Source organism: Helicobacter pylori (assembly GCF_006440215.1).
In the GTDB taxonomy this organism is placed as follows: domain Bacteria; phylum Campylobacterota; class Campylobacteria; order Campylobacterales; family Helicobacteraceae; genus Helicobacter; species Helicobacter pylori_CS.
Window position 1 is genome coordinate 1 of the sequence record NZ_VEZH01000012.1, and the last position, 53,366, is coordinate 53,366.

General features: G+C 39.2%; 55 protein-coding genes, 1 tRNA gene and 3 pseudogenes. 24 read left to right on the forward strand and 35 right to left on the reverse strand.

The window, feature by feature from the left end; all coding sequences use genetic code 11:
- The 16 genes and pseudogenes from FIM44_RS08840 to FIM44_RS06290 form a co-directional block, all read right to left on the reverse strand.
- A pseudogene (locus FIM44_RS08840) lies at positions 1 to 104 on the reverse strand (restriction endonuclease subunit S); the annotation flags it as partial.
- A gap of 47 nt (positions 105 to 151) precedes the next feature.
- Complete coding sequence (locus FIM44_RS06220) at positions 152 to 2,212, reverse strand: heavy metal translocating P-type ATPase (RefSeq protein WP_140579437.1); 2,061 nt, start codon at positions 2,210 to 2,212, stop codon at positions 152 to 154.
- A gap of 24 nt (positions 2,213 to 2,236) precedes the next feature.
- Positions 2,237 to 3,757 (reverse strand): YifB family Mg chelatase-like AAA ATPase, encoded by a 1,521-nt coding sequence (locus FIM44_RS06225; protein WP_140579438.1) that lies wholly within the window; start codon positions 3,755 to 3,757, stop codon positions 2,237 to 2,239.
- A gap of 2 nt (positions 3,758 to 3,759) precedes the next feature.
- Complete coding sequence (def, locus tag FIM44_RS06230; RefSeq protein WP_128066228.1) at positions 3,760 to 4,287, reverse strand: peptide deformylase; 528 nt, start codon at positions 4,285 to 4,287, stop codon at positions 3,760 to 3,762.
- A gap of 4 nt (positions 4,288 to 4,291) precedes the next feature.
- Positions 4,292 to 4,879 (reverse strand): ATP-dependent Clp endopeptidase proteolytic subunit ClpP, encoded by a 588-nt coding sequence (gene clpP, locus FIM44_RS06235; protein ID WP_000540571.1) that lies wholly within the window; start codon positions 4,877 to 4,879, stop codon positions 4,292 to 4,294.
- A 20-nt stretch (positions 4,880 to 4,899) separates the two neighbouring features.
- Positions 4,900 to 6,255, reverse strand: coding sequence for a trigger factor (tig, locus tag FIM44_RS06240; protein ID WP_140579439.1), 1,356 nt, complete (start codon positions 6,253 to 6,255; stop codon positions 4,900 to 4,902).
- A 112-nt stretch (positions 6,256 to 6,367) separates the two neighbouring features.
- Positions 6,368 to 7,204, reverse strand: coding sequence for an outer membrane protein (locus FIM44_RS06245; RefSeq protein WP_140579440.1), 837 nt, complete (start codon positions 7,202 to 7,204; stop codon positions 6,368 to 6,370).
- Between the two features lie 25 nt (positions 7,205 to 7,229).
- Entirely contained in the window at positions 7,230 to 8,012 is a 783-nt protein-coding gene (gene hpaA, locus FIM44_RS06250; RefSeq protein ID WP_140579441.1) for a flagellar sheath lipoprotein HpaA, read from the reverse strand.
- Between the two features lie 118 nt (positions 8,013 to 8,130).
- Positions 8,131 to 8,607, reverse strand: coding sequence for a cyclic pyranopterin monophosphate synthase MoaC (gene moaC, locus FIM44_RS06255; protein ID WP_140579442.1), 477 nt, complete (start codon positions 8,605 to 8,607; stop codon positions 8,131 to 8,133).
- Between the two features lie 8 nt (positions 8,608 to 8,615).
- On the reverse strand, positions 8,616 to 9,146 hold the full coding sequence (gene mog, locus FIM44_RS06260) for a molybdopterin adenylyltransferase (RefSeq protein ID WP_140579443.1): 531 nt from the start codon (positions 9,144 to 9,146) through the stop codon (positions 8,616 to 8,618).
- A gap of 12 nt (positions 9,147 to 9,158) precedes the next feature.
- Complete coding sequence (locus FIM44_RS06265) at positions 9,159 to 9,596, reverse strand: molybdopterin synthase catalytic subunit (RefSeq protein ID WP_140579444.1); 438 nt, start codon at positions 9,594 to 9,596, stop codon at positions 9,159 to 9,161.
- Positions 9,597 to 9,817 (reverse strand): annotated as a pseudogene (locus tag FIM44_RS06270) (MoaD/ThiS family protein).
- Between the two features lie 75 nt (positions 9,818 to 9,892).
- A complete protein-coding gene (gene ribA, locus FIM44_RS06275) occupies positions 9,893 to 10,471 on the reverse strand; it encodes a GTP cyclohydrolase II (protein ID WP_140579445.1) in 579 nt (192 codons plus the stop codon).
- A gap of 120 nt (positions 10,472 to 10,591) precedes the next feature.
- Positions 10,592 to 11,314, reverse strand: a complete 723-nt coding sequence (locus FIM44_RS06280; RefSeq protein ID WP_238699608.1) for a DUF3943 domain-containing protein — start codon at positions 11,312 to 11,314, stop codon at positions 10,592 to 10,594.
- Positions 11,315 to 11,516: 202 nt separating this feature from the next.
- Positions 11,517 to 12,551: a bifunctional 3,4-dihydroxy-2-butanone 4-phosphate synthase/GTP cyclohydrolase II gene (locus tag FIM44_RS06285; protein ID WP_140579447.1), complete on the reverse strand. Its 1,035-nt coding sequence runs from the start codon at positions 12,549 to 12,551 to the stop codon at positions 11,517 to 11,519.
- Positions 12,552 to 12,633: 82 nt separating this feature from the next.
- Positions 12,634 to 13,470 carry a glycosyltransferase family 25 protein gene (locus FIM44_RS06290; protein ID WP_140579448.1) on the reverse strand — a complete coding sequence of 279 codons (837 nt, stop codon included), beginning with the start codon at positions 13,468 to 13,470 and terminating at the stop codon, positions 12,634 to 12,636.
- An 81-nt stretch (positions 13,471 to 13,551) separates the two neighbouring features.
- On the opposite strand from FIM44_RS06290, the gene FIM44_RS06295 reads away from it, so the two are divergent.
- A complete protein-coding gene (locus FIM44_RS06295) occupies positions 13,552 to 14,172 on the forward strand; it encodes a M48 family metallopeptidase (RefSeq protein WP_140579449.1) in 621 nt (206 codons plus the stop codon).
- A 10-nt stretch (positions 14,173 to 14,182) separates the two neighbouring features.
- On the opposite strand, the gene FIM44_RS06300 is transcribed toward FIM44_RS06295, so the two are convergent.
- The 6 genes from FIM44_RS06300 to FIM44_RS06330 form a co-directional block, all read right to left on the reverse strand.
- Positions 14,183 to 16,561, reverse strand: coding sequence for a TonB-dependent receptor family protein (locus FIM44_RS06300; protein ID WP_140579450.1), 2,379 nt, complete (start codon positions 16,559 to 16,561; stop codon positions 14,183 to 14,185).
- Between the two features lie 196 nt (positions 16,562 to 16,757).
- Entirely contained in the window at positions 16,758 to 17,117 is a 360-nt protein-coding gene (gene acpS, locus FIM44_RS06305; RefSeq protein ID WP_140579451.1) for a holo-ACP synthase, read from the reverse strand.
- Positions 17,118 to 17,123: 6 nt separating this feature from the next.
- Complete coding sequence (gene fliL, locus FIM44_RS06310; RefSeq protein WP_000797032.1) at positions 17,124 to 17,675, reverse strand: flagellar basal body-associated protein FliL; 552 nt, start codon at positions 17,673 to 17,675, stop codon at positions 17,124 to 17,126.
- An 8-nt stretch (positions 17,676 to 17,683) separates the two neighbouring features.
- A complete protein-coding gene (gene rsmD / locus FIM44_RS06315; RefSeq protein ID WP_140579452.1) occupies positions 17,684 to 18,286 on the reverse strand; it encodes a 16S rRNA (guanine(966)-N(2))-methyltransferase RsmD in 603 nt (200 codons plus the stop codon).
- Positions 18,265 to 18,591: a dihydroneopterin aldolase gene (locus tag FIM44_RS06320; protein ID WP_140579453.1), complete on the reverse strand. Its 327-nt coding sequence runs from the start codon at positions 18,589 to 18,591 to the stop codon at positions 18,265 to 18,267. Before FIM44_RS06320 ends, rsmD begins: the two co-directional genes overlap by 22 nt.
- Positions 18,592 to 19,040: 449 nt before the next feature.
- On the reverse strand, positions 19,041 to 20,069 hold the full coding sequence (locus FIM44_RS06330) for an SAM-dependent methyltransferase (protein ID WP_194148712.1): 1,029 nt from the start codon (positions 20,067 to 20,069) through the stop codon (positions 19,041 to 19,043).
- A gap of 109 nt (positions 20,070 to 20,178) precedes the next feature.
- Between FIM44_RS06330 and FIM44_RS06335 the strand changes: the two genes are divergently transcribed.
- From FIM44_RS06335 to egtV, 7 genes and pseudogenes are all read left to right on the forward strand, one after another.
- Positions 20,179 to 20,796 (forward strand): MBL fold metallo-hydrolase, encoded by a 618-nt coding sequence (locus tag FIM44_RS06335; protein ID WP_021306430.1) that lies wholly within the window; start codon positions 20,179 to 20,181, stop codon positions 20,794 to 20,796.
- A pseudogene (locus FIM44_RS06340) lies at positions 20,797 to 21,569 on the forward strand (HesA/MoeB/ThiF family protein). It abuts the gene before it with no gap.
- A 10-nt stretch (positions 21,570 to 21,579) separates the two neighbouring features.
- Positions 21,580 to 22,353, forward strand: a complete 774-nt coding sequence (motA, locus tag FIM44_RS06345; RefSeq protein ID WP_000366184.1) for a flagellar motor stator protein MotA — start codon at positions 21,580 to 21,582, stop codon at positions 22,351 to 22,353.
- 2 nt (positions 22,354 to 22,355) lie between these two features.
- Complete coding sequence (gene motB, locus FIM44_RS06350) at positions 22,356 to 23,123, forward strand: flagellar motor protein MotB (protein WP_140579454.1); 768 nt, start codon at positions 22,356 to 22,358, stop codon at positions 23,121 to 23,123.
- Between the two features lie 3 nt (positions 23,124 to 23,126).
- Entirely contained in the window at positions 23,127 to 23,564 is a 438-nt protein-coding gene (locus FIM44_RS06355) for a hypothetical protein (protein WP_140579455.1), read from the forward strand.
- A 187-nt stretch (positions 23,565 to 23,751) separates the two neighbouring features.
- On the forward strand, positions 23,752 to 25,404 hold the full coding sequence (egtU, locus tag FIM44_RS06360; protein WP_524541229.1) for an ergothioneine transport permease/ergothioneine binding protein EgtU: 1,653 nt from the start codon (positions 23,752 to 23,754) through the stop codon (positions 25,402 to 25,404).
- 1 nt (position 25,405) lies between these two features.
- Positions 25,406 to 26,047, forward strand: a complete 642-nt coding sequence (gene egtV, locus FIM44_RS06365) for an ergothioneine transport ATP-binding protein EgtV (protein ID WP_140579457.1) — start codon at positions 25,406 to 25,408, stop codon at positions 26,045 to 26,047.
- 11 nt (positions 26,048 to 26,058) lie between these two features.
- Here egtV and FIM44_RS06370 read toward each other — a convergent pair whose 3' ends face one another.
- Positions 26,059 to 26,238, reverse strand: coding sequence for a hypothetical protein (locus FIM44_RS06370; protein WP_140579458.1), 180 nt, complete (start codon positions 26,236 to 26,238; stop codon positions 26,059 to 26,061).
- On the opposite strand from FIM44_RS06370, the gene FIM44_RS06375 reads away from it, so the two are divergent.
- The 7 genes from FIM44_RS06375 (at position 26,230) to FIM44_RS06405 (ending at position 32,436) form a co-directional block, all read left to right on the forward strand.
- Complete coding sequence (locus FIM44_RS06375; protein ID WP_140579459.1) at positions 26,230 to 26,691, forward strand: hypothetical protein; 462 nt, start codon at positions 26,230 to 26,232, stop codon at positions 26,689 to 26,691. The two genes, FIM44_RS06370 and FIM44_RS06375, sit on opposite strands and share 9 nt — an antisense overlap.
- On the forward strand, positions 26,692 to 28,476 hold the full coding sequence (uvrC, locus tag FIM44_RS06380; RefSeq protein ID WP_140579460.1) for an excinuclease ABC subunit UvrC: 1,785 nt from the start codon (positions 26,692 to 26,694) through the stop codon (positions 28,474 to 28,476). It begins immediately after the preceding gene.
- 10 nt (positions 28,477 to 28,486) lie between these two features.
- On the forward strand, positions 28,487 to 29,752 hold the full coding sequence (locus FIM44_RS06385) for a homoserine dehydrogenase (protein WP_000746802.1): 1,266 nt from the start codon (positions 28,487 to 28,489) through the stop codon (positions 29,750 to 29,752).
- Positions 29,753 to 30,097 (forward strand): YraN family protein, encoded by a 345-nt coding sequence (locus FIM44_RS06390; RefSeq protein WP_120847080.1) that lies wholly within the window; start codon positions 29,753 to 29,755, stop codon positions 30,095 to 30,097.
- A gap of 88 nt (positions 30,098 to 30,185) precedes the next feature.
- Positions 30,186 to 30,506 carry a thioredoxin gene (trxA, locus tag FIM44_RS06395; protein WP_000020200.1) on the forward strand — a complete coding sequence of 107 codons (321 nt, stop codon included), beginning with the start codon at positions 30,186 to 30,188 and terminating at the stop codon, positions 30,504 to 30,506.
- 5 nt (positions 30,507 to 30,511) lie between these two features.
- Complete coding sequence (gene trxB, locus FIM44_RS06400) at positions 30,512 to 31,447, forward strand: thioredoxin-disulfide reductase (protein WP_000564429.1); 936 nt, start codon at positions 30,512 to 30,514, stop codon at positions 31,445 to 31,447.
- Between the two features lie 167 nt (positions 31,448 to 31,614).
- On the forward strand, positions 31,615 to 32,436 hold the full coding sequence (locus tag FIM44_RS06405) for a glycosyltransferase family 25 protein (protein ID WP_140579461.1): 822 nt from the start codon (positions 31,615 to 31,617) through the stop codon (positions 32,434 to 32,436).
- 214 nt (positions 32,437 to 32,650) lie between these two features.
- On the opposite strand, the gene FIM44_RS06410 is transcribed toward FIM44_RS06405, so the two are convergent.
- From FIM44_RS06410 to FIM44_RS06440, 7 genes are all read right to left on the reverse strand, one after another.
- Positions 32,651 to 32,899 carry an RNA-binding protein gene (locus FIM44_RS06410; RefSeq protein ID WP_000790557.1) on the reverse strand — a complete coding sequence of 83 codons (249 nt, stop codon included), beginning with the start codon at positions 32,897 to 32,899 and terminating at the stop codon, positions 32,651 to 32,653.
- A gap of 318 nt (positions 32,900 to 33,217) precedes the next feature.
- On the reverse strand, positions 33,218 to 33,898 hold the full coding sequence (locus tag FIM44_RS06415) for a F0F1 ATP synthase subunit A (RefSeq protein ID WP_021300195.1): 681 nt from the start codon (positions 33,896 to 33,898) through the stop codon (positions 33,218 to 33,220).
- 121 nt (positions 33,899 to 34,019) lie between these two features.
- Positions 34,020 to 35,465 carry an IMP dehydrogenase gene (guaB, locus tag FIM44_RS06420; protein WP_140579462.1) on the reverse strand — a complete coding sequence of 482 codons (1,446 nt, stop codon included), beginning with the start codon at positions 35,463 to 35,465 and terminating at the stop codon, positions 34,020 to 34,022.
- 9 nt (positions 35,466 to 35,474) lie between these two features.
- Positions 35,475 to 36,836 carry an Asp-tRNA(Asn)/Glu-tRNA(Gln) amidotransferase subunit GatA gene (gene gatA / locus FIM44_RS06425; RefSeq protein WP_140579463.1) on the reverse strand — a complete coding sequence of 454 codons (1,362 nt, stop codon included), beginning with the start codon at positions 36,834 to 36,836 and terminating at the stop codon, positions 35,475 to 35,477.
- A 59-nt stretch (positions 36,837 to 36,895) separates the two neighbouring features.
- The gene (gene coaE / locus FIM44_RS06430) at positions 36,896 to 37,486 is read right to left on the reverse strand and encodes a dephospho-CoA kinase (protein ID WP_140579464.1); all 591 of its coding nucleotides are present in this window, start codon (positions 37,484 to 37,486) and stop codon (positions 36,896 to 36,898) included.
- Position 37,487: 1 nt separating this feature from the next.
- Entirely contained in the window at positions 37,488 to 38,276 is a 789-nt protein-coding gene (locus tag FIM44_RS06435; RefSeq protein WP_140579465.1) for a spermidine synthase, read from the reverse strand.
- A gap of 89 nt (positions 38,277 to 38,365) precedes the next feature.
- Positions 38,366 to 39,253 (reverse strand): hypothetical protein, encoded by an 888-nt coding sequence (locus FIM44_RS06440; protein ID WP_140579466.1) that lies wholly within the window; start codon positions 39,251 to 39,253, stop codon positions 38,366 to 38,368.
- A 76-nt stretch (positions 39,254 to 39,329) separates the two neighbouring features.
- On the opposite strand from FIM44_RS06440, the gene der reads away from it, so the two are divergent.
- The 9 genes from der to FIM44_RS06485 all read left to right on the forward strand — a co-directional run bounded on the left by der (position 39,330) and on the right by FIM44_RS06485 (position 47,768).
- Positions 39,330 to 40,715 carry a ribosome biogenesis GTPase Der gene (gene der, locus FIM44_RS06445; RefSeq protein ID WP_140579467.1) on the forward strand — a complete coding sequence of 462 codons (1,386 nt, stop codon included), beginning with the start codon at positions 39,330 to 39,332 and terminating at the stop codon, positions 40,713 to 40,715.
- Positions 40,716 to 40,855: 140 nt separating this feature from the next.
- On the forward strand, positions 40,856 to 41,140 hold the full coding sequence (locus FIM44_RS06450) for an HU family DNA-binding protein (protein WP_140579468.1): 285 nt from the start codon (positions 40,856 to 40,858) through the stop codon (positions 41,138 to 41,140).
- 62 nt (positions 41,141 to 41,202) lie between these two features.
- Positions 41,203 to 41,279: transfer RNA gene (locus FIM44_RS06455), tRNA-Arg, on the forward strand.
- Positions 41,280 to 41,749: 470 nt separating this feature from the next.
- Positions 41,750 to 42,355 (forward strand): LPP20 family lipoprotein, encoded by a 606-nt coding sequence (locus tag FIM44_RS06460; RefSeq protein WP_001236594.1) that lies wholly within the window; start codon positions 41,750 to 41,752, stop codon positions 42,353 to 42,355.
- Positions 42,356 to 42,374: 19 nt separating this feature from the next.
- The gene (locus FIM44_RS06465) at positions 42,375 to 42,992 is read left to right on the forward strand and encodes an HP0838 family lipoprotein (protein WP_140579469.1); all 618 of its coding nucleotides are present in this window, start codon (positions 42,375 to 42,377) and stop codon (positions 42,990 to 42,992) included.
- A complete protein-coding gene (locus tag FIM44_RS06470) occupies positions 42,989 to 44,752 on the forward strand; it encodes an OmpP1/FadL family transporter (RefSeq protein WP_140579470.1) in 1,764 nt (587 codons plus the stop codon). Before FIM44_RS06465 ends, FIM44_RS06470 begins: the two co-directional genes overlap by 4 nt.
- A gap of 21 nt (positions 44,753 to 44,773) precedes the next feature.
- Positions 44,774 to 45,757, forward strand: a complete 984-nt coding sequence (pseB, locus tag FIM44_RS06475) for a UDP-N-acetylglucosamine 4,6-dehydratase (inverting) (RefSeq protein ID WP_194148107.1) — start codon at positions 44,774 to 44,776, stop codon at positions 45,755 to 45,757.
- Entirely contained in the window at positions 45,754 to 47,031 is a 1,278-nt protein-coding gene (coaBC, locus tag FIM44_RS06480) for a bifunctional phosphopantothenoylcysteine decarboxylase/phosphopantothenate--cysteine ligase CoaBC (RefSeq protein WP_140579472.1), read from the forward strand. Before pseB ends, coaBC begins: the two co-directional genes overlap by 4 nt.
- Positions 47,031 to 47,768, forward strand: coding sequence for a hypothetical protein (locus tag FIM44_RS06485; protein ID WP_140579473.1), 738 nt, complete (start codon positions 47,031 to 47,033; stop codon positions 47,766 to 47,768). Before coaBC ends, FIM44_RS06485 begins: the two co-directional genes overlap by 1 nt.
- A 23-nt stretch (positions 47,769 to 47,791) precedes the next feature.
- Here the strand turns inward: FIM44_RS06485 and thiE are convergent, their stop codons facing one another.
- The 5 genes from thiE to FIM44_RS06510 form a co-directional block, all read right to left on the reverse strand.
- Positions 47,792 to 48,451, reverse strand: a complete 660-nt coding sequence (gene thiE / locus FIM44_RS06490; RefSeq protein WP_140579474.1) for a thiamine phosphate synthase — start codon at positions 48,449 to 48,451, stop codon at positions 47,792 to 47,794.
- Positions 48,444 to 49,253, reverse strand: coding sequence for a bifunctional hydroxymethylpyrimidine kinase/phosphomethylpyrimidine kinase (gene thiD, locus FIM44_RS06495; protein ID WP_162979268.1), 810 nt, complete (start codon positions 49,251 to 49,253; stop codon positions 48,444 to 48,446). Before thiD ends, thiE begins: the two co-directional genes overlap by 8 nt.
- The gene (gene thiM / locus FIM44_RS06500) at positions 49,250 to 50,029 is read right to left on the reverse strand and encodes a hydroxyethylthiazole kinase (protein WP_140579475.1); all 780 of its coding nucleotides are present in this window, start codon (positions 50,027 to 50,029) and stop codon (positions 49,250 to 49,252) included. The genes thiD and thiM overlap by 4 nt, the downstream gene beginning before the upstream one ends.
- 92 nt (positions 50,030 to 50,121) lie before the next feature.
- Positions 50,122 to 53,118 (reverse strand): HsdR family type I site-specific deoxyribonuclease, encoded by a 2,997-nt coding sequence (locus FIM44_RS06505; protein WP_140579476.1) that lies wholly within the window; start codon positions 53,116 to 53,118, stop codon positions 50,122 to 50,124.
- Positions 53,119 to 53,121: 3 nt separating this feature from the next.
- A partial coding sequence (locus FIM44_RS06510) for a restriction endonuclease subunit S (protein ID WP_140579477.1) occupies positions 53,122 to 53,366 on the reverse strand: 245 nt, incomplete at its 5' end.

Below are 53,366 nucleotides of genomic sequence, written 5' to 3' on the forward strand. Positions count from 1 at the left end.
CTTTTTCCAACAAGTCCGCTATAAAATTCCCCAATATCCCCCAACTTCCTAAACTCCACCCCCTTAGGTGCTAGAGTTTGGAGCAGGTTTTCTATTTTATGCATTCTGCTTCCTTAAGATTCCAAATGGCTGACAATGAGATCAAGGCACTCTAAGCCCTCATCGCGCGCATGGAATTGGCTAAGGCTAAAAGCGTAACCCCCACATCGCCAAAGACCGCTTCCCACAAGCTCGCTACCCCCATAAGCCCTAGCACGATAAAAACGGCTTTAATCCCCAAAGCAAACAAGATATTTTGCCAAATAATGCTTTTAGTTTTTTTAGCGATCGCTAAAACTTTCACTAACGAATTTAAGGAGTCATTGGTGATCACAATGTCCGCGCTTTGCTTGCTCAATTCTGAGCCTTTCCCCATGCCAATCCCCACATCAGCGCTCGCTAGAGTCGGAGCGTCATTGATGCCATCGCCTACAAAAATCGCCGGGGCTTTATAGCGTTCTTTAAAAGTTTTAAACACGCTCGTTTTTTCTTCAGGCAACAAACTCGCATAATATTCACAGCCCAGAGTTTGAGCGATGCTCTCAGTCGCACTTTTTCTGTCCCCGCTCAAAATGCAAAAATTTTCTATCCCTTGCGCTTTTAAATCCCTTAAGCACTCTATAGCGTCATCTTTAATCTCATCGCTAATGACGATATAGCCTATATAAGTTTGGTTGAAAGCCACATGCACGATCGTGCCGTTTTCTTTGGAAGGGCTGTGTGCGATATGGAATTGATCCAGCATTTTTTCATTCCCTGCGATGATTAAATCCGTATGGCATTGCGCTTTAACCCCCATCCCGCTCACTTCTTCGTAATTTTTAATGTCATGCTGATGCTTATCGTCCTTTAACATTTCTTCGCATGCTTTTTGAATGGATAAAGCGATAGGGTGCGTGGATAAAAGCTGCGAACAAGAAGCGTAATGCAAAACTTCTTCTTTAGAATGCCCGTTTTGTGGCACAATATCTGTTACTTTAAAAACGCCTTTAGTCAAAGTGCCGGTTTTATCAAAGGCGATGCTTTTAGCTTGGGTAAGCACCTCTAAAACATGCACGCCTTTCATTAAAATGCCCTTTCGGCTCGCCGCTCCCACGCCCCCAAAATACCCTAAAGGCACAGAAATCACTAACGCACAAGGACAGCTCACCATTAAAGCCACAAGCCCCCTATAAATCCATTCATCAAAGCTCCCCATAGAAAACAAGGGCGGTAATACAGCGATCATTAACGCAATGAATAAAACGCTTGGGGTGTAGTAGCGTGAAAATTTAGTGATAAATTTCTCCGTTTCGCTCTTTTCATTCGTGGCTTGTTGGACTAAATCCACCACTTTAGCGATAGAAGAATCTTTATACATTTTTTCTACTTTAATTTCAAGGACGGCTTTTAAATTCAAGCTCCCCCCTAAAACTTTAGAATGTTCGCTGACATTAATAGGCATAGACTCCCCACTCAACGCCCTTTCATCTAGCAAACTTTCGCCTTTGACTACCACGCCATCCACAGGCACTTTTTCGCCGACTTTCACCACCACGATGTCATTGATCTTTAAATCTTCAGGCGCGACACTCACTAGCGCATCGCCCTTTTTCAAATAAGCCAAATTAGGAGCGACATCCACTAAAGCCTTAAGGGATTTTTTAGAGCGAGAGACAGCGAGTTTTTGCAAAAATTCGCCCGCTGAATAAAACACCATAATAGACACGCTCTCTTCATAAGCCCCCACGCAAAAAGCCGCAATAGTCGCAATGAGCATCAAAGCGTTTTCATCAAAAAATTGCCCCTTCCTAAGCCCACGAAACGCCCCTAAAATCACATCTTTACCGCTCACTAGATACACTAAAGCCAACACGAAAAACATAGCTTTTTCAATAAAGGGGCTAGGCTCAAAGTGTAAGATTAAAATCGCGCCCAAAAAGACAATGATCGTAATAATGAACGGCGTAAAACTCAAGGGCTTTTCTGCGGCTTCTTTAAAAGACAGGCTCAAATGCGGTTCATTTTGCTTGATGAAAGCCTTAACCTTTTCAAAATCGCTCGTGTCCAAAAACAACCTACTGGCGCTGAAATTGATTTGAGCTTTTTTCACATAGTCCAGTTTGTTTAAATCCCTTTCTAATTTAGACGCGCAATCAGGGCAATCCAAATTATGAATGTAGTATTCTTGCATTTTCTCTCCCTTATAAAAATCCTTTTAAGAAATCTTTCTAAAACTCAGCGCTTTAAGCATGTGAGATTTTTCTATATTCTCGCAAGCGTTTAAATCCGCAATCGTTCTAGCGACTTTTTTGACCTTATTCACAGAGCGCATGGACAGATTAAACCTTTCAACCGCCTGCTCTAACAACTTTTGTGCTTCAGCGTTTAAAGGGCAAAATCGTTCTATCTGCTCTTCATTAAGCTTACCATTAAAAGCGCTCTGTTTCCTTAATTTTTGCTGTTTGAAAGCCAATAACACCAATTGATGCATCTCTTTTGAAGTCCAAGAATGCGACGGCGTGTCTTTATAATTCCCCTCTTCCATTTGCACAAACAAATCAATCCTGTCCAAAAAAGGCTCGCTCAAGCGGTTTTTATACTGCGTGATTTCTCTATCTTGGCAACGGCATGCTTTGGTTGCGCTGAGTAAATTCCCGCACAAGCAAGGGTTTTGAGCCCCCACAAATAAAAAAGAGGTTTCGTATTCAATCTTGCTATGCACTCGTGAGATCACCAATTTATTGTTTTCTAAAGGCTCTCTTAAAGCTTCCAAAATATCCTTTTTAAAATGAGGCAATTCATCAAAAAAAAGCATGCCGTTATGCGCTAGCGCGATTTCGCCAGGTTTTGGCTCTTTTAGAGAGCTTGAGCCTAAAATGCTGGATTTTGAAGCGCTTTGGTGAGGGTTTCTAAAACTCCTTAAAGGGTAATAGGCGCTGTCTTGCTCGCTTAAAATGCGTAATTTTGTCGCTTCTAGGATTTCATTCAGGCTTAATGGAGGCAAGATATAACGCATGCGATTAATGATCATGCTTTTCCCACACCCTGGACTTCCCTCTAAAATCAAGTTATGAAACCCAGCGCTAGCGATCAAAGCGGCTTCTTTAGCGACAGCTTGCCCCTTAACTTCTTTAAAATCTAAGGCATAGGTGTCTGAAAAATAATACTCTTTATCGTTCAATTCTATCGTTTTAAAGGGTAATTTTTTCATGTGGGTGTCTACTTTGATTTCAGGGTTTTGCAAGATTTCTAAAGCTTCTTTAAAATGCTCCACAAAAAAGCATTGCAAATTAGGGATGAGCGAAAAAAGCTCCTCATTAGCTTTAGGTGCAATGACTTTAGCATGGGGGTGCTTAATGGCAATGTCTAAAAGCATGGGGAAAATGTTAGAATTGGGTTTGATCTTGCCATCAAGCCCTAACTCCCCAAAAGCAAACCACTCTTTAAAAGCCAACTCTTGTTTTTGCAAAGCGATTAAAAGAGCGATAGGCAAATCAAAATGGCTCCCGGATTTAGGCAGATCTGAAGGGGAAAGGTTGATGGTGATTTTTAAAGGCGGGAAAGTGAAATCGTTATTTTGTAAAGCCGATTGGACGCGCTGTTTGGCTTCTTGGATAGAGCTATTAGCCAAGCCTGAAATCACAAACGCCGGCAAAGCCCTTGTGAAAGTCGCTTCCACAGCCACGATTTCTGCCACTCCCCTTTGCATAGTCGCGCAAAATATCGTGTTAATCATGATTAGGACTTGTTTTTGGGATTTTTACTTAATTCTTTTAATTCTTTTTCAAATTTCTTACGCTTCAAAATGGATAATTTATCCACGAATAACACGCCATTGAGATGATCGATCTCATGCTGAATGGCTACCGCTAACAGCTCGCTCGCTTCTAAAACTTTCACTTCAGCGAAGCGGTTTTGATACTCTATCTTAACCTTTTCAAAACGCTCCACCTCTTCATAAAATCCCGGCACAGACAAGCACCCCTCTCTATACATCATTGACCCCCCAGTTTCTATAAACTTAGGGTTAATGATTTCCAAGCAGTCTTCTTTGTGTTGCACGCCGTCTTCTTGCGGGAGATTGATAATGAGCATTCTTAAAGGCAAGCCCACTTGAATAGCGGCTAACCCTATCCCTTCACTAGCGATCATGGTTTCATGCATGTCGTCTAGCTGTTGGTGGAGTTTTGAATCAAAAGAAACGACCTCTTTAGAAATCGTTCTCAAAATTTTAGAAGGGTAATGGATAATCTCTAATAACGCCATGCAATCACTTCACATTTTTCTCTAACACTTTATCAATCAAGCCATATTCTTTAGCTTCTTTAGCGCTCATATAAAAATCCCTGTCCGTGTCTTTAGCGATTTGCTCCAAGCTCTGCCCTGAGTTTTGAGCCAAAATAGAATTCATCAAACCTTTAAGTCTGAGAATTTCATTAGAAATGATTTCAATATCGCTCGCTTGCCCTTGAGCCCCCCCTAAAGGCTGGTGGATCATAATCCTTGAATGGGGTAGTGAAAAGCGCTTACCCTTAGCCCCACAGCTCAGTAAAAACGCCCCCATAGAAGCCGCTTGACCAATGCAAATCGTGGAAACATCAGGGCGGATAAAATTCATGGTGTCATAAATGCTAAGACCGCTTGTTATCACCCCACCGGGAGAATTGATATACAAGCCAATGTCTTTTTCAGGGTCTTCAGCTTCCAAAAACAAGAGTTGGGCCACAATAGAAGACGCCACGCTATCATTGATCTCACCGCTCAATAAAACAATGCGATCCTTTAAAAGGCGCGAGTAAATATCATAGCTACGCTCCCCACGATCGGTATTCTCTATTACATAAGGAATGTATCCCATCATCTCTCCTTTTTAGCTGTTCAACCCACTTGAGTTTTTTGAGCGTTAGGCCTCATTTTCTCTAAAATTTCTTGCTGTTCTTTAGGCAGGTTTTTATCCAACAAATAAGCTAACACCCTATCTTCAATCATCGCCATTTTCACCGCCGCTAACATGTTGTTTTTGCGGTATTGCTCAATGAGATTTTCTGGGTTTTGCCCTGTCATCATCGCTTCATAATACAAAGTTTGAAAGACTTCATTGTCATGCACGCCAATTTTTTCTTCCTTCGCTAAAGCGTCAATGATAAAAGTGATTTTCACGCTTTTTGTCGCATCGTTCCTAAAGCTCTCACGCTTTTCTTTGGCTTTTTCTTGACTTTCTTGTAAGGATTTGACTTCCTCAGCTTGCATGGAATAAAGAGCGTTCCTGAATAACAAATCCATTTCTTGCTCTATGATCGTTTTAGGCAAATCAAAAACAATCTTTTCATCTAAATTTTCAATCAATTTTTCTTTCAACTCTTCATTATAGAGCCTGGCTTTATTTTCTAAAAACAACTGCCCTTCAACCCTTTCTTTTAAAAGCTTTAAAGTCGCATTCTCTTCATTAGCCAGCACGATTTTAGCGAGTTCGTCATTGATTTCTAACACTTCACGCGCTTGAATCTGGCGTAATTTTACTTTAAAAAGGGCTTCTTTGCCGGCTAAATGCTCTACGTGGTATTCGCTAGGGAAAGTCAAAGGGAATTCTTTTTCTTCGCCCGCTTGCATGCCTAAAAGAGCCTTTTCAAAATCTTCTAGCATTTGCTTACTGCCTAAAATCAAACTGAAATTCTCAGCCTTGCCCCCTTCAAAAGGCGCATTATCTATAAAGCCTTCAAAATCAATCGTTAATTTATCGTCGTTTTGAGCTTTTCTTTGAGCGTCAGTATCCACAAATTTCGCATAATCCTTAGCGAGCTGTTTCAAACGCTCTTCAATTTTTTCTTCATTTGGAATTTCCACTCCCACGCTAGGCACGCACTCTCTGATCTTGTCTAAAACAATCGTGGGTTTTAAGCCGATGTTGGCTTCTATTTCAAAATGCGTGTCTTTTTTTTCAAATTTAGTGAGATTGGGGCTACCGATTAGATCCTTATTTTCAATCCCTAATTCTTTAAGAGCGTTTTTTAAAACCTCTTGAATCATTTCTTCTTGAGCGTCTTGTTCAATTTGGGCTTGATAACGGGTTTTCACTAAACTAAGGGGGACTTTACCTCTTCTAAAGCCATCAATTTTAACTTTTTGGGCGATTTTTTGAGCGATTTTATCATAACGCTTTTCTAAATTTTCAACGGAAGGTTTAGCGCTCAAACGGGCGTTAGCGGTGTCAATCTTTTTCACTTCAAGATTCATTTTTTTCCTTAAATGGTTAAAAAATTAAATTTTTGTATCATTATAGCTTAATTTGTTTTAATTCCGGTTTATAAAAAGCGGTTTTAATTCTAGTTTTCAAAAATTTAAAAAACTAAAAATCATAGGTTGAAGTGAGATAGACAGAAATATTGCGCTTAAAGTGAAGGGTGTATAAAGGGGTTTTAAAATAATCATTGGTTAAAAAGGGGATGCGCACGCCAAATTCTATCGCCCAATTCTTATACCTTGAAAAGCGGTAACGATACCCCACATTCAACATCACTTGAAACATGTAAGGGTGATAGATGCTTGAAGGATCTTTAGCCCACTTTTTAAAAATCCTTGTTTCATAAAACCAGGTTTCTCCCACGAGATTCATCCCTAAAATCAGCGTTCCAAAAGCGCGTTTGTATAAAAAGTCAGCTCCCACGCCATAAAAAATAGCGTTAATAAAAGTCTCTTTCCTTTGCAATTTTTCTCTATAGCTTTTAGGGATCTGCGAACTCTCCCTCAAACTATCGCCCAATACGCCTTTATTTTTAAGAAAAAAACCATAGGCATAATCCAAAGAAATGTAAAAGCACAAACCATAACGCTCTTTTTTAGGAAAAAATTGTTTATAGCCATAAATCAAACTGACTTCAGCAAAAGGAATGTCTCGGTATTTTGAATGGTTTTCAAATTTTTCCCTACTCTGTAGCCATGACATTTGCACCACGCTTGTGCCGTAATAATGGGAACTTTTGTCTGTGTTAAAAAGTTTTTTCTTGGGCTTTTTAGGCTCAGCAAAACATGGAGAATGGACCTTGCCCCTTAAACACTTCTTTGCTAAAAACCGCTGGTATCCTAGATCTTTTTCTTTGATGATGGTGTAAGTAACCAGATCATCAGATCTTAAATACACGCTCAAAAAGAACGCTAAAAACCCCTCTTTAAGCAGTTTGTTCAAGCGTTCTCTTGTGTGTATTTTGTTTTTATCGGTTTCTCTTGTTTTTCAATTCCTTGGCGTCTTTTTGATAAGATTCTAAATTCTTTTGAGTGAGTTTTTTGTCTATTTCTTGCATGATATTTGCAAAAATCTTATTCAAAGCGCTCTTGATCGCATCATTAGAATTATCCGTTCCCTTAACCATAGTGCTAACTAACCCCCCGCTATGGGTTGAATGGGTGGTTTTTAAGAATTTTTCTTGGATGTCCAACTCGCTCAAATCCATCGTAAAAGAATCTAAAGATTCCCCACTCATAGGCTCTAATATAGTAACCTTGATAAACCCGGCCGGGATTAAAACCCCTTCCATTTTATCCAAACCAGTGGAGAATAATAACCCAGGTTCTGATTTTTTCTGTATGGTCCTTTTAGGATCGGGGCGTAAAACAATTTCGCCATTCATAGCGACGACCAAATACCCTTCTTTTTTTTGCGAAAAAGAAAGATCGTCTTTATCGCTGCTATCTACATTAATAACCTTATAGCCCTGATTTTGCAAAATCTGTTCAACCTTGAGCGCGGTTTGATTCTTGAATTTGTTTTCATACTCTTTAGCAATATTATCGCTATATTGAAAAGCCGGCCTTAAAAGCAGAATCTTTTCATCTAACGCTTGAACTTTCTCGCTAGCTGGATGGTAATTCAACTTCAAAGTGACTTCATTGGTTTCAATAATATGCGGGCTGCATCCCACTAACAAAACCACCACGCTCGCACCTAAAAGGCATTTTTTCCATGCAAAATCTTTAAAATGATTATTTGCTTTCATCGTTCTATCCTTGATTGTAATATTTTAGACTTCTATAACAACAAACCCGAAGCAACCAACACGCTTTTGTTGTCAAAATGTTATTTTACCCTAACATCTTTAGATTATCAGTCTTTTTCTATTTTTTAGCGTTATAATCCCCGCTTTTGCCTCCACTTTTATGCTCCAACATCACACCGCTAATTGTCATGCTCTTATCAATGGCTTTCACCATGTCATAAATGGTTAAAATCCCTATGCTCACACTCATTAGCGCTTCCATTTCTACGCCCGTTTTAGCTTGAGTTTTGACTCTCGCATAGAGTTTAAAGCTGCAAGTCTCTTTTTCTTCTAAAATATCAATATCCACCCCATTGAGCATGATTGAATGGCACATGGGAATGAGCTCGCTTGTCTTTTTAGCCCCCATAATCCCAGCAATAATAGCAGTTTGTAACACCGGACCCTTTTTGACGCAATGATTAACAATAGCGTCATAAGCCTCTTTATTCATGCTGATACGACCGCTTGCCAAAGCGATTCTTTCAGTGGTTTGCTTATCCCCTATATCCACCATTTTAGGCTGATTTTCTTCATTCAAATGAGTGAGCGGCATTTTTTACCTTATTGTTTGGGGCGAAACGCTTGAATGTTTTTTTCATTCACTTGCATATAATTCCCTAAAATCAAATCCACACAATAAGGAATCGCTGGAAAAACCGCTTCTAAGCATTCTCTAATGCTTTTTGGCTTACCAGGAAGATTAATGATCAAACTCTTATTCCTAATGCCAGCGCTCTGGCGCGATAGAATCGCTGTAGGCACATATTTTAAGCTAGTCATTCGCATAAGCTCTCCAAAACCAGGAAGCATTTTTTGGCACACTTTTTCTGTGGCTTCTGGGGTTATGTCTCTTAAAGCAGGGCCTGTGCCTCCTGTAGTAACGACTAGATCGCATTGGTATTCATCGCACATTTTAATCAGTGATTTTTCAATCAAATCCCTTTCATCAGCGACAATTTCATAATGAAATTTTAAAGGATTGAGCAGGTATTCGCTCAACACTTCTCGTATTGCCTTACCGCTTAAATCTTCATAAATCCCTTTTGACGCTCTGTCGCTCGCGCTCAAAACGCCTATATGAATCGTTTGCATTTGAACTCCTTTTTAAGCTAAAAGCCCACTCCCTTTTAAGAGGTGGTTTCTTTCTTTAGCGTAGATGCGTTGATTATGGATTAAATCGTATTTCCAAATAGGGGCGTTATGTTTAAAATCTTCAATAAAATCCTCGTATAGTTCTAAGGCATTTTTTCTATTCTTTCCCATTAAAACGCATAAAAATGAGCTTTGTCCTATCAAAACATCGCCCAAGCTGTGCGCCATTTTCAACACCACGCCCAAATCTTTGGCTTTATGGTGCCATTTTTCAAACCAAGTCTTTAAGAGCGCTTCATAAATATCAAAACTCAAGCCTTGAATGTTATCCTCTTTTCTCACAATCCCAACAAACACACAAAACGCTCCAAAGTTTTTCGTGCAAGCTTCCTCTTGGTAGGCTTTTAAAAGCTTGTCAGTGTCTAATACCCCTTGAATGATTTCTAACACCTAGCCCCCATAAACCGGTGGCAACAAACTGATCACATCGCCATCTTTTAAAGGCGTGTTTAAATTGTCTATCAAATGATCATTAAGGGCTATCGCGCAAACGCCAACCACTCTTTTAAACCCTCTTTTTCCTGTAAAATCGCTCTCAATTCCTTTAAATCACTCGCTTTGATGAAAAAATTTTCTTCTTTTATGGGTCCAAAAAATCGCACTTCTACCATCATTTACCCTTATATTAAATCTTTTAAAAGCATGATTTTAATATTTTTAAAATCTCTTTAAAGCGCTCATAATTTTCACAACAAATGCCCCATTTTGAGCTTTTTGACTTCCAAATACCCTTGATTGTGCTCATTAGCGCACACGATCAAGCTCTCTCTTGTTATTTCAGCGTATTTTTCTAAAGCGGCGATTTTTAGAGGGTTGTTTGTGAGTAAGCGCATTTTTTTAATGCCGTAATATTCTAAAATTTCACCCGCAACACTATAATCCCTTTCATCGTCTTTAAACCCTATCATTTCATTGGCTTGAATGGTATCATAGCCCTTATCTTGCAAAGCGTAGGCATTGACTTTATTAAATAGCCCTATCCCACGCCCTTCTTGGCGCAAATAAATCACTAGCCCCCCTTCTTTAGAAATCCTTTCTAACGCCATTTGCAACGCCCCCCCGCAATCGCATTTTTGAGAGCCTAGAGCGTCGCCGGTCAAGCATTCTGAATGCAAACGCACTAAGGGGTTTTGAGAAAAATTAGGGGTGAAAACCACTAAATGATCTTTAGAGCCATTAGAACCTTTTTCTCTAAAACACTGGATACAAAACTCCCCAAATTGAGTGGGTAATTTGGCTTGGTTAGAAACTTCTAATCGTTTCAAGGATACTCCTAAAATTGGTTTTAAAAACGCATCTTTTAAAAAAAGGTATTCTATCAAAACTCTTTATCATTTGTGCGCCGATAAAAATGTTTTTAAAACCGCTTGATATGGATTACTCCTTTAAAATTTGTAAGTCAAATTCAAACCATTAGGGTTTAAGCTAGAACGGAATTCATGTTTATTGTAAATCCCTAAAGCTTCCCCAAGCCCTAAATCCCTAATCACAAAACCGATAGGATCCATAAGAGCGATGGCTAAACGCCCTAAAAATAAAGAGCCAAAAAGCTTGCCTTCGTTGCGTTGGATATAGCGCGTGAGCTGATAAAACCCTTCCCCTAAAATGGAGCCTAATAAGGGCGTAATCACTAAATCCTGCCAGCTAGGCACTTCCACAAACGCTTCCAAGCCATATTCCCAAAAAAGCGTAGAAGTGATAAAAGAAAAAAACGCTGATGCCATCCAACTAAACCCAGCCATGCGCGGTTGCATATAATACATAGCCCCAAAATAAGGGTGCAAAATTTCATTGAAAATAAAACTATCATTGTCCAGTTTTGGCCCCATGCGGACATTTTCAAACCAGCTTTTGATCCCAAACTTTTCTCTATCCCAATTCGTTACGCTCTCTGGCATGAGATACAGCCCCACAATCCCTATCACCAAAGACACGCCTAAAATCCCTATGCTCGTGCCTAAATATTTCCAACGGCTGTTTGGGGCATAAGGGATCGTGTTGCTCTTTTTAAACTTCTTTTTAAAGTGTTGCCAAATAAGATTTTTAGGATTTCGTCTGAGCGTTTCTTCTAATTGAATGCTGTTAGCGTTTAAAAAACTACAGCCCAACCCCCAAATAACAACGCAAACTACCCAAATCTTTTGGAAGGTTTTTAGGAATATTTTCAATAATATTTTTAGGAATGTTTTTAATGAAATCAGCATAAATTCTATTATTACTCTCATCAGGTTGCAAACTTTATTGCTTGACTTAAAAGAGTTTATTATACCTTAAAAACATCACAACACATTCAATGAAACTGAACAAGCCTCAAAGGCTAATCGTTTCTACAAGCTTAAGCCCAAACCCGCTCAAAGCCTTATACTGCCTGTCTTCAGAAGAGCTTAAAAGCCTGAAATCCTTTATCCCCAAATTTTTTAACACTAACGCCCCTATCCCAAAATCTTTAACGATATTGTTTTCTTTGGAATGGGTGTTCATAAAGATCAAATAACCCCCTTCGCACTTCAAATATTCTAACGCTTTAAAAAACACTTCAAACGCACCGGTCGTTAAAAAATCAAAATCCTCTTTGATAGGGTGGAAACGCACTAAAGGGGCCAAATCATGGTTTTTTGTGCCTTTAAATTTAAAAGCGTAATGGTTTTTTTGCTGGTGGTCTAAAAAAGTGTAGCATTGCGTTTGGTGTTTTAAAAATTCCCTTTCTTCTTGGCAAAACATTTTCAGCAAACTTTCATTTTCCAAACGATAGCTAATCAAATCAGAGACATAGAGGGTTTTAAGATTATGCTTAAGGGCAAAGTCGCTCAAAAATTTATCCCCTCTCCTCGCCATAGAGCCGTCTTCTTTCATGATTTCACAAATCACGCTCACGGGCTTTAATCCAGCTAATTTGCATAAATCCACGCTCGCTTCAGTATGGCCCGTGCGCGCTAACACGCCTCCATCTTTTGCGATCAAAGGGAAAATATGCCCCGGGCGCACAAAATCGCTCGGTTTGGTGGTGTCTTTACACAACAATTCAATCGTCAAATGCCTTTCAAAAGCAGAAATCCCGGTTTTGGCTTCTTTAGCGTCAATGGAAACCGTGAAAGCGGTCTCATGATTAGAATCATTCACGCTAACCATAGGAGGTAATTCAAATTTTTTCGCTAAATCTTTGGTTAAAGACACGCAAATCAACCCCCTAGCATGCGTGGCCATGAAATTGATTTTCTCAGGGGTAGAAAAAATCCCAGCCAAAACCAAATCCCCCTCATTTTCTCTGTCTTCATCGTCCATGACAATAAGCATTTCGCCATTTTTATACGCTTCTAAAGCTTCAGCAACTCGTTTTAAGATCATTCTAACTCCCTAGTTTTATTCAATAATATTTAGTTTTATAGAAAAAAGAAATATAGCATGTTTAATAACGATTATTATTTGATTATTGATGGGGAAAAAATGATTTCAAAATATTCCATTGTTTAATTGCGCTTTTATGCAAAAAACGGCCAATCCTGATGCTTAAAGGTAATTTTTTAGACCTTTGTTTTTCTGTGTTGGAATTTTGAGTATTCATTCCATCGCAAGCAATCGCAAATTCTTCTAACACATAGTTTTTGACCCCATGCCAATAATGCCTATCCATCACGCAATCTATAGGCATCACCCATTCTTTCGCACTGTATTTCAACAATTTTTGCGCAGCTTTTGGGGCTAAAACATACCCTTGAGTGCCAATGCCATCTTTAAAATTTAAGATTTGAGAAACCCCTCTAATGGGAGTTTTTTGTTTAGCCACATTTTCTTCTAAATGCATCAAACGGATATAGCCTAATTCGTTGATGTGTTTATCACAAAACTCCAGGCTCTCTTTAAAACGCTCTTTTAAAACAATATCGTCTTCTAAAATACAGATCGCTTCATTGAGCTCTATGCATTTTTGCCACAACGAATAATGGCTCGCATAGCACCCAAGCTCCCCAAACCCCATCCTCTTCCCGCAATGCTTGAGCGCGTAAAAGAAATTTTTTAACATGCAAGGGGGGTGTTTTTCATTTTTACAAAAAGCCCATAAATCTTCAATTATAAAAGAAGGGTGCAAATGCTCTAAAATCGAGGGGTGTAATTGAGTGGGAGAGATTTTAGAATAGATCGCATCAAAAATTTCATAAGAGATCCCTTGAAGTTTAAGGCTCTCTAAAAGGGGGGTTATATGAGTTTCTTTTAAAGAAAAATTGTGACAGGTTTTTGGGCTTAAATGAATAATAAAAACACGCATGTTAGCCTTAATTCTTAATACAAATAAAATCAATATTAAATAGACTCACATTCTAGCGCAAATTTTAGTAAAATACGCATCATGTTAGATGATATTCCTATTACCATTCAAAAAAGTAAAAAAATCAAAACCCTGAGCTTGAATATCACGCCCTCTTTAGAAGTGATTCTAAAAATGCCTGATTCTTGCTCTCAAAATAGAGCGCATGCTTTTTTAAAAGAACAAGAAGCTTGGCTCAAAAAAACCCTTTCAGCCATGCAAGAAAAATACTCCCTTTTACACTCGCGCCTAGAAACCTATCAAAACAAAATCCTTGTGTTTGATGAGGTGAAAAACGCCAACGATTACACCCTAACAGAGCTTAAAAAAATCTTAAAAACTTATTTGGAGCAGAAACTCCCTTTGATCGCTCAAAAAATGCAAACTTCATACACCCATTTTAGCGTCAGAAACAACGCTAAAGTTTTGGGGAGTTGCTCTTATCATAACCGCTTGAGTTTTGCATTATTATTGGTTTGCGCCCAAAAAGAAGCGATTGATTATATCATCATCCATGAACTCGCCCACACGATCCACAAAAACCATTCTAAAAATTTCTGGCGTTGCGTGGAAATCTTTTGCCCTAACTACCGCGCTCTAAGAGAGCATTTAAAACAAAGGGTTGTTTTTTACACCCAACTGCTCAAACAGCTACGGCCATAAAGATTAAACCTTAAAAATGATAGCTCACATACGCTGTGATGCTTCTAGGAGGCGCGGCTTCTTTCCCATTAGGGCTAGTGCCTATCCCGCTAAACCAATATTTCATGTTAAAAATGTTATTGATTTGCAAGCTCGCATTAACGCTTTGATTTTTGCGTTCCCACAAAACGCTAGAAATTTGCAAATTCCACACCCAATACCACGGCGTCATGCCCGCTGTTTTGGTAGTGATAGCGCCGTTTTTGATCGTGGGCGCGTATTCTGTAAAAGGCACGGTGTTTAACACATCGCTATAAGCCGTGCTATAAAAGAAAGAGCTCAACCCAATCGTGGTTTTAGCGTAAGTGTAACTCGCGTCTAGAATAAACTGGTGCGGGCTGACAAAAGGGAGTTTTTTGCCAAAAATATCTTTTTTAGGCCCTTTAGGGTTGGCAGGGTTAGTAACCATCGTGTGGCTTGTGATAACAGCGTCTATGAAAGTGTAGGCCGCATGGAAATTAAGCCCCCTAATAGGCGTGTAGTAGAGTTCCAGCTCCACGCCTTGCGATCTCGCATTGACCGGCTCTCTATTATCCCCATAGCGCCCGGTAAAATAGTTATTCGCAAAAATCACAAAATAATTCGCGTTAAAACTCACTTGATTGTTAAAATAATATCTTGAACCGCCCTCCATGACATTAAAGATCTGAAAATAATCCGTGCTTGTGCCTACAAAATTACCGATATTGCTGAATTGGGGCGGAATGTAGCTCCTTTGATAATTGAAATAAAACAACCAATCCTTAAGGGGTTTATAGCCGATATTCACTGCCGGATTATATTGGTTATAACGCTCTTTCGTGGTTTTTCCTGTTTGACCTGCTTTAAAAGGGGGAGCGTCTTTTTTTTCGTAATTTAAAAAAGTGTATCTCAAGCCCGGCGTGATCGTTAGCATGCCGTTATTGAAATTGATTTCATCGCTGACATACACAGCGGTATAATTATTGAAATTATTAATTGAAGTTCCTGCATCAAAACCACTCCCATTATTAGGCGTGCTAGGGTTTTTCCTGGTGGTGGATCGGCGGTATAAATCTTCAGTTAAAAAGCGCATTCCCATATTAAAAGTTTGTTTGACTTTACCGGTATTAACGACTAGATTGAGTTTTGGCTCAAAGGCATTCACTACGAATCGGCGGATATTGTCAAAAAATTGCCAACAAGGGCTATTCGTGTCGCTATAAGAATACAAACCGCAATTAGGGTTTTTTGCGCTAATTTCTCCCTTGCCTTTAAAGGGTAAAATCTTGTTTTGACTGCTCATATACACGCTTTGGTATTGGTTGGAAAACCCAAAATCCCTGCTCATGTCATGCGTGAAATAAGTGAATTTAAAATCTCCCCCCACTTTCCTATCCGGATCGCCAAAATAATTTAAATACACGATCCCAAAGCGCTTGGCTCGCCCTCCATCTTGATTGTCAGGGCGCTCATTAATGAAGCGGTTATAGGCATAATCTTGTGCACTCAAAGTGCCTGGGTGGTAAGAGTTGTATTGGTAATACTGGTAATAAGCTTTAAAAGTATTGGTCGCATTAATCTTATAGATCGCATCAAGCAAGTAGTTTTGCACCTTTGTAGGGCTGTTTTGCCTGAAACCTTGCCCATTAATCCAATTGCCCTGCATGCTAATTCCTACATGCTTACCAAACATTCCAGCCGTCCGCCCGTAAGTGTTAAACAGCATCTGATTGCCTAAAGTTTGGGCTAAAGGCTTGCCTTTTTCTTTAGGATCTACAAAATTCCCATTAGAGGATCGCCCCCAAAAAGTGATCCTTTCAGCCGCTTGATTTTCCCACTCTTTAGGGATTTCTTTAGTGATGATATTCACCACGCCTCCAAAAGTGTTAGGGCCATATCGCACGCTCGTTCCCCCCTTAATCACATCAATCCTATCTACTGATTGGAAAGTAACAGGGAAAATCGCTAGTTCAATATTAGAATACGGCGCACCATAAATGGGGATACCATTGACTAAAATCATGCCCGTATTGCTATGCCCGTTACCGCCCCCACCAAAACCGCGCACCGAAATTTTAGGCAACACGCCTGTGCCTGTAGCGTCTCTGATTTGGATCCCTGGCACATTTTGCAAAGCGTTTTCAATATTCAAATTACCCGTTTTTTTGAGTTCTTTGTTGGAAATCACGGTGCGAGAGCTTGTGGAATTACGCACCTCTTCGCTTTGATATGAAAGCGGCGCGCTGGAATTGAATTTTTGCTCGGTGGTTGTAACTTTTTTTAAAAAATGGTGCTTATCTTTTGCAATCATACAAGAACTAAAAGTCCAAAAAGTCAAAACGACCAACGCTAAAAAATACGGGGTTTTTACCCTCAAATAACCATTCATTATGATAACCTTTCTCATTTAATTCAAACCGATGCATATTATAAAAATAATTATTATAATTAACTTAAATTTTGAAGTTTGATTTTTTTATTTGCAATTTGTTATCAAAACGATTTGAAAAAGGTTTTTAGTGTTTTTTTAATAGCTGCTAAGCGTTTTTTAAAACAGAATGTTATGGGGTTTTAGAATGCGTTATTTATCTATTTGACGAAGAAACCATTACAACCGCTACCGCAAAACCAGCGTCATGACTGATGCTCGCGCTCAAGCTTTGGATATTAAAATAATCCATTTTTTCTTTGGAAAGGGTGATTAAAGGGGCGTTTTTAGGGCTTTTAGAGATTCGTATATCCAAAAAGCTCAATTCCTTGCCAATGCCCACTTGAAGGGCTTTAGAGCAAGCTTCTTTAAGCGCGAAAAACCCGGCGATACTGCTAGATTTATCCTTGCATAAAACGATCTCACTTGGCGATAAAAAACGCTCTAAAAACCTCATTTTAAAGCGTTTCACGCACTTTTCTACCCTAGCAACAGAGACAATATCTATGCCAATCATTTAAAATTATTGGATGATAAAGTCAGTGAAAAAGACATTTTTAATAAAGCCATCAATCAAAAACGAATTCAAATGGCTCTTAATTTCATCTTTAAGCTTGTTTTTACCTTTGTTAGTAACCACTTCTTCCACGCTTTTAGACGACAGAATCTCTATAATCGTGTCTTTAATCGCTGTGTCCTTAACCTTGACTTCATTCAAAAGCTTTTCATTACTCAATTCTAACGAAATAGAAGCCTTAAGGTAGCGTCTGCCATTTTGAGAGACCAAATTCACCGCAAAAGGCGCATCAATCGCATACAAAGGCCCAAGCACCAAATATTGCTGGATATTAGAACCTTCTTTAGCCTCTTGATTTTTGTTCGCCATAGGATTAGCTTGAACTTCTTGGGTGTTTTTAGAAGCGTTTTCTTTAGATTCTTCCTTATTCCCCATAAGCAGCATGATAATCACCCCCACCAATAAAAGCATCACTAACACGCTTCCAATAATGACAAATAAAAGGGCTTTGCTTTTTTTTTGAGGTTGTTGCGCGGTATTTTCTTGTTCTTCTGCCATGCCTATTCCTATTGAAAATAAGTTAAAGTGGTTTTCCCAAATTTTTTCTGTTTGATTATAGCTAAAGTTGTAAGACTTTTAGGCATTTCATGCAGGCTTTCATGCTCAAAAACCACCAAAAGATTTTTTGAATGAGAGCGGTTTAATAACCTTTCTAAAGCGTGAAAACATTTTTCATAAATCCCTAAAAACCCGCTCGTTTCAAAAGGAGGATCCAAATAAATAATATTCAAAACGCCATTTTTTAAACACAGCGTGGGTAAAAGCTTGAAAGCGTCATCTAAAAAGGTTTGAATTTCAATTTCCTTTTTCAGGCGGTTTTTAAAAAGGGAAATGTTTTCTAAAAGCGTGGCATAAGCGTTTTTATTTTGCTCAAAAAACACCGCGCTTTTAGCCCCCCTACTCAAAGCCTCCAAACCCATAGAAGCGCTGCCTGAAAACACTTCTATAAAATGCGCTCCACTGATTTCTGCTTGCAAGGTGTTAAAAAACGACTCTCTTACGATCGCTTTAGTGGGGCGCGTGCTAGAAATGTTAGGCAAATTCAAGCCCAATCCCTTACAAGCCCCCCCAATAACCTTAAATTTTTTTACTGGCTGATGATTTGGCATAATTTTTGGGTGTATTCTTCTAATAATTGCTGAATCTTTTGCTCTTTAGAAATTTTCATTTCTTCGCAAGGTTTTTCGCTCGTCTTTAAAGCGCGATAAAAATTTTTTACATCTTCTTTCACGCTCTGTTTAGTGAAAGGCTTTCTTAAACGCTCTTCTATAAAGCATAGGGGCTTATTAATCTCTAGCGTTTCATCATCGCTTAAAACAAAATCGCAAACTTCCATAGGAGAAAGGCAACCGCTCAAATAAAATTCCAAACTCCTTTGGATCAACAAAGACTTGCAAGAAAGAAAAATTTTCAAAAAACCCCTTTTATCCCATCAATAGAGTTAAATTGTTTCAAATTATAGCAATTCTTTCTTTTAAGCGCCAATACTAAATAAATTCAAAAAGTGTTTCATTTTGTAAAAAAGAAAAAAAGAATGTTAAAAATAAAGCTCAAATAACATCGTTTTTTTTTTTTTTTGTATAATGCTCGGCGAAGGTAAGAGCGAAAGGCGTATTATATTCCTTCCTTCTTTACTATAACTTAGCATTTTAATCAACTTTTTCATTAAAATGTCCTGACGCTCTTACCTTGATTTGAGAAAGCAAGTTAGCCTCTCTCAACTTTTCACACAAACTGATCTTGAAAGCGTAGTGTTTAATAGTATAATACTTAATATTTAATATCCTAAAAATCCACGATACCAATCCCCCCTTTAAAAAGACGCAAACTCTTTATTATTTAGGTTGTAAAAATGCTTTTAATTTACATTTTTTTCACCAACTCTAACGCTTTGAAACGCTCCCCCAAACCCCCAGGGCTAATTAGGGGCTTGATTTTAGCCGCTTCTTTTAAATACCTTTCATAACCCACGCTCTTTGAAAATGTTTCTAACAATCCCATAAGCCCCATATCCAATAAAGCGTTAGCCTGCGATTTAAAGAATGAAAATTGCGCGTGGTGTTTCTCAAACAAAAAGCGCACCAAAGAAAAATTGACATCATAAGTCAAATCGCTTTGCTGATACAAAGAAGCCAGATGGTTTAAAATATCCTTAAAATCTAATACTTGGTGGTTTTTAAAAGCCCTTAAATGCATGTCTTTTCTCTCTATTTTATCGCCATAATCAAAGCTCAAAAACACCCAAGAAGGAGCCTCATTTAATTTCTCTAACAAATCCTTAATAAAAGCCTCTAAAAATAACGGCGCACACCCTTGTTTTAAATTCAAATTTTTAAGAAGTTCTTTAGTGGGTTCATCAATACCACCCCAAACGCCCTGATGATCATGGGTGATAAAAAGCATTTTGTTATCTTTAATGATCTCGCAAGCGAACGCGTCAAACAATTCATTAGAGACAACAAACGCGCTTTCATGCCCCTTGAAATCTAGATCTTTCAGATCGCAGATCATCAGTTCCAATTGCGTGGCTTGTTTGAAAATAGTTCGTTGGAGTTTTTGCAATTCCTTTAAAGGCTCGCAGCTGACAAACTCGCATTGTTCCATTACGCCCACGCTCAAAGCGTTTAAAAAACTGGCTATATCGCTCAAAAAATGCCCATGATGAGAGCCAATTTCTACAATTTTTAAAGGCAAAAATAATTTTTCTTCTTCTAAAAGCTTAATGATATAAAACGCCATAGCACCTCCAAAAAACTTACTCAAAGACACCGAAGTGTAAAAATCCCCTTTTGGACCGATTAGCGCCTTTCTGTAATACCCCTTTTCTCCATAAAGCCACTCTTGCATGTAATTCCCAAACGAACGCACGATTTTCCTTTCATTCAAACTCATCTCAACCAACAATAAGAGAAGCGCTATTCTAGTCAAAATCGCCTTATTTTTGCGCTATGATATTCAATAATAAAGACTTTTTAAGCTAGTTTAGTAGGGAGTTAGTAGTGTGGAAATTTTAAGGCGAGAATGCGGGGCGGTGGAAGAAAACGCTTATATTGTGAAGCTTTCTAGTGGGATAGATTTTATCATCGATCCCGGATTTTCTAGCAGCGAATGGGTGTTAGAAAACGCCAAAAACCCTAAGGCGATTTTAATCACGCATGGGCATTATGATCATGTATGGGATAGCGCTCAATTGTCAAAACTCCTTAAAGACACCCCCATTTACGCCCCCAAAGACGATGTGTTCATGCTAGAAAATGATATTTTCCATTTAGGCATGCCGGTTTTTAGCCCCAATTTCAGCGTGCCTTGCAATAAGGGTTGCACCACTTTAGAGATAGAAAACACCACCATTAAATATTGGCATTTTCCTGGGCATACGCCCGGTTGCTCTATCATAGAAATAGAAGGGGTGATTTTTAGCGGGGATTTTATTTTTTATCGCAGCATTGGCCGTTATGATTTCCCTTATTCTAATGAAAAAGACATGAAAGAGTCCCTGTTAAGGTTTCAAAATTTAGACTTCCCTAAAGACATAGAGATTTATCCAGGGCATGGGGATAAGACAAGTTTTTTTGCTGAAAGAGAGCATTCTAAAATTTGGGTTTCAAGGATGGCTTAATTGTTAAGCCGGCTAGAAAAAGAGCGTTATTTGCGCCATATCATGCTAGAAGATGTGGGCGAAGAAGGTCAGTTGAAGCTTTTAAAATCTAGCGTTTTAGTCGTTGGAGCTGGGGGTCTTAGATCAGCGGTTTTGATGTATTTGTGCACTGCTGGGATAGGAAAAATCGGTATTGTAGATTTTGATGTGGTAGATATGAGTAATTTGCAACGCCAAATCATCCATTCACAGGATTTTTTAAACCAATCTAAAGCCTCTAGCGCGAAAGCGTGCTTAAAACAACTCAATGCTGGTATTGAAATAGAGATTTTTGAAGAACGCTTTAAGGCTCATAACGCTCTTTCTCTCATAGAACCTTACGATTTTATCATAGACGCTACAGACAATTTCAACGCTAAGTTTTTGATTAATGATGCTTGCGTGTTAGCCCAAAAACCCTATTCGCATGCCGGGGTTTTAAAATACAGGGGGCAAAGCATGAGCGTTTTACCCCATAGCACATGCTTAGCGTGTGTTTTTGATAAGCCTCCTAAAAAGGGATTAAATCCTATTTCAGGGCTTTTTGGGGTCTTACCCGGAGTTTTAGGGTGTATCCAAGCGAGCGAATGCCTTAAATATTTTTTAGGGTTTGAAACTTTACTTATAAATACTTTACTTATAGCCGATATTAAAACGATGGATTTTAAAAAATTCAAGCACCCAAAAACCCTGAATGTAGGGTTTGTGGCACGCATAAAATCACGCATTTACAAGATTATGAAATTTTAGATTAAGGGGTAAGTTTTGGATTTATCAACCATACTAGGCTTGGTATTGGCGGTCGCTTCTATTTCGCTGGGCGATATTTTAGAAGATGGTAACCCGTTGCACATTATCCATTTGAGTTCAGTCATCATCATCGTGCCCACTTCGCTTTTTGCCGCTATGACAGGCACGCATGCTCGTTATGTGAAAGCCGCTTACAAAGAGATAAAAATTGTTTTTTTAAACCCTAAAATCAATTTGAACGAAACCATTAAAAATTTAGTGGAATTAGCCACTTTAGCCAGAAAAGATGGGGTATTGAGTTTGGAGGGACGAGTGGCGCAAATTGAAGACGACTTCACCCGTAATGGCTTGTCTATGATCATAGACGGCAAGGATCTCAAATCCGTTAAGGAAAGCTTAGAAATTAGCATTGAAGAAATGGAAGAGTATTACCACGGCGCCGCTCATTATTGGGAAACAGCCGGCGAGACCGCTCCGACTATGGGGTTAGTGGGGGCGGTTATGGGGCTTATGCTAGCCTTGCAAAAATTAGACAACCCGGCTGAAATGGCAGCAGGGATCGCTGGGGCTTTTACGGCTACTGTTACAGGGATTATGTGTGCTTATGCGATTTTTGGCCCTTTTGGGCATAAGCTCAAGGCTAAGTCTAAAGACATTATCAAAGAAAAAACCGTTCTTTTAGAGGGGATTTTAGGCATCGCTAATGGGGAAAACCCAAGGGATTTAGAAAACAAACTCTTAAACTACATCGCTCCCGGTGAGCCTAAAAAATCCCAATTTGAGGGCTAAAGATGGCTAAGAAAAACAAACCCACCGAATGCCCCGCCGGCGAAAAATGGGCGGTTCCTTATGCGGACTTTTTGTCGTTGTTGCTCGCGCTTTTTATCGCTCTTTATGCCATTTCAGCGGTCAATAAATCCAAAGTGGAAGCCTTAAAAACCGAATTTATTAAGATTTTTAATTACGCTCCCAAGCCAGAGGCGATGCAGCCGGTTGTAGTGATCCCGCCTGATTCAGGGAAAGAAGAAGAGCAAATGGCGAGCGAAAGCTCCAAACCGGCTTCGCAAAATACCGAAACAAAAGCCACTATCGCTCGCAAAGGCGAGGGCAGTGTTTTAGAGCAAATTGATCAAGGCTCTATTTTGAAACTCCCCTCTAATTTGTTGTTTGAAAACACTACTTCAGATACTATCAATCAAGACATGATGCTTTATATTGAACGGATCGCTAAAATCATTCAAAAACTCCCTAAAAGGGTGCATATTAATGTGAGAGGTTTTACAGACAACACGCCTTTAACTAAAACCCGTTTTAAAAGCCATTATGAATTAGCCGCCAATCGCGCTTATAGGGTGATGAAAGTCCTTATACAATACGGCGTGGATCCTAACCAATTGTCTTTTTCTTCTTACGGCTCCACAAACCCTATCGCGCCTAATGACTCCTTAGAAAACAGAATGAAAAACAATCGTGTGGAAATCTTTTTTTCAACCGATGCGAACGATTTGAGTAAGATTCATTCTATTTTAGACAATGAGTTCAATCCCCACCAAGAATGAGCCATGAATAAATTTTTTCTCTTCATCTTTCTCTTTTTAGCGAGCCTTATTGCCAGAGAAAAGGACGCTTCTTCAAACCTTTTTGATTTGATTGATAAGGGGATCAACAGAGAACGAGAACTAAAAGAGCAGGAGCAAAAAACACGCTTAAAACTGGCTCAAAGCCCTTTAGTGGCTTTAGAGATTGTCCCCCAAGAAACGCCCTATTTAGAATGGCAAGGGGCTAGGGAGTCGTATTATTTAAAGGTGAGCGCTGTAGTAGAGAGCGTGGTTATCTTAAAAATTGACATCAATCAAGGGCGTTCTTGCTCGCTCTACCCCACGCCTAAAAGCGTTTCTTTAGTGAGGAATCAAAGCGTAGCCTATGAAATTTTATGCGAAAACCAACCGCTATGGATAGAAGTGAGCACCAATTTAGGCAAACGCACCTTCCAGTTTTGATTTTTTCACCCGTTTTATAAACATTTGGTGCTATAGTTGTTGGCATGAATAAAAATTTTTGGTATAGAATGATAAAAACAGGTAACATGAAAAAGTATTATAAGCCCACTCATTAAGCGCTACAATACCCCATGCAAAAACTAAATAAAACCCCTTTATTAGAATAAGTTTAGTTATAATACCGATTATGGGCGTTTTTAAACATTTGATCAAAGAATTGTATGAATGGTTTCTCCATTCTGTAGATGTAATCACACAGCATTTAGTTGCCATAGTGCTAAAAATAAGCGTGGTAAAATATTTGATCAAAGAATTTCATGATCGCTTCATTTATTTTATAGACTTACTCGCACAGCATTTTATCATCGTTGCACTCTCTAGCTTTCTTGTGCTGGTGTTTGGGGTTTTGATTGGGGTTTTTGTGTTTTACAACTCAAAGGCTAGGGCGTTCTTGCTCCCTATAGTGAATTTCCTCTACACCATCCCATCGCTTGCGTTGTTCGCCTTATTCATTCCTTTAATTGGGGTGGGGTTAAAAAACGCGCTTTTAGTGTTGGTCTTATACGGCTTATTACCCATTGTCCATAGCACTTATAACGCTTTAAAAGAAGTAAGAGAAGAGGTGATTAAGGCCGCTATCGGGCTAGGGTGCAACCCAAAAGAGTTGTTTTTTAGGGTGCGATTCTTGCTCGCTATCCCCCAAATTTTAGTGGGCTTAAGGATTGCGGTGGTGATGCTAGTAGCGATGGCTGGGATTGGGGCGCTCATTGGGGCTGGGGGCTTAGGGCAGGCGATTTTTAGAGGGCTAAACACGCAAAATACCCCGCTTTTAGTAGCGGGTAGTTTGATCATCGCTCTTTTTAGTGTTTTAGCGGATCAATTTGTGAGCGTCTTTCAGCATGAAAACGCCTTGCAACGCCTATTTTCTCAAAACGCCACCCAAAAACAAAAAAGAAGAGTTTATACTAATTTGGCGGTGTTTCTTTTTTTATTGCTAGCGAGCGCTTTATGGCTCATTCCTAGAAACGCCATAGAAGAAAAGCCCTTAGTCGTGGCCACAAAACCTAACAGCGAGCAGTATATTTTGGGCGAAATTTTAAGCCTTTTGTTAGAAAAACACCATATTCCTATCAAGCGAGCGTTTGGCATTGGTGGGGGGACGATGAATATCCATCCGGCATTAATTAGGGGTGATTTTGATTTGTATGTGGAATATACCGGCACCGCTTGGGTGAATACGCTCAAAAACCCTTTGACTCAAAAAGTGGATTTTGAAACGATTAAAAAGCGTTATGAGAAGGAATTTAATCTTTTATGGGTGGGGCTTTTGGGCTTTAATAACACCTATTCCTTAGCGATTTCTAAAGAAGACGCTCAAAAATACGCTATTGAAACTTTCAGCGATTTAGCCTTTCATAGCCCAAATTTTGATTTTGGAGCGGAGTTTGACTTTTTTGAAAGAGAGGACGCTTTTAAAGGCTTAGTGAAAGCCTATCGCTTCCATTTTAGAAGTTTGCATGAAATGGATATTAATTTGCGCTATAAAAGTTTTGAATCCCATAAAATCAACGCTTTAGATGTCTTCACTACAGACGCTCAAATCAAAGAGCTGGATTTAAAGGTGCTTAAGGATGATAAAGGGTTTTTCCCCAATTATCAGGCCGGTATTGTTATGAGAAAAGAAATGGTAAAAAAGTATCCGGAAGCGTTAAAAATCTTAGAAAAATTGGATTCAAAATTTAGCGATGAGGTGATGCAAGATTTAAACTATCAAGTGGAAGTGTTGAAAAAAAGCCCCCAAATAGTCGCTAAAGAGTTTTTAGAAAGCTTGGGGTTATAGCATGAAAGAAATCGTTACAATAGAGAATGTGTCTTTTAACTACCGCAATCGCGCTGTTTTTAAGGATTTTAATTTAAGCATTCAAGAAGGGGATTTTTTATGCGTTTTAGGGGAGAGCGGGAGCGGTAAAAGCACGCTTTTAGGCTTGATTTTAGGGCTTTTAAAACCCAGTCTGGGGAGTATTAAAATCTTTAATGAAACCCTTTCAAACAACGCTTTTTTACGCCAAAAAATAGGCTATATCGCTCAAGGCAATTCCTTATTCCCTCATTTAAACGCCATGCAAAACATGACTTTTTGCCTTATTTTACAAGGCATGGACAAACAAGCCGCTCAAAAAGAAGCCAAAGCCTTAGCGTTAAAAATGGGGTTAGAGGAGAGCCTTATGGATAAATTCCCTAACGAATTGAGTGGGGGGCAAGCCCAAAGAGTGGGCATTATTAGGGGGATTATCCACAGGCCAGAACTCATTTTATTAGACGAGCCTTTTAGCGCTTTAGATAGTTTTAATCGCAAGAATTTGCAAGATCTCATCAAAGAGATACACCAAAATTCTCACGCTACTTTCATTATGGTAACGCATGATGAAAGCGAGGCTCAAAGGTTAGCCACAAAAACCCTAGAAATCAAAGCCCTTAAATAAGAGCCGTGATTTTAAGGCTGATTTAAAAATTCTGGCGTGGTGTTGTTGGTGGGCGTTTGCATAGAAGAATTAGAGCTGTTTGAAGTTTTTTTAACGGGTTTTCCATTGAATGGGGGGGCTTTATAGCCGCAAGCTTGAATCGTTATGGCTACAAGCGTTAAAAAGCATGTTAAGATCAGTTTATGGAACAAAATATTTTCTCCTTACTCATTCAAAAAAAGTCTTATAAAAAGCTTGAAACTCTTTTGAAACTCAAAAAGCTTAAGGTTTTTATGCCTTTAAGTTTACAAGAAAATTTGCTTTTTATCTTCATAAAAGACTCTAAATTGCTTTTTGCGTTTAAAGATCTCTGGGCTTCTAAAGAATTTAACCAGCGATTCGCTAAAGAAATCAGCCATTTTTTAAACACGCAAGGGCATGCTTATGGGTTTGATGGGTTGAATGGGTTAGAAATTTTAGGTTATGTGCCTAAAGATTCCTTAGAAAAAGCCAATTTTTATGCCCCCATTAAAAAACAAGCCCGTTTTTTTCGCCCTAGCGCTTTAGGGTTGTTCCATAATCCCATTAAAGACGCTCGTTTGCATGAATGTTTTGAAAAAGTGCGCGCTTTGATCCGCTACCAACGAAGTTTTTTTGAGGAATGAATGGCTGATTTATTGTCCAGTTTGAAAAACCTTTCTCATAGCAGTGGCGTGTATCAATATTTTGATAAAAACCGCCAATTACTCTATATCGGTAAGGCGAAAAATTTAAAAAAGCGCATCAAAAGCTATTTTTCTATCCACAATAATGAAATCACGCCCAATCATCGCACCAGCTTACGAATCCAAATGATGGTCAAACAGATCGCTTTTTTAGAAACCATTTTAGTGGAAAACGAGCAAGACGCTTTGATTTTAGAAAATTCTTTAATCAAGCAGCTCAAACCCAAATACAACATTCTTTTAAGAGATGATAAAACTTACCCTTATATTTACATGGATTTTTCCACTGATTTCCCTATCCCTTTAATCACACGAAAAATTTTAAAACAGCCTGGCGTTAAATATTTTGGCCCTTTTACGAGCGGGGCTAAGGATATTTTAGACAGCTTGTATGAATTGCTCCCGTTAGTTCAAAAGAAAAATTGCATCAAAGATAAAAAGGCATGCATGTTTTATCAAATAGAGCGTTGTAAAGCCCCATGCGAGAATAAAATCACCAAAGAAGAGTATTCAAAAATCGCTAAAGAATGTTTAGAAATGATTGAAAATAAAGACAAACTCGTCAAAGAGCTTGAATTAAAAATGGAGCGCCTTTCTAATAACTTGCGTTTTGAAGAAGCTCTCATTTATAGGGACAGGATTGCAAAAATCCAAAAAATCGCCCCTTTCACTTGCATGGATTTAGCCAAACTCTATGATTTGGATATTTTTGCTTTTTATAGTGGGAGCAATAAGGCGGTATTAGTGAAAATGTTTATGCGTGGGGGTAAAATCATTTCTTCAGCGTTTGAAAAAATCCACTCTCTCAATGGGTTTGACACTGATGAAGCGATGAAACAAGCCATTATCAATCATTACCAATCGCATTTGCCTTTAATGCCAGAACAGATTTTATTGAACGCTTGCTCTAATGAAACGCTTAAAGAATTGCAAGATTTTATCTCTCACCAATACTCTAAAAAAATCGCTCTTAGCATTCCTAAAAAAGGCGATAAGCTCGCTTTAATAGAAATCGCTATGAAAAACGCTCAAGAGATTTTTAACCAAGAAAAAACCTCTAATGAAGATCTGATTTTAGAAGAAGCGCGATCGCTCTTTAAATTAGAGTGCATGCCTTATAGGGTGGAAATCTTTGATACAAGCCACCATGCCAACAGCCAATGCGTGGGGGGAATGGTCGTGTATGAAAATCATGCATTCCAAAAAGACGCTTATCGGCGTTATCATTTGAAAGGCTCTAATGAATACACTCAAATGAGCGAATTGCTCACCAGAAGGGCTTTAGATTTTGCTAAAGAGCCGCCGCCTAATTTGTGGGTGATCGATGGAGGGAGGGCGCAATTAAACATCGCTTTAGAAATCTTAAAAAGCAGCGGGAGTTTTGTAGAAGTGATCGCTATTTCTAAAGAAAAAAGGGATTCTAAAGCTTATCGCTCTAAAGGGGGCGCTAAAGACATTATCCACACCGCTAACGATACTTTTAAATTACTCCCTAGCGACAAGCGCTTGCAGTGGGTGCAAAAATTGCGCGATGAAAGCCACCGGTATGCGATAAACTTCCATAGATCCACTAAACTTAAAAACATGAAACAAATCGCTCTTTTAAAAGAAAAGGGCATAGGAGAAGCCAGCGTGAAAAAATTATTGGATTATTTTGGGAGCTTTGAAGCGATAGAAAAAGCGAACGAGCAGGAAAAAAACGCCGTTTTAAAAAAACGAATCTAAAGGAAAAAACATGAAAAAAAGATTGAATATAGGGCTTGTGGGTTTAGGGTGTGTGGGGAGTGCGGTCGCTAAAATCTTACAAGAAAATCAAGAAATCATTAAAGACAGAGCCGGTGTGGAAATCATGATTAAAAAAGCGGTGGTGCGAGATGTGAAAAAGCGCAAAGGCTATCCTTTTGAAATCAGTAATGATTTAGAAAGCCTGATAGAAGATGAAGAAATTGATATTGTCGTGGAGCTTATGGGTGGGGTGGAAGCGCCTTATCTTTTAGCTAAAAAAACTTTAGCCAAACAAAAAGCCTTCGTTACAGCCAATAAAGCCATGTTAGCGTATCACCGCTATGAATTAGAACAAATCGCTAAAAACACCCCCATAGGCTTTGAAGCGAGCGTGTGCGGGGGTATCCCTATTATCAAGGCTTTAAAAGACGGCTTGAGCGCTAATCACATCCTTTCTTTTAAAGGGATTTTAAACGGCACCAGCAATTACATTTTAAGCCAGATGTTTAAAAATCAAGCGAGCTTTAAGGACGCTTTGAAAGACGCCCAACATTTAGGCTACGCGGAATTGAATCCTGAATTTGACATTAAAGGCATTGATGCGGCGCACAAATTATTGATTTTAGCGTCTTTAGCCTATGGCATTGATGCGAAATTAGAAGAAATTTTAATTGAAGGCATTGAAAAAATAGAGCCAGACGACATGGAGTTTGCTAAAGAATTTGGTTATAGCATTAAACTTTTAGGCATCGCTAAAAAACACCAAGATTGCATTGAATTAAGAGTGCATCCAAGCATGATTAAAAATGAATGCATGCTCTCTAAAGTGGATGGGGTGATGAACGCTATAAGCGTTATAGGGGATAAGGTGGGCGAGACTTTGTATTATGGGGCTGGGGCTGGGGGAGAGCCTACCGCAAGCGCGGTCATTAGCGATATTATAGAAATCGCAAGGAAAAAAAGCTCTCTAATGCTAGGCTTTGAAACCCCTCAAAAACTCCCCCTAAAACCCAAAGAAGAAATCCAATGCGCCTATTATGCGCGTTTGTTGGTGAGCGATGAAAAAGGGGTTTTTTCTCAAATTAGCGCGATTTTAGCCCAAAATGATATTTCGCTCAACAATGTTTTACAAAAAGAAATCCCGCATTCCAACAAGGCTAAAATCTTATTTTCCACGCACACCACCAACGAAAAGTCTATGCTAAACGCCCTTAAAGAGCTTGAAAATCTAAAAAGCGTGCTAGACACCCCTAAAATGATCCGTTTGGAACATTGAATGCGCTTTTTGAATAACAAGCACAGGGCAAAGGGCTTGAAGGCTGAAGAAGAGGCCTGCGAATTTTTAAAAACGCTGGGTTTTGAAATGGTGGAGAGGAACTTTTTTTCAAAATTTGGCGAAATTGATATTATCGCTTTTAAAAAAGGGGTTTTGCATTTCATTGAAGTCAAAAGCGGGGAAAATTTTGATCCCATTTATGCGATCACGCCGAGCAAATTAAAAAAGATGATTAAAACGATCCGCTGTTATTTGTCCCAAAAAAATCCCAATAGCGATTTTTGCATTGACGCTCTTATTGTGAAAAATGGTAAATTTGAGCTTTTAGAAAATATCACTTTTTAGATTTTTATCCAAAACCAATGCGTTTTCATTAACATTCTTAAGCTAACATAATTCTCGTTAATCAAAATCATATATTTAGGAGTAACCAATGAGTCACTATATTGAATTAACTGAAGAAAATTTTGAAAGCACCATTAAAAAAGGGGTTGCGTTAGTGGATTTTTGGGCACCATGGTGTGGGCCTTGTAAGATGCTATCCCCTGTGATTGATGAATTAGCCAGCGAATATGAAGGTAAGGCTAAGATTTGTAAAGTCAATACCGATGAGCAAGAAGAATTGAGTGCGAAATTTGGTATTAGAAGCATTCCTACGCTTTTATTTGTGAAAGATGGCGAAGTCGTCCATCAGTTGGTGGGCGTGCAAACTAAAGTTGCTTTAAAAGAGCAATTAAACAAACTTCTAGGCTAGTAGCCATGATAGATTGTGCGATTATTGGAGGTGGTCCTGCAGGTTTGAGTGCGGGGCTTTATGCCACTAGAGGCGGTGTTAAAAACGCCGTTTTATTTGAAAAAGGAATGCCTGGGGGGCAAATCACTGGCAGTAGTGAGATTGAAAACTATCCGGGCGTTAAGGAAGTGGTGAGCGGGTTGGATTTCATGCAACCATGGCAGGAGCAATGCTTTCGCTTTGGCTTAAAGCATGAGATGACCGCTGTTCAAAGGGTTTCTAAAAAAGACTCTCATTTTGTTATTTTGGCAGAAGATGGCAAGACTTTTGAAGCTAAAAGCGTGATTATCGCTACCGGTGGTAGCCCTAAACGCACAGGCATCAAGGGCGAGTCAGAATATTGGGGTAAAGGCGTTAGCACTTGCGCGACATGCGATGGCTTCTTTTACAAAAATAAAGAAGTAGCGGTGCTTGGTGGAGGCGATACCGCCGTAGAAGAGGCGATTTATCTGGCCAACATCTGCAAAAAAGTCTATCTCATCCACAGAAGAGATGGTTTTAGGTGCGCGCCTATCACTTTAGAACATGCTAAAAACAATGATAAGATTGAGTTTTTAACCCCTTATGTGGTGGAAGAAATCAAGGGCGATGCTTCTGGCGTGTCTTCTTTAAGCATTAAAAACACAGCCACTAATGAAACAAGAGAATTGGTTGTGCCGGGGTTTTTTATTTTTGTGGGTTATGATGTGAATAACGCTGTGTTGAAACAAGAAGATAACTCCATGCTATGCAAATGCGATGAATACGGCTCTATTGTCGTGGATTTTTCCATGAAAACGGATGTTCAAGGCTTGTTTGCCGCAGGAGATATTCGCATTTTTGCCCCTAAGCAAGTGGTTTGCGCTGCAAGCGATGGTGCTACGGCAGCCTTAAGCGTGATTTCTTATTTAGAACACCATTAAATCAAGCTTATAGCCCTAGATTTTAGGGTTATGAGTTCTTACTTCAAACATTCATTGGATCTTTTAAAGCTTTTTTGTAGCCGTGATGCGATTTTATTCGCAAAGTTTTATTGTAAAACAGAGCCTAAAAACGATATACTCTATTAAAAATTATGAGAGTTTAAGCTTTGCGTGTTTTTATCATTTCTTTGAATCAAAAAGTGTGCGATCAATTTGGTTTAGTTTTTAGAGATACCACAACTTTACTCCGTAATATCAATGCCACCCACCACAAGGCACAAATTTTTGATGCGATTTATTCTAAAACTTTTGAAGGCGAGTTGCATCCCTTAGTTAAAAAGCATTTACACCCTTATTTCATCACGCAAAACATCAAAGACATGGGGATTACAACCAACCTAATCAGTAGGGTTTCTAAGTTTTATTACGCTTTAAAATACTATGCGAAGTTTATGAGCTTGGGGGAGCTTGGGTGTTATGCGAGCCATTATTCCTTGTGGGAAAAATGCATAGAGTTAAATGAGCCCATTTGTATTTTAGAAGACGATATAACCTTGAAAGAGGATTTTAAAGAGGGATTGGATTTTTTAGAAAAACACATCCAAGAACTAGGCTATGTGCGTTTGATGCATTTGTTGTATGATGCCAGTGTAAGAAGTGAGTCATTGAGCCACAAAAACCACGAGATACAAGAGCGTGTAGGAATCATTAAAGCTTATAGTCATGGGGTGGGGACGCAAGGCTATGTGATCACGCCCAAGATTGCCAAAGTTTTTAAAAAATGCAGCCAAAAATGGGTTGTTCCTGTGGATACGATAATGGACGCTACTTTTATCCATGGCGTGAAAAATCTGGTGTTACAACCTTTTGTGATCGCTGATGATGAGCAAATCTCTACGATAGCGCGAAAAGAAGAACCTTATAGCCCTAAAATCGCCTTAATGAGAAAACTCCATTTTAAATATTTAAAATATTGGCAGTTTGTATAGCTAAAAAATACTAAAGAGCGTTTTCAAAGCGTTAATTGTCCCTATTTGATTAGAACAAAACTTAATCGCCTTTTTAAGAATGGATTAAAATTTCAAATGGATTTTAAAAGGGTTTTAACCCCTTTTAGCTCCTATGCGCAATCCAAATAAAGACACATCAAGAGAATAGGAAGTGCATTAGAAAATTATTTTCTAATTTTCTAATGCTTTAAGATTAAGATTTTTTAGGATTGGCTTCGGTTACCCTAATCGTTCTGCCCATAAAATCCGTATTATCCAATTTAGCAATCGCTTCGCTAACGCCCTCTTCTTGCATTTCCACAAAGCCAAAACCTTTAGGTTTCTTCGTTTCTCTGTCATAAATCAGCTTGACATTAAAAACTTTGCCAAATTGACTGAAAAGCTCCTTGACTTGCTCGCTGGTAGCACTATAAACCAAATTCCCCACATAAATGTTTTTCAAGATAAAATTCTCCGGTAAAAAAATGACAACATACCCATAAGAATATGAAAAAGTTATAAAAAAGTAACACTTCTAAAACCCAAACACATCCAAAACAGAAGTATGGTAGATTTTATCTAATGATTGCTTAAAAAATTATAAAAGCTATTAAAATTGGGTATTGATAATAAAATAGAACTTACACGAGCAAGCGGTAATTTTAAAAAGCACAAAGGATAAGGGGAGCATGGTTTCAAAACCACCCCCTAGCCTTTTAAAAACTTTACCATAAAACAAAGTTTTAAAAAACAATATTAAAGCCAAACAAGAATGTTTTGCTTAATGCCCTTCATCGGTTAAAACAGCCCCTGCCAAATACACATAAGTGAGAATCATAAAAACAAAAGCTTGTAAAATCCCCATAAAAAACAAGACCATAAAGGGCGCTACAGGAACAGCCCAAGGCACTAATAAAAGCATGATGAGCAAGAACATGTCATCGCCCTTGATATTCCCAAACAAGCGAAACGATAAAGACACGATCCTAGAAAAATGCGAGATGATCTCAATAGGGAACATGAAAGGGGCAAGCCATTTCACAGGGCCTGCAAAATGAGCGAAATACTTAAAAAAGCCCTGTGCTCTAATGCCTTCAAAATGGTAGTAAAAAAACACAATCAGCGCTAAAACCAGCGTAAAACTCCAACTAGCCGTAGGGGATTCAAAACCAGGAATGATGCCTATCATGTTAGAAAAAAAGACATACAAAGCGATCGTGCCTGCTAGTGGGAAGTATTTGCGGGCTAATTCTTCGCCTATAATATCCTTAGCCACGCTCAAAATCGCGCTAATAACGCTCTCATACACATTCTGCAAGCCCATAGGCACCATTTGCATTTTGCGCGATGCACCAAGCGAGATTAAAAACATCAAAACCGCTGTCAAAACAACAAAAAACCCGGTGATAAAATCATGATTGGAGCTAAAAAAATTAGCAATAGTAAATACTCTGTGTTCCATGAAAAAGTTTCTCTAAGCCTTATTGAAAATTTCCTTAATTGTAGCAATTAAGTTTTAAAAACTCATTAAACCAAGCTTTTTAACGAGTTTTTTAACGATTTGTCCTGTTTTCTTTTAAAATTCACCCATAATAATTAGGGGCTTCTTTAGTAATATCCACGCCATGCACATGGCTTTCTTTTAACCCCGCACTAGTGATTTCTACAAATTCAGCGTTTTGATACAATTCCAAAATATTTTTCGCCCCCTGATACCCCATAGAAGAGCACACGCCCCCTACTAATTGGAAAATCATATCCGAAACCTTACCACGATAAGGCACACGCCCCTCAATGCCTTCTGGGACTAATTTTTCACTCGCCACGCCCTCTTGAAAATACCGATCAGAACTCCCTTTAGTCATAGCCCCAATGCTCCCCATGCCCCTATAGCTTTTATATTGCCTCCCTTGATAGATCATAAAATCCCCCGGCGATTCTTCTGTGCCAGCGAGTAAAGAGCCTATCATCACGCTTGATGCCCCCAAAGCTAAAGCCTTAGCCACATCGCCTGAATAGCGGATCCCTCCATCTGCAATCACAGGAATATCAAATTTAGACGCCACTCCTACGCAATTATCAATCGCGCTCACTTGAGGCATTCCCACCCCAGCCACAATCCTAGTGGTGCAAATGCTTCCTGGCCCAATACCCACCTTAACAGCGTCCGCTCCTGCGCTAATCAAATCGCTTGTGGCCTCTTTAGTAACCACATTCCCCACAATCACATCCACTACCAAGCTTTTTTTAATCTCTTCTAATGTGTGTAAGATATTGGCTGAATGCCCATGCGCGCTGTCTAGCACCAACGCATCCACCCCCGCTTTAACTAACATTTCAGCCCTATCCAACTGCCCCACTCCAATAGCCGCCCCCACTCTCAAGCGCCCAAAATCATCTTTATTAGCCTCAGGGTATTCAATGCGTTTTTGAATATCTTTGATCGTGATCAAGCCTTTTAAGACATTATCTTTATCCACAATGGGCAATTTTTCAATCTTATGCTTGTGCATCAAATCGCTCGCTTCATCTAAACTGATGCCCACATGAGCGGTAACTAAAGGCATTTTAGTCATCACATCGCCCACTTTTTTACTCAAATCGGTTTCAAAGCGCACATCTCTGTTAGTTAAAATTCCGATCAACAACCCCTTATCATCTACCACAGGCACGCCTGAAATCTTGTAATTATCCGTTATGACTTTAGCGTCCGCTAGCGTCCTGTGCGCATGGATAAAAATAGGATCATTAATCACCCCGCTCTCACTTTTTTTAACCTTAGTGATTTCTTTGACTTGCGTTTCAATATCCATGTTTTTATGCACGATGCCAATACCCCCAAGGCGTGCCATAGCGATAGCGGTTTTATGCTCTGTAACCGTATCCATAGCCGCGCTAATAAAGGGGATATTCAAACGAATGTTTTTAGTTAGGCGAGACTTTAAGCTCACATCTTTAGGCAAAACGCTGGATTTTCTAGGCACCATCAACACGTCTTCAAAAGTCAAAGCCCTTTGTAAAATTCTCATTTTCTATCCTTAATCTAGTTTTAAATCTAATTCTTGCTCTAAAGCGTAAGAAACATCTAAAAGGCTTTGCTCATCAAAAGCCTTAGCAATGAATTGCATCCCTATGGGCAAGCCTAAAGGATCTTTAGCGACCGGCAAAGAAAGGGCTGGCAAACCGCTCAAATTCGCCCCAATCGTGTAAATATCGCTCAAATACATTTCTAAAGGGCTTGCATGGTAATTGAATAAGTGGGCGCTCGTAGGAGCAACAGGGGTGAAAATCAAATCCACTTCTTCAAAAATCTTGTTGTATTGCTCTTTAATCATCAAACGCATTTGCTGGGCTTTCAAATAATAAGCGTCATAATACCCACTGCTTAAGACAAAATTCCCTAACATGATGCGCCGCTTCACCTCATCGCCAAAACCTTCAGTGCGGCTTTTGAGATACAATTCTTTCAAATCTTTAATATTTTGAGCCCTCCTCCCATAACGAACCCCATCAAATCTGGCCAGATTCGAACTCGCTTCGGCCATGCTGATAATATAATAGATAGAGATTTGATAATGCGAATCCAACATCTTTTTTTCCACAATCTCATGCCCCATTTCTTTCAAGGCTTTAAGGGTGTTTTCATAAGCGAGTTGCACTTCATGGCTCGCATCTTTAATGTGATCTCTTAAGATAGCGATTTTAAAGCGTTTGTCTCTGTTAAGATTTTTAAAGGTTTGCGTGGGTTTGAGATTAGCACTCGTGGAGTCCTTGCTATCATGCCCGCTAATAGCGTCAAATAAAATAGAAGCGTCTTCTACATTTTGCGTGATAGGCCCGATTTGATCAAAACTAGAACAATACGCGATCAAACCATAACGGCTCACCCTCCCGTAAGTGGGCTTTAACCCCACGCACCCGCAATAGCTCGCCGGCTGCCTGATAGATCCGCCCGTATCGCTCCCTAAAGCCGCCACCGCTAAGCCACCCGCTACCGCTGCTGCACTCCCTCCGCTACTCCCTCCAGGCACTCTGTTTTTGTCTCGTGGGTTTTTAGTGATCCCATAGCAACTAGACTCCGTGGTGCTCCCCATCGCAAACTCGTCCATGTTAGAAAGCCCAAACCCTGCCATGCTGTTTTGGTGCAAGTTTTCCATCACGCTCGCATGATAAGGAGCGACATAGCCTTCTAAAATCTTACTGGAGCAAGTGATTTCCCACCCCTTAACGCTGATATTATCTTTAATAAGGATTGGCACCCCTTTAGCGCTAGCGCCATTAAGGCTAGGGGCTTTAATATAAGCGTTCAAATCTGAAGCTCTAACCTTAGCGTCAATTTCGTTTTTAAGGGTTTCTAATTCATCTTGGGATAAAGAAAGGGCTTGTTTTAAAGTGATCATGTTTTTAGCCTTATTAAAAAATTTAATGGTAGTTTAACATGCTTAGAGACAAAACGAGCTTATAAGAGCGTTTTTAAAAAGCGTTCAACTTGCTTATTTAAATCTTTTAAACTGGAGCTGTTGTCTATAACATAATCGCTCATGGCACGTTTTTGCTCTATATCCATTTGACAAGCTAAGCGTTGCAAGATTTCAGCTTCTTTGAGTTTGTCTCGCTCTAAAAGGCGCTCAATTTGTAAGGCCTTAGGCGCATAGATTAAAACCACCTTACTCACAGGATAGCATTTTTTACCCCCCACTTCAAAAAACAAAGGGATGTCTAAAAAATACGCTTGATGATTTTTTTCTAATTCATAGGCTTTTTTAAGCATGCATTCACGGATCAAGGGGTGTAAAAAATCCTCTAACCATTTTAACTCATTAGCGTTTTGAAACACGATCGCGCCAAGTTTTTTTCTGTTTAAAATACCCTTTTCTAGAATATCTGATCCAAAATGTTGGGCGATTTCTAGCCGATGCTCTTGCAATAATTGGTGAGCGATCTTATCCGCATCTAAAATTTGATAACCTTGCGATTCTAATATTTTAATGGTGGTGCTTTTACCGGTGCCTATCCCCCCTGTGAGAGCGATAGCGTTTTTTAAGATCATTTTAAGATTTGATATTGTCTTTAAAGACTTCTTGTAAATTTTTAGGCAAAGCGAATGCGGCCCTATGAATGTCTTCGTTATAGTATCTCACGCTTGTTAGCGCTTCTATTTTTGGTGCCATTAAATCTTTTAAAGGGTGGGTTTTAAAAGAGGCGTAAATATAACCCTTGTTGCTTAAAATCCTTAAAGGCGCTACAAAAGGCATGGCAACAGAAAAAAACTCGCCCATGTTTTTAAGGGCGTTTTGCATGCTCACATGCTCTAATAATGGGTGTTTGGCTACAGAAATAAACACCCCATCTTCTTTAAGCATTCTTTTTAAACCATCAACTTTATGAATATCTGGCTCTTGCAAGCAAAGAATCAAATCGTATTTTTTAATGTCTAAATCTAAGAGTTGTTTAGCGTGCGTGAAATTCTTGTTGTTTTTCACTTCATGGAAATGGGGGAAAAAACTAATGAAGCTGTCTAAAATCTTTTCATCCGCTTGCACAAAATCTATATGCGTGTCGTATTTAAAAAGCTGATGGGCTAATTCCAAATCAAACCCATCCACAATCAAAACCTCTTCAAACTCTTTCTTGGTGCAACCCCCCATATGAGCGAGCAACTCGCTTTCAATATGAAGAAAGTTTTTAAACAGCAATTGGCAATTAAGCATCGCAATTTCGCCAAAATCCTTAGATTTAAAAATCTCTAAGATATTATGCTCGCTTCTGACATCTAATAATTTCGCTTCTATGGTGTATTCTTTACGCAAATACGGCGTGATTTCTTGGGTGATCCACATAAACACTCCTTAGCTTACTTTTTAATAATATCCATGCCTTTGGAAGGCTAACATGCTAGCTAAAAAATCTAAATTATTGTAACAAAAGCCTAGCTTTGGCATTCTAAAAAAAGTTCTGTATCGCTCTTAAAGCGCTCTTTTTTAAAATCCAAATCAATACTGATGGCTTTATGTTGGCTGTCTAATTTATCGGTTGAATGCTTTTTTAACACCATTTGACACTTTGAAATCTCAATGGAATCTAAAGCCTTATCCCCTATCGCCCCTATCGTATAAAAATCATCGCTCTTTTTTTCTAAGAGAAAGGATTCATAAAAAGGCCTTAAACTCAAATCGCTGTCATTGGTGGTATAAACATACGAAGAAATCTTGCCCTTAAATTGCGCGATTTGCGTTTTAGTGTCATTAAAAGTGAAAGTTTGAATCTGGCGATCTTTGTCGTTTTGATCTTTTAAAAAACGCTTCAAGGCTTTGGATTTGATTTCTATCAGCCATTGATCCCCTTCTTTACTCATCATAATATCCCCGTCCTTTAGGGGGTAGAAATTTTGTTGGGAATATTCAATGAGCTTTGGATCTTTTGTTTTTGTTTTCGGTTTGTAAAGGAACGGGTTTTTTGTATCGTTATTGGCAGCGTTGTTATGAGACTCATTTTGGTATAAGGGCGGGTTTTTTTCATTATTATCGCTTGGCTCATTCAACAAAATCACAGAAGTTTCAGGGTTAAAAGAATCATCTTCATCTTTAGTCAGTTGGAAAAAAGCGTTTCTTTCCTCTATAGGCTGATACACCATGTTTTGTAAAAAAATCGTTTCGCTAAAGACTTCATAATCCGAATCCACATAGCTAGGGCGTCTAGAGCCGTCATTTTCTTGCTCTTGGGCTTTTTTTTGCAACTTAATAAACCTCTCTTGCGAGCAAGCTAGAAAGCATATTAAAACCACTACTACCACGCCTATTTTTTTGACTAAAAACAATGTCAGACCCTTATTTAAGCTTTAAATAACTATAATATTGTAATCTAATTTTGATTAAATTGAAGCGATAAAAAAGATGAATACAAGCCATAAAACTTTAAAAACCATTGCGATTTTAGGCCAACCTAATGTGGGGAAAAGCTCACTATTTAACCGCTTGGCTAGAGAAAGGATCGCTATCACTTCAGATTTTGCAGGCACTACACGAGACATCAACAAACGAAAAATCGCACTGAATGGCCATGAAGTAGAATTACTAGATACAGGGGGCATGGCTAAAGACGCTCTTTTGTCTAAAGAAATCAAAGCCCTTAATTTAAAAGCCGCTCAAATGAGCGATTTGATTTTGTATGTTGTGGATGGCAAGTCTATCCCTAGCGATGAAGATCTCAAGCTTTTTAGAGAGGTTTTTAAGATCAACCCTAACTGCTTTTTAGTGATTAATAAAATTGATAACGACAAGGAAAAAGAGCGGGCTTATGCGTTTTCTTCTTTTGGCATGCCAAAGAGTTTTAATATTTCCGTTTCGCACAATAGAGGCATTAGTGCGTTAATTGATGCGATATTGAGCGTGCTAAATTTAAATCCAATCATAGAGCAGGATTTGGATGCGGATATTTTAGAAAGCCTAGAAAATAACGTATCAGAAGAAGAAACTAAAGAAGAAGAGATCATTCAAGTAGGCATCATTGGGAGAGTGAATGTTGGCAAAAGCTCGCTCTTAAACGCGCTCACAAAAAAAGAAAGGAGTCTTGTTTCTAGCGTGGCTGGCACTACCATTGACCCCATAGATGAAACCATTCTAATAGGCGATCAAAAAATTTGCTTTGTGGATACCGCTGGAATCAGGCATAGGGGTAAAATCTTAGGCATTGAAAAATACGCGCTAGAACGCACGCAAAAAGCCTTAGAAAAATCCCACATCGTGCTTTTAGTTTTAGATGTGAGCGCTCCCTTTGTGGAATTAGACGAAAAGATCAGCTCCTTAGCGGATAAACACTCTTTAGGCATCATTCTTATTTTAAACAAATGGGACATCCGCTACGCCCCTTATGAAGAGATCATGGCAACTTTAAAAAGGAAATTCCGCTTTTTAGAATACGCCCCCGTGATCACAACCAGCTGCTTAAAAGCGCGCCATATAGATGAAATCAAGCATAAAATCATAGAAGTCTATGAGTGTTTTTCCAAACGCATTCCCACAAGCTTGCTCAATAGCGTGATCAATCAAGCCACCCAAAAACACCCCTTACCAAGCGATGGAGGGAAATTAGTGAAAGTGTATTACGCCACGCAATTTGCCACCAAACCCCCTCAAATCTCTCTTATAATGAATCGCCCTAAAGCCTTGCATTTCAGCTACAAACGCTATTTGATCAACACCTTAAGGAAAGAATTTAATTTTTTAGGCACGCCTTTAATCCTTAACGCTAAAGATAAAAAAAGCGCCCAACAAAATTAATTTTTTTATGCATTAAACCCCCTTAAAAAAGCGTTTTTGCTTGATTTATCTTTAGGATTTGATTATAATTACCGATCAATCAGTCAAGCTAGGCGATTAAATCGCTTGGTTTTAGCATCTATTAGAAAGGGGTTATCCACATGAACAAAGCGGAATTTGTTGATTTGGTTAAAGAAACGGGTAAATACAACAGCAAAAGAGAAGCCGAAGAAGCGATCAGCGCCTTTACTCTAGCGGTAGAGACAGCTTTAAGCAAGGGTGAAAGCGTGGAGTTGATCGGTTTTGGCAAATTTGAAACCGCAGAGCAAAAAGGCAAAGAAGGCAAAGTGCCAGGAAGCGATAAAACTTATAAAACTGAAGACAAACGAGTGCCTAAATTCAAACCCGGTAAAATCCTTAAACAAAAAGTTGAAGAAGGCAAGTGAATTTGATCCACTCAGCAAGGGGCTTACCAACAGGTTGTAAGTTTCTTGCTTTCTTATAAAATGTCCTTGTAGCTCAGCTGGATAGAGCGTATGATTCCTAATCGTAAGGTCGTGGGTTCGAATCCCGCCAAGGACACCACTCGCATTATTTTTACTATTATAGGAATTTAAAAAAAATATTATTTTATTTCTTATCTTATTTAAAAAATATTCAAAGCATTTTTTACAATTAAAAAGATCTTGCAAAAATCAAGCCATAATCTCTTAAAAAAGCGCTCTTTAGGGGGTTTTAGTTGTGGGTTGTAGGGAGGAATTTTTCAAAATGCCTCCTACCCCCTTAAGAAATGAATTTAAAAATCAAACTTAAAAAAATGAGTTTTATCATCAAATAAAATCTTAAAACGATAAAATCAAGCCATTAAAATCCCCCTTTTTAAAAAATTGAGTGATCTCTATTAAAAATTTAGGAAAGCTAAAAACAGATCATAATCCCTTAGATCTTAAATTAAAACGCACTAGCCTTAATAAGATTAGTGGGAATATCCGCATGACAAATCCCTTCAAAAATGATATAATAGACTTGATAAACTCATTTTAAGGAAAATGCCCATGCGTTTGCACACTGCCTTTTTTGGTATTAATTCATTGCTTGTTGCCGCTCTTTTGATAAGTGGTTGCAGTCTCTTTAAAAAGCGTAACACTAACGCGCAGTTAATCCCCCCTTCAGCTAATGGCTTGCAAGCCCCCATTTATCCTCCAACCAATTTCACCCCCAGAAAGAGCATTCAGCCTCTCCCAAGCCCTCGCCTTGAGAATAATGATCAGCCCATCATTAGCTCTAATCCCACTAACGCTATCCCTAACACCCCCATTCTCACGCCTAATAATGTCATTGAATTGAATGCAGTGGGCATGGGTGTGGCTCCAGAATCCACCATTTCGCCCTCTCAAGCCCTGGCTTTGGCCAAGCGAGCCGCTATTGTTGATGGCTACCGCCAGTTGGGTGAAAAAATGTATGGTATTAGAGTGAACGCTCAAGACACCGTCAAAGACATGGTTTTACAAAATTCCGTGATTAAAACCAGAGTCAATGCTCTCATTCGTAACGCTGAAATCACTGAGACCATCTATAAAGACGGCTTGTGTCAAGTGAGCATGGAGCTTAAATTAGACGGCAGGATTTGGTATCGTATTTTGAGCGGAGCGAGAGGATAAACTCTCTTACTCTATAATCATGCGGTATTTTAGAAGCGCTTTTTTATTATTTTTCATGACGCTTTTTTTTGTCTCTTGCTCCAAGCACCCTTTTTCTAAGCAAACCCCCAAAACTAGGGAGCAGATCAAACAAGAAGAAGCTCGTAAAAAAAGAGAAGAGACTTTGAATGCCTTGCGCCAATTCAGACTCATTTACATTAACACGCCGGTTTTTCGCTTTTATGATTACGGCACGATCAAAACCGATAAAGACCACAATACTGAAGTAACCCTTTATAAGCTCAGCCAAAGAGTGGGCGATATTTATATGACTAAACGAAGCATTTGTTTTAGCCAAAAATGTTCGGCTAAATGGATTGCTGCAAGGGATTTGTTTGGCAAGGTGAGCTATGGGGATTTGTTTGATGACATTGTTTTAGGGAGGGATATTTTTAAGGGCTTAGGGAAACGCCACCTAACCCCTGAATACGTGATCCAAAGGTTTCAAAAAAGCGGGGAAATTATCCTTTATGAAAGAAAAAATGGCCTGATTTCTTTCCAGAATTTGACGCAAAAAATTGCTATTAGGATTGAACCCTATGAGCCTTCTTTACAAGATTTAGAAGACAATGAAAACGCTGATAGCGAGCTCCAATGAAAAACTTTTCCCCACTTTATTATTTTAAAAAGCTCAAAAAACGCCATTTAATCGCTCTGAGCTTGCCCTTGCTTTCTTATGCCAATGGCTTTAAGATCCAAGAGCAAAGCCTAAATGGCACGGCTTTAGGCTCGGCGTATGTCGCTGGGGCTAGGGGCGCTGACGCTTCCTTTTACAACCCGGCGAATATGGGCTTTACTAACGATTGGGGTGAAAACAGAAGCGAATTTGAAATGACCACCACCGTGATCAATATCCCGGCCTTTAGCTTTAAAGTCCCTACGACTAACCAAGGCTTGTATTCGGTTACGAGTTTAGAAATTGATAAAAGCCAACAAAATATTTTAGGCATCATCAACACTATAGGGCTTGGCAATATCCTTAAAGCGCTTGGCAATACGGCTGCTACCAATGGCTTATCACAAGCAATCAATCGTGTTCAAGGGCTTATGAATCTAACCAATCAAAAAGTCGTAACCCTCGCTTCAAATCCTGATTCTCAAATCGTGAATGGCTGGACGGGCACGACTAATTTTGTTTTACCTAAATTCTTTTATAAAACGCGCACGCATAACGGCTTCACTTTTGGGGGGAGTTTCACCGCTCCTAGTGGGTTGGGCATGAAATGGAATGGTAAGGGGGGGGAATTTTTGCATGACGTGTTTATCATGATGGTAGAGCTTGCCCCTAGCATGAGCTATACTGTTAATAAGCACTTTTCAGTGGGTGTGGGTTTAAGAGGGCTTTATGCGACCGGGAGCTTTAATAACACCGTTTATGTGCCTTTAGAGGGTGCTTCGGTTTTGAGCGCGGAGCAAATTTTAAATTTACCCAACAATGTTTTTGCCGATCAAGTGCCAAGTAACATGATGACTTTATTAGGCAATATTGGCTACCAACCAGCGCTTAATTGCCAAAAAGCCGGTGGGGATATGAGCGATCAGAGCTGTCAAGAGTTTTATAACGGCTTGAAAAAAATCATGGGTTATAGCGGCTTAATCAAAGCGAGCGCGAATCTTTATGGCACCACTCAAGTCGTGCAAAAATCCAACGGGCAAGGCGTATCAGGGGGGTATAGAGTGGGTTCGAGTTTGCGTATCTTTGATCATGGCATGTTTTCTGTGGTGTATAATTCTTCAGTTACATTCAATATGAAAGGCGCTTTGGTGGCCATCACAGAGCTTGGCCCTTCTTTAGGGAGCGTTTTGACTAAAGGCAGCTTGAATATCAATGTTTCACTCCCCCAAACCCTAAGCCTAGCCTACGCCCACCAATTTTTTAAAGACCATTTAAGAATAGAGGGGGTGTTTGAGCGCACCTTTTGGAGTCAAGGGAATAAATTTTTAGTAACCCCTGATTTTGCGAACGCTACTTACAAGGGCTTGAGCGGAACAGTGGCTTCACTAGACTCTGAGACGCTTAAAAAAATGGTAGGTCTAGCGAATTTTAAAAGCGTGATGAACATGGGGGCTGGCTGGAGGGACACCAACACCTTTAGATTAGGGGTAACTTACATGGGTAAAAGCTTGCGTTTGATGGGTGCTATTGATTATGATCAAGCCCCAAGCCCTCAAGATGCGATAGGTATCCCAGATTCTAATGGATATACCGTGGCTTTTGGGACTAAATACAATTTTAGGGGCTTTGATTTAGGCGTAGCGGGGAGTTTCACTTTTAAAAGCAACCGCTCTAGTTTGTATCAATCCCCAAACATTGGACAATTGAGAATCTTTAGCGCCTCTTTAGGCTATCGCTGGTAAAACATGCCAAATCATCAAAACATGCTAGACAACCAAACGATTTTAATCACCGGTGGCACTGGGAGTTTTGGCAAACGCTTTGTTCGTAAGGTTTTAGACACCACCAACGCTAAAAAAATCATCGTTTATAGCCGAGACGAATTGAAACAAAGCGAAATGGCCATGGAATTTAACGATCCCAGGATGCGTTTTTTTATCGGCGATGTCAGGGATTTAGAGCGCTTGAATTACGCTTTAGAGGGCGTGGATATTTGTATCCATGCGGCCGCGCTCAAGCATGTGCCTATCGCTGAATACAACCCCCTAGAATGCATTAAAACTAACATTATGGGAGCGAGCAACGTGATTAACGCATGCTTAAAAAACGAAGTGAGCCAGGTCATCGCTTTAAGCACTGATAAAGCCGCTAACCCCATTAACCTCTACGGCGCGACGAAATTGTGCAGCGATAAGCTCTTTGTGAGCGCGAATAACTTTAAAGGCTCTTCTCAAACGCAATTTAGCGTGGTGCGTTATGGTAATGTGGTGGGGAGTCGTGGGAGCGTGGTGCCGTTTTTTAAAAAATTAGTCCAAAACAAAGCGAGTGAAATCCCCATTACCGATATCCGCATGACACGATTTTGGATCACCTTAGATGAGGGGGTTTCCTTTGTGCTTAAAAGCTTGAAAAGAATGCATGGGGGTGAAATTTTTGTGCCTAAAATCCCTAGCATGAAAATGATCGATCTCGCTAAAGCCCTAGCCCCCAATATCCCTACTAAAATCATAGGGATTCGCCCGGGCGAAAAACTCCATGAAGTGATGATCCCTAAAGATGAAAGCCATTTAGCCCTAGAATTTGAAGACTTTTTCATCATTCAGCCCACTATAAGTTTCCAAACGCCTAAAGATTACACGCTCACCAAACTCCACGAAAAAGGCCACAAAGTCGCCCCCGATTTTGAATACAGCAGCCATAATAATAACCAATGGCTAGAGCCTGATGATTTATTGAAATTATTATGAATTTTTTAGAAGATTTGTTTTACCCCTTAAGATTATTAGAAAACAAGCGCGTTTTATTGCTCGTGAGCGGCTCTATTGCAGCGTATAAATCCCTAGAATTAGTGCGTTTGTTGTTTAAAAGCGGGGCCAGTGTTCAAGTGGTGATGAGTGAGGGCGCAAAAAAATTTGTTACGCCCTTAAGCTTTGAAGCCTTGAGCCATCACAAAGTCTTGCATGATCATAATGAAAAATGGTATTACAACCACCAAAACGCATTGCACCATAACCACATCGCATGCGCTACTAATGCTGATTTACTCATCTTTGCCCCCTTAAGTGCTAACAGCCTGTCTAAAATTGCTCACGCTTTAGCGGATAATATCATCAGCGCGACTTTTTTAGCTTGCGCTTCCCCTAAAATCCTAGCCCCTAGCATGAACACTAACATGCTCAATTCCCCTATCATTCAAAGCCATTTAAAACGCTTGAAAGATTCCAACCACATTATTTTAGACACCAAAAACGCCCTTTTAGCATGCGATACTAAAGGCGATGGAGCGATGGCTGAGCCTTTAGAAATCCTTTTTAAAGCTACTCAAACGCTCCTAAAAGATGCTTATTTTGAAAACAGAGAAGCCATAGTGGTAGGTGGTGCGAGCGTGGAAAAGATTGACAGCGTTAGAACGATCAGCAATCTTTCTAGCGGGATTCAAGCGAGTGCTTTAGCCCTAGCGTTATATTTTAAGGGAGCGAAAGTAACTTTGATCACATCAAACTTCCCTACCCCTTTGCCTAAAGGAATCGCAAGCGTTTCCGTTAGCGACACCGCTTCTTATGAAAATGCCTTAAATAACGCCGCTAACAACCTGCAAAAACATGCCTTAAAACCCCTACTCTTCAATTTAGCCGCCATTAGCGATTATTTGCCTAAGACTTCTTTTAAACATAAGCTTAAAAAAAGCGAACTGGGCGAAACCCTAAACATTGAATGCGTTCAAAATAAGGATTTACTGGCTTCTATCAATCCTAACCAATTCGTTAAAATCGGTTTTAAAGCCGAAGACGATCAACAAAACGCCATCAAAAACGCTCAAAATCTTTTAAAACCTTCTCAAGATAACGGCAAGGATTGCTCCATGGCCGCTTTGAATCTCATTAAAGATTCACGCCCTTTTGGATCATTAGAAAATGAATTGTGGCTTTTTAGCCATAAAAAAACCCAAAAAATCCCTTCTATGAACAAATTAGAAGCGAGTTTTAAAATCCTTGATTTTATCAAAGACAACGCCCTTTAATGCTAGAAGCCCTAAACGCCCTAAACCAGCTTAACGCCCTTCATTCCAAAAACGCCGCGCACCATTTTAACGCCACTTTACCCATTCTTTTAAAAGTGCTAGAAAAACAAGATAAAGATCTTTTTCTTTTGCAAGTGGGTAATAGGATTATCCCCACCAAAAGCGAACAGGAATTGAAAATCAATCAGCCCTATTTTGCGACTATGCAAAGAAATCAGCTAGGCGATATTGTGCTTAAAAATTTAGTGCCTGCCCCAAAAATCTTAGACGGATTGGACGATTTGCCCACCCTTGAAATGAAGAAAATCAAAGAAATATTGAGCGCCAAAGACAATACCCCTTTAAAAGAATACAAAGAACTTTTGAGCGAAAAATTAGTCCATGCTAAAAATCCGCAAGAGTTTTTGAATACGGCCAACATGCTTTTAAGCCTGCAATCGCAGGTTTTAAGCTTCGTGATTGAAAACGAACGCAAAAAAGCCTTTTTACAGATGAAAGCCAAAAAACAAAGCGTTGATTTTTACGCTCTGTATCCTAACTTGGGCGAAATTGGCGGCGTTATTTACTTGAAAGAAAAAGAAAAACAACTTTTTTTAAAAACCACCCTCCAAAGGACTAAAGAGGTTTTAAAAGAGGCTCAAAACACCCTTTTAGGCTTCTCTTCTGTGGAAATTGTGTGCGAAAAAACCCCCATGCTTTTTGCCTTTGAAGAGCGTTTGTTGGATACGATAGGGTAAAAAATTTGGAATTTTAGAATCCTTCACGCATTCTTTAAAAGTTTTCCAACCGCTAAGGCTTTATCTTTGGCTTGCGTGATCGCGCTAATGACGGCGATACCGCTAATCCCGCACTCGCGCAATTTTGAAGCGTTATCTGTATTGATGCCCCCAATCGCTATGAGGGGTTTTTTTACCCCGCTATCTTGTATTTTTTTTAAAAGATTGATGCCTACAACTTCTTTAGCGTCTTTTTTAGATGGTGTGGGGAAAATAGGGCCTACCCCTAAATAGGATACGCTGTCTAAATGGTGCGCTTTTAGGGCTTGCTCTAAAGTATTGACGCTCAAACCTATAAATTGGCGCTTTTGGCATAAAGTTACTACCTCTTCTATAGCCATGTCCTCTTGCCCCACATGCACGCCATCAGCCTTTAATTCTAGCGCGAGTCGCACCTCATCATTAATAATAAAAGGCGCACCGTATTTTTTGCATAATTTTTGACACTCTAGGGCTAATCGTTTGATTTCAACAGGATCTTGTAAGGCTAAATCGCCTTTTTGGCGGAATTGAAACGCTGTGATTTTAGATTGTAAAGCTAATTCTAAAGTGTCTAAAAGCGCGTTTGTCCTATCGCCTTTTATATGGTAGAAATCTTGCGAACCAGCCACAAACATGAGTTTCAAACAATTCGCATCAAACATGCTTTTTGATGCTCCACAAATTCAAAGGCCCATGCCCATGCCCAATGTTTAAGGGGTTTTGAATGATGATAGTTAAAAGCTCTTTAGCCTTTGTGATAGCGTTTTTTAAATCCAGCCCTTGAGCGAGTAAGCCCACAATCAAGCTAGACAAAGTACAACCCGTGCCATGCGTGTTTTTGGTGTTAAAGCGCTTGGCGTTTAGGATAAATTCAGCGTCTTCTAAAAACACCCAATCGTTGCTAAATTCCCCTTGAAAATGCTCTGTATGCCCCCCTTTAATCACAGCGTTTTTAACGCCTAAATCCCTTAAAACACCCATCGCTTTTGAAGCGCTTTTATTATCTCGCACTTGAACGCCTGTGAGCGCATAAACTTCAGGGAGGTTAGGGGTTAGTAAATTGGTTTTGGGTAAAAGGCGTTTTTTTAAGCTTAAAATCGCCTCTTCTTCTAAAAGCAAAGCCCCATTTTTTGCTACCATCACCGGATCTAAAACGCACAACCCAAAATCGCAAGTTTCTAAAGTGTCTGCTACGCATTCAATGATTTGATTGTTGCATAACGCTCCTATTTTGAACGCTTTGATGGAAAAATCATCTCTAATGGCTAAGATTTGCGCTTTCACGCTCTCTACACTCAATGGATAAACCCCATGCACGCCCTGTGTGTTTTGAGCGGTGATGCAAGTGATCACGCTTGTCCCAAACACGCCCAAAGTTTGAAACGCTTTCAAATCGGCCTGTATCCCAGCGCCCCCACCGCTATCGCTACCAGCAATGCTTAAAACTTGCGGATAAACTTTCACAATACTTCCTTAATAAGGCTATTTTCTAACTCTATGGGCAAGCTTAGAGCGTCTAAAAAATAAAACAAGAACGAACCATTGGAGCCGTTATTTTCTGACACTTTTTTTTGCGCATTAAGAGCGGCTTGTTTATAGAAAGCGCAAAGTTGCGCCATAGAATCTAAAGGGTCTTTTTTCAAACTTAAAAAGCTCGCGCACGCTGCTGTGTGCAAACACCCAGCCCCAGTAATGACAGCTAAATACTCGCTCCCCCCAGTAACGCTAAAAACTTTTTTCCCATCGCTCACGTAATCTGTTTTACCTGTCATTACCGCTACCACAGAATATTTTTGAGCCGCTAATTTGACAATTTCTACAGGCGTGCTGGCATCATGGGAGTCTAGCCCTTTACTTTGGCAAGAAATACCCACTAAAGAGCCTAATTCTGCAGCGTTACCCCTAAGCACGCTAATCCCACCACTTTTCAAAAGCTCTAAACTTGTGTCATGGCGCAAAGCGCTCGCGCAACACCCCACAGGATCTAACACAATGGGTTTATTCAAAGCCTTATAATGTTTGATAGCCTCTTTAGCGCATAAAATCGTGCGTTCATTGAGAGTGCCAATATTGATAGCGAGCGCGTCAGAAATGTTTGCCAAATCTTGCATTTCAGCAATGGCATCACTCATTAAAGGCGATGCCCCTAAGGCTAGCAAACCATTAGCCACGAATTGCGCCACCACATAATTGGTGATGTTATGCACTAAAGGGCGTTTTTGACGTAATTCTTTTAACATTATAAACCTCCTTAAATTTTCTTTTATTATACAAAAAAATCCATTAAGCGGCGCTGTCTTTGAGTTTTAATATAAAAGCGTTCAAAAATGAACTATTTTTCATCAATCTCATCTTTTTTAACCTCATTTTTCTTAAATATAGAACTAGTGAGATCACAAAAGCGGTGGAAAAAACGAGAAAGGCTTGCAGCGACTTTTTCTTTCACCTCTTGATAGCGCAATTTGTCAAACCTGGAGGGTTTTTCTTTAATGATTTTAGGGAATTCTGTCCCGCCAAAGCTAATTTCGCCCCCCCTAAAGGCATGCTGCATGAACGAATAGGCTTTTTCTTCATCCAAGCGGTTTTCTTCTATGAGTTTTTGGAATTCCTCTTCTCTTTTTTGGTGGATATAATCTTGAAAATACGCATGGACTTCTTGGTCTTTGTTGTATTTGTCAATGAAATCCATGATCAAATCTTTTTTATTCCTTAGCTCTATGCTGGAGTTAAGGATCGGCTCTATTTTGGTTTTAACGCCTTGAATTTCTAGATCATCCTCTTTAGCATATTTTTCAATCAAGTTTAAAATATAGTCAATATTGACTTCCACTTGCTTGATGAGTTCAATTTCAAAAATCAAATCGTCGTTGATCTCTTCTTTATCCCTCCCTTTTTCTGGCCTCATTGCATCGTAAAAATCAAGGTATTTGCTTTGATAGTCTTGAAAATCCCTTGGATTGATGTGATCGTCTTTGTTGAAATTTTCAAAGCTGTTTAAAATATTTTCCAATTTCAAAATCTTGCCAAAAAGCTTGATGAAATCCTTTTTCTGGCTTTCTGAAATGATTGGCTCTTTTAAAGGAAATTCTCTTAAAAGCCTTCCAATCAAACCCTCATAGCCCTCGTATTCTTTGTTATTATCAATATAGCCTTTCAAATAATCTTCATATTTTCTTAATAGCGCAATGGTTTGAGCGTCCTTATTGCCAAAAAGCATGAGAGCGTCATTTAAATCCTGCTCTAAATCCCTAAAACACACGATATTCCCATGCGTTTTAACGCTGTCTAAAATGCGATTTGCGCGTGAAAAAGCCTGAATTAGCCCATGGTATTTCAAGTTTTTATCCACCCAAAGGGTGTTGAGCCTTGTAGCGTCAAATCCGGTCAAAAACATATTCACCACCATTAAAAGATCGATTTCACGATCCTTCATTTTTTGAGAAAGATCCTTATAATAGCTTTGGAATTTTTGATCCGAAGTGTCAAAAGAAGTTTTAAACATTCCATTATAATCCGCAATCGCGCCCTCTAAAAAATCCCTTGAGCTTTTGTCTAGCCCGTTAGCGCTTTCATTGTTTTCATCTTCTAGCGCATCAAGTTCTTCATTAGTGCTATAGCTAAAAATGGTAGCGATTTTAAGGTCGTGTTTTTCTTCTTTAAAAGCTAGGTAGTATTTTTTCAGCGCTTCTATACTAGAGCATGCCAGAATGGAATTGAATTTTTTATTTTTAGTGGCTTGATTGAAACGCTCTAAAATGCATTTAGTAATTTCTTTGATCCTCCTAGTATCTAAAAGGGCGTTTTTTTCATCAACCGCTCTGACCTTATTGTCTTTAATATCCTCTTTAGCTTTAATGGTGTTGTGGTATTCCACTCTAAAGGGCAAAACATTTTTATCCCTGATCGCATCAATAATGGTGTATTGGTGGAGGCATGTCCCGAATTTCTGCTCTGTCGTGCCTAACGGGTTGTTTTTATCGCAATTTTCTACAAAAATGGGCGTGCCTGTGAACCCAAAAAGGTGGTATTTTTTAAACGCTTTAGTGATAGCTTGGTGCATGGAGCCTAACTGACTCCTGTGGCATTCATCAAAAATCATCACCACTTCTTCATTAAAAACCGCATGCCCTTTAAGGTGGGATTTAACGAATTTGTCTAATTTTTGGATTGTGGTGATAATGATTTTAGCGTTAGGGTTTTCAAGCTGTTCTTTTAAAATCTTGGTGCTTGTGTTGGAATTGGCGCAATCTTTTTGGAATTTATCGTATTCTTTCATGGTTTGATAGTCCAAATCCTTTCTATCCACCACAAACAAAACTTTTGAGATGCTCTCTAATTCTTTAGCCAGAGTCGCGCTTTTAAAGCTCGTTAAGGTTTTACCGCTCCCTGTCGTGTGCCAGATAAAGCCTTTGCTTTGATTTTTCCCATAAGTTTTACTATTTTGCGTGAATTTGATTTTTTCTAAAATCCTTTCGGCTGCTACGATTTGATAAGGCCGCATCACCAATAAAACCTCATCGCTCGTGAAAACGCAATAACGCGTTAAAACATTCAAAAGGCTGCGCTTTGCAAAAAACGATCGGGCAAAATCCATTAAATCTTCAATATTGTTATTCTTGCTATCCGCCCAATAATTCGTGAATTCAAAAGTATCGGCTTTATGGTTTCTTTCCAGCTGGGCTATTCTTGTGGTGTTTGAATAATATTTACTACTCGTGCCGTTACTGATAACAAAAATCTGCACGAAATCAAAAAGTCCGTCTTCAGCGCTAAAATTATCCCTTTGATAGCGCTTGATTTGATTGAACGCCTCTCTAATCGCTATGCCTCTTCTTTTCAATTCCACATGCACTAAAGGCAAGCCATTCACAAGGACGCTCACATCATAGCGGTTTTCATACTTCCCTTTAACGCTGTATTGGTGGATCACTTGCAAGGTGTTTTTATAGATATTTTTCTTATCAATGATTTTAATGTTTTTGGTTTTCCCGTTCTCTAGCGTGAGATTAAAAATCGGATCTTCTTGGATTTTTCTCGTTTTAGCCTTATAGTCATCGTTTTTATTAGCGATGAATTGGGAATAGAGAGTCTCCCATTCCTTAGGCGTGAAACGATGATTATTAAGCTTTTCTAACTGCTCTTTTAAATTGTCTTTTAATTCTTGTTCTTTGTGGATTTTTTTGAATTCATAGCCTTGTTTTTGTAAAAGCGCGATAAACGCCCTTTCTAACTCTGCTTCACTCTCATAAGCGCTTTTTCTTTCATTATCGCTATGATACTCCGCTATCACGGTGCTTTCATTGCTTTCTGCGATAATCTCATAATTCATGGTTTATGCCTTGAGTGGTTTGAATGCCAATAGTTTTTCTCTGTAATATTCGTATTGCTTTTTCCTGGCTTCTATTTCAGCCGGGATACCGGCTAATAAATCGGTGGTTAGAGCCAAAAATTGATCCAAAATCTTAACGATCTCTTGTTGGATTTCTAGGGGTGGGATGGGGATTGTTATTTTTGAAAGTAATTGCTTTGAAACATTGAAGCGTGTTACACCATTAGCAACTTTTGAAATATTTTTCC

What these genes read in the sequence shown, in the direction of transcription:
- pseB (WP_194148107.1), top strand. Translation starts at nt 44,774, where the DNA reads ATGCTAGACAACCAAACGATTTTAATCACCGGTGGCACTGGGAGTTTT.
- FIM44_RS06390 (WP_120847080.1), top strand. Translation starts at nt 29,753, where the DNA reads ATGCGCTTTTTGAATAACAAGCACAGGGCAAAGGGCTTGAAGGCTGAA.
- def (WP_128066228.1), bottom strand. Translation starts at nt 4,287, where the DNA reads ATGGCGTTATTAGAGATTATCCATTACCCTTCTAAAATTTTGAGAACG.
- coaBC (WP_140579472.1), top strand. Translation starts at nt 45,754, where the DNA reads ATGAATTTTTTAGAAGATTTGTTTTACCCCTTAAGATTATTAGAAAAC.
- hpaA (WP_140579441.1), bottom strand. Translation starts at nt 8,012, where the DNA reads ATGAAAGCAAATAATCATTTTAAAGATTTTGCATGGAAAAAATGCCTT.
- FIM44_RS06470 (WP_140579470.1), top strand. Translation starts at nt 42,989, where the DNA reads ATGAAAAACTTTTCCCCACTTTATTATTTTAAAAAGCTCAAAAAACGC.
- gatA (WP_140579463.1), bottom strand. Translation starts at nt 36,836, where the DNA reads ATGATCACTTTAAAACAAGCCCTTTCTTTATCCCAAGATGAATTAGAA.
- FIM44_RS06460 (WP_001236594.1), top strand. Translation starts at nt 41,750, where the DNA reads ATGCGTTTGCACACTGCCTTTTTTGGTATTAATTCATTGCTTGTTGCC.
- egtU (WP_524541229.1), top strand. Translation starts at nt 23,752, where the DNA reads ATGGGCGTTTTTAAACATTTGATCAAAGAATTGTATGAATGGTTTCTC.
- FIM44_RS06485 (WP_140579473.1), top strand. Translation starts at nt 47,031, where the DNA reads ATGCTAGAAGCCCTAAACGCCCTAAACCAGCTTAACGCCCTTCATTCC.
- FIM44_RS06415 (WP_021300195.1), bottom strand. Translation starts at nt 33,898, where the DNA reads ATGGAACACAGAGTATTTACTATTGCTAATTTTTTTAGCTCCAATCAT.
- thiM (WP_140579475.1), bottom strand. Translation starts at nt 50,029, where the DNA reads ATGTTAAAAGAATTACGTCAAAAACGCCCTTTAGTGCATAACATCACC.
- FIM44_RS06450 (WP_140579468.1), top strand. Translation starts at nt 40,856, where the DNA reads ATGAACAAAGCGGAATTTGTTGATTTGGTTAAAGAAACGGGTAAATAC.
- FIM44_RS06220 (WP_140579437.1), bottom strand. Translation starts at nt 2,212, where the DNA reads ATGCAAGAATACTACATTCATAATTTGGATTGCCCTGATTGCGCGTCT.
- guaB (WP_140579462.1), bottom strand. Translation starts at nt 35,465, where the DNA reads ATGAGAATTTTACAAAGGGCTTTGACTTTTGAAGACGTGTTGATGGTG.
- tig (WP_140579439.1), bottom strand. Translation starts at nt 6,255, where the DNA reads ATGAATCTTGAAGTGAAAAAGATTGACACCGCTAACGCCCGTTTGAGC.
- FIM44_RS06330 (WP_194148712.1), bottom strand. Translation starts at nt 20,069, where the DNA reads ATGAGTTTGAATGAAAGGAAAATCGTGCGTTCGTTTGGGAATTACATG.
- mog (WP_140579443.1), bottom strand. Translation starts at nt 9,146, where the DNA reads ATGCAAACGATTCATATAGGCGTTTTGAGCGCGAGCGACAGAGCGTCA.
- FIM44_RS06435 (WP_140579465.1), bottom strand. Translation starts at nt 38,276, where the DNA reads ATGTGGATCACCCAAGAAATCACGCCGTATTTGCGTAAAGAATACACC.
- trxB (WP_000564429.1), top strand. Translation starts at nt 30,512, where the DNA reads ATGATAGATTGTGCGATTATTGGAGGTGGTCCTGCAGGTTTGAGTGCG.
- rsmD (WP_140579452.1), bottom strand. Translation starts at nt 18,286, where the DNA reads ATGCCAAATCATCAGCCAGTAAAAAAATTTAAGGTTATTGGGGGGGCT.
- FIM44_RS06225 (WP_140579438.1), bottom strand. Translation starts at nt 3,757, where the DNA reads ATGATTAACACGATATTTTGCGCGACTATGCAAAGGGGAGTGGCAGAA.
- thiE (WP_140579474.1), bottom strand. Translation starts at nt 48,451, where the DNA reads ATGTTTGATGCGAATTGTTTGAAACTCATGTTTGTGGCTGGTTCGCAA.
- FIM44_RS06295 (WP_140579449.1), top strand. Translation starts at nt 13,552, where the DNA reads ATGTTAGATGATATTCCTATTACCATTCAAAAAAGTAAAAAAATCAAA.
- FIM44_RS06465 (WP_140579469.1), top strand. Translation starts at nt 42,375, where the DNA reads ATGCGGTATTTTAGAAGCGCTTTTTTATTATTTTTCATGACGCTTTTT.
- FIM44_RS06285 (WP_140579447.1), bottom strand. Translation starts at nt 12,551, where the DNA reads ATGATCTTAAAACGAGTTGCTGAAGCTTTAGAAGCGTATAAAAATGGC.
- FIM44_RS06505 (WP_140579476.1), bottom strand. Translation starts at nt 53,118, where the DNA reads ATGAATTATGAGATTATCGCAGAAAGCAATGAAAGCACCGTGATAGCG.
- der (WP_140579467.1), top strand. Translation starts at nt 39,330, where the DNA reads ATGAATACAAGCCATAAAACTTTAAAAACCATTGCGATTTTAGGCCAA.
- fliL (WP_000797032.1), bottom strand. Translation starts at nt 17,675, where the DNA reads ATGGCAGAAGAACAAGAAAATACCGCGCAACAACCTCAAAAAAAAAGC.
- FIM44_RS06290 (WP_140579448.1), bottom strand. Translation starts at nt 13,470, where the DNA reads ATGCGTGTTTTTATTATTCATTTAAGCCCAAAAACCTGTCACAATTTT.
- FIM44_RS06300 (WP_140579450.1), bottom strand. Translation starts at nt 16,561, where the DNA reads ATGAATGGTTATTTGAGGGTAAAAACCCCGTATTTTTTAGCGTTGGTC.
- trxA (WP_000020200.1), top strand. Translation starts at nt 30,186, where the DNA reads ATGAGTCACTATATTGAATTAACTGAAGAAAATTTTGAAAGCACCATT.
- egtV (WP_140579457.1), top strand. Translation starts at nt 25,406, where the DNA reads ATGAAAGAAATCGTTACAATAGAGAATGTGTCTTTTAACTACCGCAAT.
- uvrC (WP_140579460.1), top strand. Translation starts at nt 26,692, where the DNA reads ATGGCTGATTTATTGTCCAGTTTGAAAAACCTTTCTCATAGCAGTGGC.
- acpS (WP_140579451.1), bottom strand. Translation starts at nt 17,117, where the DNA reads ATGATTGGCATAGATATTGTCTCTGTTGCTAGGGTAGAAAAGTGCGTG.
- moaC (WP_140579442.1), bottom strand. Translation starts at nt 8,607, where the DNA reads ATGCCGCTCACTCATTTGAATGAAGAAAATCAGCCTAAAATGGTGGAT.
- FIM44_RS06385 (WP_000746802.1), top strand. Translation starts at nt 28,487, where the DNA reads ATGAAAAAAAGATTGAATATAGGGCTTGTGGGTTTAGGGTGTGTGGGG.
- clpP (WP_000540571.1), bottom strand. Translation starts at nt 4,879, where the DNA reads ATGGGATACATTCCTTATGTAATAGAGAATACCGATCGTGGGGAGCGT.
- FIM44_RS06355 (WP_140579455.1), top strand. Translation starts at nt 23,127, where the DNA reads ATGAATAAATTTTTTCTCTTCATCTTTCTCTTTTTAGCGAGCCTTATT.
- coaE (WP_140579464.1), bottom strand. Translation starts at nt 37,486, where the DNA reads ATGATCTTAAAAAACGCTATCGCTCTCACAGGGGGGATAGGCACCGGT.
- FIM44_RS06375 (WP_140579459.1), top strand. Translation starts at nt 26,230, where the DNA reads ATGGAACAAAATATTTTCTCCTTACTCATTCAAAAAAAGTCTTATAAA.
- motB (WP_140579454.1), top strand. Translation starts at nt 22,356, where the DNA reads ATGGCTAAGAAAAACAAACCCACCGAATGCCCCGCCGGCGAAAAATGG.